This is a genomic window from Natronomonas sp. CBA1123 (assembly GCF_009741925.1).
In the GTDB taxonomy this organism is placed as follows: domain Archaea; phylum Halobacteriota; class Halobacteria; order Halobacteriales; family Haloarculaceae; genus Natronomonas.
Genome location: NZ_WPCC01000010.1, coordinates 1 through 54,599 on the forward strand (window position 1 = coordinate 1; position 54,599 = coordinate 54,599).

The window sequence follows — 54,599 nt, forward strand, 5'->3', positions numbered from 1 at the left end:
GGAGTACCCCGAGACGGCCCGGTCGGCAGCCGACGGCGAGAGGCCGACCGTCTCGATGGCGTCGTCGATGCAGCCGTCACGCGGGAGCCCGCGCATCCGCGAGTGAAACGACAGCACCTCCCGGCCCGTGAGCGCGCCGGGGAAGCCGACCCGCTCGGGCAGGTAGCCGACACGCTCCCGTATCTCGGTGCCGGCGCCGGCGACCGACTGCTCGCCGACGGTCAGTTCGCCGCCGTCGGGTCGGTCCAGGCCGACCAGCAGTTTGAACAGCGTCGTCTTGCCGGCGCCGTTCGTCCCGAGGACGCCGAACGTGCTGCCGTCGGGTATCCCTATCGACAGTCCGTCGAGGGCTGTCACGCTGCCGTACTCCTTGCGGACGTCGTTAGCTGTGATTCGCATAGTTCCTCCAGTCGTGTGGGGGGGTCGGCCAAGGGCTGTCTGTCGACGATACCTGGCGAGTCGACGACGGGGAACGAACTCTCGGCGAGTCGAACCGCGTCGAAGGCGGGGCTGTCGACGAAGATTCGCGCCTGTGGCCGCTCGGCGACGAGTGCTTCGACCAGCCCCGCCGGTCGGTGGCGGACCTCGCTCGTCCCGTCGCCGTCGAGGTCGACGGCGCGGGCGTCCGACCAGTAGTTCCCGCGGTCGCTGCCGTTCCAGACGATGAGGTTCTGTGTCGTCGTCAGGACGGCGTCTTCGTTGTTGATGAAACTGTTCCCGACGACTTCCTGTCCGTTGCTGTCGGCGGTCACGTGGACGCCGACGGCGTTGCGCAACAGGAGGTTCCCGGCGATGCGGTTGTCCTGTGCGTTGTAGACGTACAGGCCGTTGCCGTTCTCCAGCAGGACGTTGCCCCTGATTTCGGAGCGCTCGATGTCCTTCAGGAGGATGCCGTGGCCGCTGGTGCCGTCGTTGCGGGCCGCCGTGTTGTTGACGAGGGTCAACCCGTCGCTGACCATCAGCGCGTAGCCCACGTCGTTGTCGACGGCGAGATTGTCCTCCAGCCGGTTGTCGTTGGAGTACATGTAGTGGACGCCGTAACGGCTGTCCCAGATGGTGTTGTTCGTCGCGACAACGTCCTTCGCCCACGAGTAGTAGATGCCGTCGCGGACGTCCGTGATTTCGGTGTTCCGTATCGTCGAGTTCCTCGTCTCCCAGAGGTTGATGCCGTTGCCGCGGTCGGTGCGGCGCTCGACGTCCTCGCGACCCTCGATGCGGCTGTCGGTGACGGTCACGCTATCGGCGCCGTCGACCCACACGCCGAAGGTGATTCCCGAGAGGTACAGTTCCCGGAGTTCCGTCCCGTTTGCCGTCCCCTCGACGAATACGCCGGCGTCTTCGCTGCCGGCGTCGTAGCCGGAGTTTCGGAGCAACAGTCCCTCGACGGTGACGTTCTCGGCGGCGACGACGACTACGTCACCCTCACCGCCGCCGTCGACGACTGCGCCGGCCTCGCTGGCCCTGACGGTCACGCCGGTCGTGTTCACCGTCAGGCGCTCCTCGAAGCGACCTTCGAGGACGACTGTGTCGCCGGGGTCGGTGGCGTCGACGGCCCGTTGGGCATCCGAAAACGTTTGCCCGTCGACCGTCGCGGTCGACTCCTCGGGCACCGACGGCGGTTCGTACGCGTTGGTCTCGTCGAGGTCGAAGGCGTCGCTCCCGTCGTCGGCCGGCGCCGCCACGACGAACGGCGCGGTCACCGACACGAGAAGGACGGCCACGACCGCGACCGCGAAGCCGGTTTCGAGGCGGGTCACGTCTCAGTCACCCCCCGGTTCGTTCCGGACGCCGCTGTCTCGTCGACGGATGCCGCCGATTCGCTCACGGACCAGTTCGGGCACGTCCCCGAACCGCACCTCGCTGTCGCGGGCGAGGTAGGCGACACCCAACAGGACGACCGCCAGCATCGTCAGGTACCCGCCGGGGCCGAACCACGCGAATCCGCTGATGTTCGCCACCTCGTAGCCGCCTAACACGGGCGGCGTAAAGCCCTCGACGCCGCTCAGAGGTGCGTCGGGGTCCAGCGAGTGGCCGGCCTGATACAGCCGGTACTGGATGAGCGCGAACATGACGGCGAACGTCACGATGGTCCCGACCAGTTGGGCGGTCAGTCCGCGTTTGAGCTTGCGGACGGTCGGAGCCAGCGAGACGAACACGCCGGTCGCGGCGATGGCGACGAACGCCACCGGGCCGAGAATCCACTCCGGAACGCGGATGGACTTCTCGTGAACCGGGAAGTTCGGCTCGACGTAGACGGGGTCTGGGTAGTAGAACCCGACGTACTTGTTGAGGCTGTGGACTTCGACGTAGTCGCCGCCCAGCCGCGGGTAGGCGTACAGCTCGATGGCCAGCGCCTGGCTGGGGTACTGCGGCGCGGTGAGCGTGATACGCCACATCGGCACCGCGAGTGCGAGCAGCAGGAGCCCCGCCGCCAGCAGGGGAAACCCACGCCGGAGTTCGCCGAACCGCGCGAGCGACGACTTCATGGGTTATCCCTCCGGTTCGACGAGGAGCCGAGAGCGCATCTCCAGGTGGAGTGCACTGCAGAAGTACCCGCAGTACATCCAGTAGACTCCTGGCTCGTCGGCCTCGAAGGTCACTTTCGACGTCTCCTGTGGCGCCATCTTGATGTTGATGTCGTGTTCGGGGATGACCAGCGAGTGGAGGATGTCGCTCGTCGTCTCGATGTTCGTCACCTGCATCTCGACGGTGTCGCCCTCCTTGACGGTGATGTCCGGGAAGCCGAACTCGTTGCGCATCGAGTACATCTTCACCTCGACGCGGTCGTCGGCGACCCGCTCGACGGACTCCTCCCCGGCGGCAGTGTGCTCTAAGTCGAGGTCCTCGGGGTCGTACGTCTTCGCCGGGCTAATCTTGTCCCGGTGGACGATGGAGGCGTCGTGGGGTTCGGCGTAGGACGGCTTGTCCTTCACCAACTCCATTCCACCCTCGTCGTCGCCGATGTAGATGAGCTGGTCGTTCTCGGGGTGCATCGGCCCGACCGGCAGGAACCGGTCCTTCGAGAGCTTGTTCAGCGAGATGAGCCAGTCACCCGCTGGGTCGGCCGTGTAGGACTCGCTGGCGATGAGGTGGCCGGGGTTGTAGTGGACGTCGATTTTCTCGACGACCGGGTCCTCGCTGTCGAGGTCGGCCTCGACGGCGGCCTCGATGTCCCACTTGACGACCTGCGAGTCGATGAACAGAGTCGTGTAGGCGTGGCCACGGCCGTCGTAGGCGGTGTGCAGCGGCCCCATCCCGAGTCGCGGCCGGCCGACGACCGCCTCCTCCGGGTCGTCGACCTCGTCGAGTGCTGCGATGTCGATGACCGTCGCCGTCGGGTCGAGTTTCCCGCTGGCGATGGCGTATTTGTTGTCCGGCGTGACGCTGACGCCGTGGGGGCTCTTCGGCGTCGGGATGTACTTGACGACGGGGTCGCTCCCGCTGTTCAGCGGGCTGTCCTGTCGGCCGTCGACGACCGGCACGTCGTTTATTTCCTCGTAGTCGCCGGCCTCGACGGCGGCCTCGATGGCCGGGATGTTGAACGCCTTCACCATGTCGCGGTCCGACTGGGTCATCTCGGATTCGGTGACGCCGCCCTCGCTGTTGTAGCCGGTGGTGAAGAACCACTTGCCCTCCTTGCCGCCGTCGCCGTTGTCCATGTTGCCGTCGACCAACACCTCCCACTCGACGTTCATCGTCTCGGGGTTGATGGCGGCGAACACCGACCCGTACTCGTCGGGGGCATCGAGGTCACGGCCGTCGTTCTCCAGCGGGACGCGGAACTCGCCGACGCCGATGACGTACTTCGTGTCCGGAAGGACACAACAGGCGCCGTGGGTCCCCTGCTGGTTCGGGATGTCGACGATGGCGTCCGTCTCGAAGTACTTCAGGTTGATACGGGCCATCCGGCCGTTGGCCTTGTCGTTGACGAACGCCCAGCGGCCGTCGTAATCGTTGTCCGTCTGGCTGACACGCGGGTGGTGGGTGTCCCCCCACGTGTAGCCGCCGGCCTCCTCCAGCATCTCGCTGCTCTCGTCGTCGTAGCCGTAGCCGCGTGCGCTCTCGTGGTTGAACACCGGAATGCGCATGATTTCCCGCATCGACGGCAACCCGAGGACGCGGATGTCCCCGGAGTGGCCGCCGCTGAGGAAGGCGTAGTACTCGTCGAGTTCCCCGGGCGGGACGTGGGCGTCGGCGTTGCCGCTGGCGCCACCAGCTCCGGTCCCGTCGTCGCGGTCGAGCAGGCCGGTACAGCCGGCCATCGCCCCCAGCGTCCCCGCGGCGGCGCCGGCCTTCATGAAGTCCCGTCGGTCGAGGCCTAACTGCGGTAACAGCATCTCCTCCTCCCGGCCCTGTGCGTCGTCCGTCTCCGTATGGGTTGTTTCGTTCGTCATTGTCCTCTGATGTCGTTGGTCGCCGGGCGGTGCTACATGCGGCAGTACCGGACGGACGCATATACCGTCCCGAGCAGGGTCCCGACGCCTGAGATGGTCCCGAATATGTTCGGCCGACGCCTATCCACCGGGTCCTTGCTCGGTCGCAGCGTTCGGCGCACCCGCTGTCCGAGGCTGGACGCTCGGGATACGTCGGCAGCGAGAAAGGAAGGGCTCGAAATCGACGGCTTACTCGACGACGACGACGCCTTTCATCCCCATCGTCTTGTGGGGATTACAGTAGTACTTCGACGTTCCGGTGCCGTCGAAGGTGTACTCGAAGGTCTCGCCGGCTTCGCTGTAGATGTCGCTCTCGAAGTCGCCGCCGTCGGCGACGACGTTGTGGGCGCCGCCGTTGCCGCTCCACTCCCAGACGACCGTCGTGCCGGCGTCGACTCGAATCGCGGGCGGACTGAACAGCAGCCCGTCCGAGCCGGCGCCAACCTCGACTGTGACCTCCGACTCGCCGGTCGCGTCGGTGACGCCGTCGTAGTTCGACACGCCATCGAACCAACCGTCGAACTGGGCGGTGTTGCCACCGCTGTCACCGCCACCGTTCCCATCGTCGCCGTTGCCGTTTCCGCTGTCGCCATTACCGTTTCCGCCGTTGCCGTTACCACTGTCGCCGTTGCCACCGCCGGTACAGCCGGCGAGCAGGCCCGCGGCAACCGTCGTTCCAGTCACCTGAAGCACTCGCCGTCGCGTCGAATCGTGTCGTCCCATTACGTTCGGAGCGAGGACACCGATAGATAAAGACCGTCGAGCGCCGTCCCATCGCTCGGGACCGAACCGAACATGTTCGCTGCGGCCGAACGAGACGCTCTCGCGGGCGAATCCCAACATATGGGAGGCGACGACGGGGCTTTCCCGTCGCGTTCCGTACCCCTGAGTATGCCACGGGCCGAACTCACCGTCGACCTTCCGGAGCGAACCTGGATTCATCAGGTGACGACGACACACGCCGACGCGACGTTCCGCGTGCTCGCGACGATGCCCACCGACGACGTGGGGTTCGCACTCGTCGAGATTACTGCCCCCGAGCTGGAGCCGGCGATTCGCTCGATGGTCGAAAACCCGCAGATAAACGACATCGAACCGCTCCAGCAGTCCGCGGGCCGCGTCGTCGTCCAAATCGAGACGACCGCACCGCTTCTGTTGCTGTCGGCGCAGGCCTCGGGTATCCCCATCGAACCGCCGGTGCTCATCCAGGAAGGAACCGCCGAAATCGAGGTCAGAGCCTCTCACGACCGGCTCTCGACGCTCGGGGAGGAACTCGACCGGTTCGGGCTCTCCTACACCGTCGAGGCCGTCCACGAGGACACCGAACCCGACCGACTGCTCTCACAGCGACAGGCCGAGTTGCTGTTGACGGCCGTCGAGTGTGGCTACTACGACACGCCGCGGGAGTGTTCGCTCACCGAACTCGCCGACGCGGTCGGCCTCGCCAAATCGACGTGTAGCGAGACGCTCCATCGCGCCGAGGGACGGGTCATCCGTCGATTCACCGAACAGCACCTCGTCCCGCGAGGCGACATCGAAGCCCAGACCGACTCGCCGACGATGCTCTCGAACCGAACATAGTCGGAACCGACACGGCCTCAACGTTCTGCCGTTATCTCCGACTCGTCCCCGAGGACTTTCACGCTCGGCCACGAACGGCCGCAGATGAGCGCCTCCTCGGCGACTGCGCGGTGGACGCGGCTGTTCGTACTCGCCGGTCTCGGGTGGTTCGTCTGCTGGCAGGCGGCGGTCGTCGCCGGCGTCGGCCGCCCCGCCGTCGTCGTCGGCCTGTACGGCTTCGTCCTGCATACGGTGTTCGGGAAGGCATACGCGCTCGTCCCATCCTACTTCGACCGAGCGCTCGCGTTCCCGCGAGCGCCGGCGGTTCACTTCCCGCTCGCGGTTCTGGGAACCGCCGCCGTCGCGGGCGAGGCGGTCGGGCTCGTTCCGACCCTGTGGGGGACCACCGGCGCCACGCTGTGGGCGCTCGGCTGTCTCGTCTTCGTCGGGACGCTCGTCTGGAGCGTCCGCGACAACCTCTCCGGCGGCGAAACCGGAACCAGCGACGCGAAGGCCGACAGACGGCGGGTCGACCGCTTCGCCAACGCTTTCGTCCCGGTCGCGCTCGGCTACCTCCTGGTCGGGTCGGTGCTGTCGCTCGATGTCGGATTCGGACCGCTCCCGACCGGCGGCCCGCCGGTGACTCACCTCTTCGCGGCCGGGACGGCCGCGCTGCTCGTGTTCACGCTTGGTTTCCGACTGCTCCCGCGGTTCCTCGTCGTCACGCCGCGATGGCCGCTCGTCGCCGTCGTCCTCCCCGCCGCCGCGGCCGGGCCGCTGCTTCTGGCGACGGCTTTCGGCGGCGGCCGGTGGTTCCACCTCGGTGCCGGCGTTCAGGCGCTCGCACTCCTCGGCTTCGCCGTCGCCTACGTCGACATGTTCCTCCGAAGCGACCGGCGTCGAATCGGGCTGTACACCGTCGTCGTCGCCGCCGTCGCCGCGGCGGGAGTCGCCCTGTTCGGCGTCCACATGGCGGTTGAGGGAATCAGTTCCGGGGTCGCTGCGGCCCACGCTCGCCTCGCGTTGCTCGGCTTTCTCGGCCTCGCCGTCGTCGGCGTTCAGTACCAGTTCTATCCACCGACCGTCGCTTCGGCGCTTGGAGTCGACGACCGAACCGCAGGAGTCGCCGTCGCCCTGCTCGCCGTCGGCGTCGTCGCAGAGGGCGGTGGACTGCTCGTCGGCGCGGAGGCGGCCGTCGAGGGTGGTCGGTGGCTGGCGCTGGCCGGCGCCGTCGCTCACGCCGTCGTGTTGCTCGCCGTGTTCTGGACGCGTCGAAACCGGAGGTGAGTCACTGTTCGTCTTTCGGCGTGGTGAGTTGCGGTTCGAAGGCGGCATCGGGACCGAACAGCGACCACGCCAACAGCAGGAACCCGAGTGCGATGGAGGCGCTGTGGACGGTGACGCCGACGAGCAGCGAGGCGAGTTCCGACTGGTGCAGTAGCCCCCCGAGTAGCGTCCCGCCAGTGATACAGCCGAGGCCGGCCGACAGCGACCGCAGCGACCGCGAGCCGGTCCGTCGATACGCCCTGACGGCGAGTAGCGTCACGAACCCACCGACGACGAGCGTCACCGTGTTGGCGACGACCACGGCTAACTGGAGCCCGTCCGCGGTCATCGGGTCCGCCCCCTCCGTGTGTGCCGGTTTCCACCCTTCATATCCATGAATACGACTCCCGCGGGTTTCAATCGGTAGTCGGCGTCCCAGTTCCTGAGAGTCGGCACGGTTACTCGACGGTTCGCCCCTCGAACGTCGGGAGCACGTCGAGTTCCTCGGTCGGCGGGTCGGCGAGCAGCTCTCGGGCGACGACGCGCTTGTGGACCTCGTCGGCGCCATCGATGATACGGAAGGCACGGACCGATTCGTAGAAGTCCGACAGCGGGAGGTCCTTGCCGATGCCGCTCCCGCCGCAGGCTTGGACGGCGGTGTCGACGGCCTCCTGGACCACTTCGGCGGTGAACGTCTTCGCCATCGCGACCTCGGTGCGTGCCTCCTCCCCCGCTTCGATTCGGTCGGCGGCGTGGCGGACGAGCGTCCGGGCGGCGTGGAGTCGCGTCCCCGAATCGGCGATGGCGAACCGCTGGGCCTGCTTGTCCGAAAGCGGCGTGCCGAACGCCTCCCGCTCGGAGAGATACGCCGCCGCGATGTCGAGAGAGCGGTCGGCGACGCCGGAGAACCGCAGACAGTGGGTCAGCCGTGCCGGTCCGAGCCGCCGCTGGGCGGCGGCAAAGCCCTCGCCCTCCTCGCCGAGGAGGTGTTCGTCGGGGACGCGAACGTTCTCGAATTTCACCTCGGCGTGGCTCTTCCCGGTCGGCCCGCCGCCCATGTGGGGAATGTTCCGAACCACATCGACACCCGGCGTCTCGGCGTCGACGAGGAACAGCGAACACCCCTCGTAGGGGTGGACTTCGGGGTCCGTTCGGGCGAGGACGACGAACACGTCGGCTTCGACGCCCTGTGTCGTCCACCACTTGTGGCCGTCGATGACCCACTCGTCGCCCTCTTTCTCCGCGGCGGTGCGAATCATCTTCGGGTCCGACCCCGCACCGGGTTGCGGTTCGGTCATCGCGAACGCCGACCGCATCGTCCCGTCGACGAGCGGCTGGAGATACCGTTCCTTCTGGAGGCCGTCGCCGACGAGTTCCAGCAGGTGCATGTTCCCCTCGTCGGGGGCGTCGACCCGGAGGGCGAGCGGCCCGAGCAACGAGCGGCCAGCGGCCTCGAAGACAGGGAGTGCCTCGCGGAAACTCAACCCGAGTCCGCCGTACTCGGCGTCGATTTGGGGCGCGTACACTTCGTACTCGCGTGCGGCGTCCCGCAGTTCCTTGACGGTGTGGGCGGACACGTCGCCGCCGCTTGCCAGCGACCGCTCCTTCGGAACGACAACGTCGTCGATGAACTCACGGGTCCGGTCGGCAACGACGCGGCCTGCTTCGGGGTCGTCGTACTTCATACGTACTCCTCGTCACGCCACATAACAACGGCTGTGGGCAATCCCAGCGATTGAGACACGAACATGTTCGGCGACGGGCGGAGGTGGTCGGCGCTCGAACGTCGGACGTGTCCACGAAACGCCACCTCTCGGAACTCGACTCGACGCCGCAGGCGAACGTGTTTCCGGGAACCGAACCCAAGACGGTCCGGCTGTCGCTTTCGGCCGGCGAGGAGATACCACCCCACCGCCACCCCGACCGACACATCGTCCTGTATCTGCTGGAGGGGCGTCTCGACCTCGTTCTCGACGACTCGACGCACGAACTCGATGCCGGTGACATCGTCCGATTCGACGGCGACCGCCAGATTTCACCGAAAGCGGTCACCGACGCGACGGCGCTGCTCGTTCTCGCATCGCGGTGAGCGGTATTCGGTGCGTTGACTACTCCTACTTGTGTGGGTACGACTCACGCACATCGAAGACGCTTTGATTGCCGATGCGGACGTAGTAGGCCCGATGGACCGAGCGGACCCCGCCGACCGAATCGACGCGATTCGAACCGCCGAGGACCTCGAGGAGTTGGCCGAGCGTTTCGAGGTGGATTCGGTCCACGAGGCGTACTTCCGGGCGAAGGTGGCGTGGGAGACAGCCATCCGGCAAACACAGGACCCCGACTCCGACGACGAGGGGCTTCCCGGGACTCGTGTCGTCGTCGACGGCCACGCCTTCCACGTCCACGGCGTCACCCACGCCGGCACCGACGAGGAGCGGGCGTTCCTCCGCGAGCACGTCTCGGCGTTCCAGGACCGCGATGCCGTCGTCTACTGCGAGCAGGGCATCCGGCCGATGTACTTCGGGGACTTCCCTGCGACCTGTGAGATGGACGACTATCGGTGGGCGATGCAGCGGTGTGCGGAACTGGATTCGCCGTCGCATCTGGAGGTGCTTCCGGAGTCCGGCGTCGACGCGCTGTTGGAGAACCTCCCTGCGGTCACGGAGACGTTCCGGAAGGCCACCTTCTCGCTCATCGACTCCGGAACGCCGGTGTACGGTGAGGCCTTCGAGCGCGCCCTCGGCGACGTGGCGGCGGATTTCCTGACCACCCACGCGGACCTCGCGGTCGGCAAGAGCTACGAGGCGTTCGCGCTCAGCAGCGAGGCGAGTCGCAATCCCGAACGCCTCGGCGACCTCCAGCGATACTACGAGCGCAACTTCCTCCCCCAACCGCTGGAACGCGAGTGGCTCCGCGGACACGACCCGGAACTGGAGATAGTCACCCACGCCCGCAACGAGCGGATGGCCGACTACGCCGTCTTCCACAACGACGACGCCGAGGAGGTCCACCTCGTCGTCGGCGCGGCGCATCAACCCGGCGTCGTCTACTACCTCGAACGCTACCGGGACGGACGGACCGTTCCGGACTCCTTCGAGTTGGTCTGACCCACCGTGGTCACGGGAACGCGTCGAACGGCGTCCACTCCCGCGGTTGGTCGGCCAGTCCCCGCGTCCTGAGTTCGGTCCTGCCGTCGCGGTCGCGAACCTCGATGCGGCCCGAACAGAACTGCGCGAGCGTGTTGATGGCCTGTTCGTCGTGTCCGGAGGGGTCGACGACGAACACGCCGAGCCCGTCGACCTTGTCGATACGCCCCACGAGCGTGTGGGTGAATCGAGACACCGTTCGGAGGTCGCCGAACGACAACAGCGTCGACACCGAACAGAGTCCCGTCCGAACGCGGTCGATGTCCGTGGTCTTGAATTCCCGATACACGTCGGAGAACCGCATCCCGATGCCGGTGAGGTCCGAGGGGCCGGAGACGGGCAACACTCGCGCCGGTACGTCCGGGTCGTCGTCGCCGACGCAGTCGAGTATCGCGGTCCGGTCGTCTCGAACGTCGATACCGAATCGCTGGCAGTCCTCAGCCATCCGCGAGGCGCGCTTGTTCGTCGTGACGATGATTGCTCCCTCGTCGTACCCACCGGCGAGCATCTGCATACTGAGGCTTCGAGCGCCATCGTGGGTCGGACCGGAAACGAGCACGCTGGTCCCCGGTCGGATATCCGCCAGCGGCAAACCGGTGAATCGGTACTCGTCACGCATCGTTTCCACCCCCGCGTTCGCGCAGCCGTCGACGCAACGTCAGTTGCTCCATCACCTCGTCGGCCAGCAGCGACAGCAGTTCGCGGTCGCGTTCGGAGAGGGACCGCGGTTCGTCGTCGTAGACACAGAACGTCCCGATGGCGTGGCCCTCGGGTGTCGTGACGGGCGCGCTCGCGTAAAACCGGATATCGGCGGATTGTAGCCCTTCGTTGTCCTCGAACCGTGGGTCATCGCTGGTGTCCTCGATGACGGTCACCCCCTCCTCGAGCAGCGCGTAGGTACACACCGTCTCCTCGCGGTCGATTGGGTCGAAAGAGATGCCGAAACAGGAGAGAAACCGCTGTTCGTGGGCGTCGACGAGGCCGACGGCGGCGGCGTCGAGGTCGAACAGCGCCACGGCGAGTTCGGTCAGTCGGTCGATGGAGTCGCCGAGGGATTCGGGGTCGGTCGCGTACCGTTCGAGTGCCGCCACTCGCGCGTCCTCGTCGTCCGGAAGCGGATACGCAGTCTGGTTTCGAAACAGCAGCGCGTGTTCGACGAGTTCGGCGAGTTCCTCACGGGCGTCGGGGTCGTCCTTCGAGAGGTACTCCGCGACCACGTCACCGAAGGCGGCGGTGTCGATGTCGTCCAGCGGCGTGTCGGTAAACAGGATACACGCGGCGTCCGGCGCGTCGTTTCGCGCTGCTCGAATCAGTTCCAACCCCGTCCCGTCGGGGAGGTCGTACTCCGTGACGAGACACTCGACGGGCCGCTCCGTGAGTACGCTCCGCGCATCGGATAGCGACGCGGTCGTCTCGACTTCGTAGGTAGAATCGAGGGCCGCCCGCGTCGCCTCGCGGTCGGCCTCGCTTTGGTCGACACAGAGAATCATACGGTCCTGTCAGATTGACGGATAGTAAATGATGTGGAATATGTTGCCGGTTTCGGCGGTGAAGAAATCCCGTTTCAGCGGTCAAAACGGCGATTAGGACACGTATTCGAGGGCGACGACGCGGCCGTCGCCGTAGCGGACCAACACCTCGTCGTGGCCGTCGCCGTCGATGTCGGCGGGGGTGACGAACGTCCAGACCGGAACCGAGCGCTCGTAGACGGCCACTTCCCCGCCGGAGTCGGCATCGAGGGCGGTGACGGTCCCGGTCCGTGCCGCGGCGAGGACTTCGGGCCGACCGTCGCCCGTCACGTCGCCGAGTCGGGGCGCCGCGACGATGGTGTCCTCGCCCGACACCGTCGTGGACCACTCGGTGGCACCCGACTCGGCGTCCAGAACGACGACCTCGCTTTCGATTCGACCGAGGTACACTTCGGGGGTGTCGTCGCCGTCGCCGTCCGCGACGGTGTGGACGCGGCCGTTCGAAATCGACCGGTTCCACGTCTCGGCACCGGAGGCGCCGTCGTAAGAGCGGACGGTCGCGGTTCCGGCGACGACTATCCCGACGCCGTCGTCGGTCCGTGCGCTGGCGACGTACCGCGCGCTGTCGTCTCGCTGCCACTCGACGGTTCCGTCGGCCGAGAGCAACACCAACGACTCCGTGGTACCGACGAGGATTTCGGGTCGGCCGTCGCCGTCGAAGTCCTCGACGAGCGGCGACCCGTACACCGACACCCGCTCGCCGACGGTCTCGTTCAGTGCGACCCGCCACGCGACGGTTCCGTTGCTGTGTGCGAGGACGACGCCGCCGCCGATGTCGCTGGCGACGATTTCGGTGCCATCAGCGGCGGTGACGTTCGCTATCGTCGGCCGCGCGTACCCGTACGTCGACAGCGGGACGCGCCACTGCTCGGTTCCGTCTGTTCCGTCGTAGACGACGAGCGCCTCCTCGGTCGTCGCGACGGCGACCTCCCGTTTCCCGTCGCCGTCGATGTCGTCGATGGCCGGTTCGGTGAGCGCGTGGGTGAAACACGCCTCCGGCGGCATTCCGTCCTGCCACAGCGTCTCGCCGTCGTCGTCGGCGAGACGAACGAGCGAACAGGAGGTCTCCGTCAACTCGGCGTCGCCACCGGGTTGTTCGGTGACCGGCGCGACGAGTACGTCACCATCGGCGCCGGCACCGATGGCGTGATGGTTGAACTCGTTGTCCCGCGGGGTGTCGCTCACCCACGACTCCTCGAAGGTACCACCGAACGGCGAGGCGCCGATGCCGCCCAACCCGACGACGAGTCCGGCGCCCAAGACGGCGAGCAACCCACCGAGAACGACCGCAGTGCGGACGCGCATCTGTCTCATCTCGGGAATCGCCGCGCAAAAGCGTATTCATCGGAAGCGGACGTTCGAAACACGAACCAGAGCGGCTTTTCACTCGTCGGTGATTACCGTCGGGGGAATGGCTCACCGCCGGTCCGTACCGTCGCTTTCGGTCGGCCTCGTCGTCGCGATTGCGCTCGCTGTCGGTCCCGGCGTCGCGGCCGCACACGACGTGACCGGCTCTCGCTTCGACGCGCCGATTCCGCTGTGGCTGCTCCTCGTCGGTGCCGGTGTCACCGTCGCGGTGACGGCGCTGTGGCTGGCTCGCTCCCCGGACCCGACCGAATCCCCTCGTCGTCGCCACCTGCTGACGGTTCCGCCGTCGCTCGTCGGACCCCTTCGAGGCGTGGCCCGCGGGCTCTTCTTCATCGCGGTTATCGCGGCGCTGGTGTTCGGCGTCGTCGGGCGACAGGTCCCGGCCGAGAACGCCGCGACGGTGTTCGTCTGGCCGGTGTGGTTCCGAGGGGTCGCCCTCCTCGCCATCCTGTTCGGAAGCCCGTGGTCGACGCTGTCGCCGTGGGAGGCGGTCTACGACGGCCTCGTTCGACTCGAAGGCGGGGCCGTCGCCCTGCTCGGCTCCTACCCGACGGCGTTCGGGACGTGGCCGGCGCTCGTCGGCTTTCTCGCCCTCGTCGGTATCACGGAGACGCTGACGGTCGTCCCGCGGTCGCCGCGGTTGACGACCGCCGTGGTCGCGGCCTACGGCCTCACGATGGTCGTGGGCGCGGGCTGTTTCGGGCGGTCGTGGCTCCGGCGAGCGGACCCGCTTGCAGTGTTCTACCGCCTGTTCGGCCGGGTGGCCCCGCTTGAGTGGTCCCGAACCGACGACGGCGGGTACGCCGTCGCGGCCCGTCCGCCGTGGCTGGGGTGTCGCGCCCCCGTCGACGGCGTCGCGAGCGTCGTCTTCGTCGTCGCGATGGTGTACACGGTCAGTTTCGACGGCTTCACCAACCTCCGGGCGTTCCAGACGGTCCTGTTCGCGACCCGGGACGCACTCGGCACCGGTCCCGAAACGGCCATTTTCCTGTACGGCATCGGCCTCGTCGGTTTCGTCGCCACATTCGTCCTCACCGTGTGGGCCGGCGAACGCCTCGGGCGGCCCGCCGAGGACGCCGTCGTCGACGCGCTGTACGGCTTCGCCCCGACCGTCCTCCCGATTGCGGCCGCCTACGAAATCGCCCACAACTACCCCTACGTCCTTCGGAGCCTCGCTACGCTGCTCGAAATCGCCGCCAGTCCCCTCGTGCCGGCCGTCGGTTCCCTCGACCCCCTCGGCTGGCTCTCGATGCCGGTCTTTTGGGGCTCACAGGTCGCGCTCGTCGTGTTCGGCCACGTCGTCGCTGTCGTCGCCGCCCACCGCGTCGCGGTCGAGCGATACGGCGACTCGGCCGGCCGCGGTCACCTTCCGCTTGTCGTCCTGATGGTCGGATACACGGTGCTGTCGCTGTGGATTATTTCACGACCGGTCGTGTTCGTGTAGGGATGTCGGCGGCCGCTATCGGTTCGGCTCCATCTCCACCCCTGTCGTGTGGTCGAGCCCTTCGTACAGCTCTCCGGGCGGCCCTACCCACGCCCCGAGTTCGAGTGCGCGCTCGATGAGCCGTCGGTACAGCGCCCCGTAGTTCGGGAAGTCGTTTTCGTAAAAGAACCGGGGATGCCACAGCACGGTCATGACGGCGCCGTTCTCGCGGGCTTCCTCCAGCAGCCGCTCACAGACCCGCCACGCCCGGTTCGGTCGCTGCTCGACGTTCGGCAGCGACAGCTCCATCACCGTCAACGGGAACACGACGAACTCGTCGTCGAACGGTCGAAGCGGGGTGTAGCCGTGGTCGAAGCCGTACGTCTCCGAGGAGCCGAGGCTGGCGTCGTACTGGAGTCCGACGTCGGCCTGCATCTCCCAGGTCTCCGGCACGTCGAGGTTCAGGTAGTGCTGTCGGCCGCCGACCACCTCCTGTCCGAGAATCGCTTCGAGTTCGCCCTTCTCGGCCCGGAGGCGCTGTGGCTCCCGGTAGGACTCGTAGGACCCGTGCAGCCCCACCTCCCAGCCGCCAGAATCGAGCCGGTGGATGACGTCGACGATGTCGGGGTCGCTGACGGAGTAGCGGTCGCCGTACAGCTGCCAGCTCTGCGCCGAGAGCCACTCCCGAATCGGCCGGTCACGGAGGCGCTGTTCGTTCAGGAAGTAAAACGCCGAGCGGACGCCGAGGTCGTCTTCGATGGCCATCACGTCCTCGAAGCGCCAGTACGGTTCGGTCCCCGGGAGCAACGCCTTCAGATGCCGTGGGTTCCGGTCGCGCAACGTGCCGTAGAGTGCGCCGAATCGCTTGTACACGCGGTCGACGTCGTGTGTGAGACAGAGATGGAACGTGGCGTCCTCACCCATCGGCAACCTCTCGAATGACCGATAGTTCGTAGGCGGTCACGTCGACGGTGTCGTCGAGCAGTTCCTGTCGGCGCTCGGCCCACCGCGCGGCGGCGTCTGGGTCGTTCGCCAATCGGCGTGCGGCCGCGACGACGCCCGTCGCCGGTACCTGCTCGATGAGGTCGTAACTGGCGACCGCAGAGAGCGTGCCGAACTCGCCGCCGGCACCGATGGAGTTCGACCGGACGGTCGGCGTTCCCAACACCGCCGCCTCCATCGCCATCGTCGCCGAGTCGGTCACGCAGAGCGACGCCTCCGCGAGCAGGTCGTGCATCGACTCCGGTGGAACCGGAAGCCGATTGGCCGACAGCGACTCGGGCAGCGGCGCCTCCGTCGAGACGTACACTTCGCCGAACGCCGACAGCGTCTCGACGAGTTCGGCCTGTGTTTTCGGGGCAATCCCTCGCTCACCGACGTCGTGGTGGGCGCCCATCGAGACGAACCGGAGGAGTGCGTACGGCTCCTCGGTGTCGACGCCGTGGTCCCGGAGTGCCGAGCGGTCCGGCGTAAAACGGTTCGGGTGGAGATACGCCAACTCGTGGAAGCCGTCGTAGCGGCGGTGGACCGAGCCTCGGTCGGCGCCGTAACTCCGCGGCGTACAGTACGCCGTCGTCAGCGGGGCGGTGAGCCGTGGGACGGTGTTGGGATGCTCCTGGTCGTTGAAGACGACGCTCTCGGCGCCCACGAGTCGGGCGGCGTGGACCGCCGACGGACTCAGGTGGCTGACGACCACGTCGGGGTCGAACGACCGCGCGACCTGGAAGGTCCGCACCTCCCGGCGTGCCCACTCGGCGGCGAGACTCGCCTTCCGTTCGCCCTTCGACGACAGCGGGGTGTGTTCGATGCCGTAGGCATCCAGCAGGTCGGTCGTGACCTCCTTCTCCCGGGAGACGACGCGAACCGCGGCCCCGTCGGCCGACAGTTCCGCGATGGCGTTTTTGAACAGGTGGACGTGTGCCGGATGGGTGACATCGAACAACACGCGCATGTTACTCCTCCATTGCACGGCCGATGGTAACGACGCGGCCCTCGATGGTGTCGGGGTCGAGGACGCCACGGGTGTCGACCACGACGAGGTCGTCGTGGTCGTTCCACGGGAAGGTCTCGAAGGCCTCGTGTGGGGTCACGAGGACGACCGCATCGAGGTCGGAAGCGGCGGCCGCCTCCTGAGACAGCAACTCGGCGTCCCCGTCGATGTCGTCGAGTAGCGGGTCGACCGCGAGCGTTTCGGCGCCGAAATCCGACAGCAACTCCAGTACGGTAAGCGCCGGGCTGAAGCGTGTCTCCTCGACGCCGGCCCTGTAGGTGACGCCCAACACGAGGACGGTCGAATCCTGCAGGCCGGTGCCTGCCTCCGAGAGCGCCCGCCGGAGCTGTTTGACGACGAACGTCGGCATGCTGTCGTTGACCGCCCGCGACATCCGTATAATCGGGCTGTACACGTCGAACTCGTTGAGCAGGAAGTACGGGTACACCGGGATGCAGTGGCCACCGACGCCGGGACCGGGTTCGAGGATGTGACTGTGTGGCTGGCTGTTGGAGGCGGCGATGGCCTCCCGAACGTCGATAGCGAGGTCGTCGGCGTACGTCGCCAGTTCGTTGGCGAAGGCGATGTTGACGTCGCGGTAGACGCCGCCGAACACCTTGGTCGCCTCGGCGGTCGTCGAATCGCTCACCGGAACCACCTCGTTCGTCGTCACTTCGTCGTAGATTTCGGCCGCGAGGCGCGTGCTCTCGTCGTCGACGCCGCCGACGATTTTCGGATACGACTCCCGGATGTCGACGAGTGCCCGCCCGCTGGAGGTCCGCTCGGGGCAGAACGCCACGCCGAACTCGTCGGGGTCGACGCCGCTCTGTTCGGCCAACTGCGGCACGACGGCGTCGGAACACGTCCGCGGCGGGACGGTCGATTCGATGACGACGAAATCGCCGGGTTCCAGCCCCGTCGCGACGTCCTCGAGGACGGACTCGACGGCCGCGAGGTCCGGGCGGTTGTTGTCGGTCAACAGCGTCGGGACGACGACGACGTGCATCGACGCCTCGCTGGCCGCGGCTTTCCCGTCCGCGACCGCCCGAAGCGCGCCCGATTCGACGGTTTCGGCGACCAACTCCTCGAGTCCCGGTTCGCCGACGACGTGACACGCCCCCTCGTTGACGGACTCGACGACCGACGAATCGATGTCCGCGCCGACGACGTTGCCCGACACGTCCGCGAGGACGGCCGCCAACGGCAGTCCCATCTTCCCGAGTCCGTACACGGCGACCGGGAACGCACCGTTGCGGAAGCGCTCGCCGACCTCGGCGGCGTCGGTCCCGTACACCCGTCGTGAGTCGACCGTTTCGCTCATCGAATCACGTTCCCCCGGTCGAGATGCTCCGGAAGCGGCCGGTGCTCGGCGGGCACGCCGACAGCGAGCGTTCCGGGCGGCACGTCGTCGATGACGACCGACCCGGCGGCGACGAACGACCGCTCGCCCACCGTCACGCCCGGCAGTATCGTCGCGTTCGCCCCCACGGAGGCGTGTCGTTCCAGCGTCGGCCCCTCGAGGTCGTTCTCGCCGCGTATCGGATAGGGGTCGTTCGTCAACACCGCGTTCGGCCCGAGGAACACGTCGTCGGCGATGTCGGTGTGGGTCGGGACGTACACGCCGGTCTGCATGCTGACCCGGTCGCCGACGACGGTGTGGCCGTCGATGACGGTGTTCGTCCCGACGGTGCAGTCGTCGCCGATGTCGGTGTGTTCACGCACGAGGACGCCGTGGCCGGTCGCCAGCCCGTCGCCGACGGTCACGTCCGCGTAGATGACCGTCCCGGAACGGACGGTGCAGTCGTCACCGAGAACGGGCGGCTCGCCGGATTGGCCTTCGGGGCCGACGGTGGCTCCGGGTCGAATGTCGCAGTTCGCCCCGACGGTGGCGTGTTCAGACATCGGTTCCCCCCATGTTCGGTTCCCGCACTCGTTTCCGCCGAGCGTCGGTGTCGGTTTCGTTCACGCCGAGACATCGCCGACTGAACGGCTTTGTTATGGTGCCACTACCGCACGCTGTGGGGCTCTCGTCGGCGGGTTCGGCTCAGCCGTCCGCCCGCCCGATTCCGGTAGTTCCTCTATAGCAATGGGCCCGGACTTCCCTCGCTCCGGTATGCACGACGTGACTACCGACGGGGGGGTCGATGCTGATTCCGACCGGATTCGACGCGGGGAGTTACACCAGTGTTCGGTCACTCGCCCGACTGGATGTCGGGACGATAATCGGCTCGGAGCACGACGACGTTCCCGCGGCCGCTTCGCGGTTCTGTGACGAGTTCGTCCGGCTCCCGTCGCCTACCGAGGACCTCCTCGCCTACCGGGACGCCCTCGTCGGCGTCGCCGCCCGCCCCGAGGTTCGGACCATCGCCCCGCTTCGACCGCAGGACCCCTACGTCTTCGCGAAGTACGCCGACCGCTTCGAGCCGTACGTCTCGCTCGTCACGCCGCCGATGGAGACGCTCCGAACCGTCCACGACCGGGTTCGGCTCGTCGAAGCCGCCGAGGAGGCCGGCGTTCCCGCCCCCGAGACGCAACTGCTCTCCGAGGTCGAATCGTGGGACGAAGAGCGCATCATCAAATCCCGGTACAACCTCCTCGTCGACGAGTACCTCCCCGAGTGGTCCCCGCGGGACGTCGCGACGGTGAAATCTGTTCGACACGTCCGTCCCGGGGAAACGCCGGACGTCGACGAAATCGAAGCCGAGATGAAACACGAACCCATCGTCCAGGAGTACGTCCGGTCCTCCGGGGAGTACGTCTTCGGCGCGCTGTACGACCACGGGGAGGCGGTGTCGACGTTCCAGCACCGACAGATTCGCGGCGACTCCTACACCGGCGGCGGCGGCGTCTACCGGGAGTCGATAGCCGACCCCGAACTCGAAGCCGTCGGGACGCAACTGTTGGACCACCTCGAGTATCACGGCCTCGCCTGCATCGAGTACATGCGCGACGCCGACACCGGCGAGTACGTGCTGACCGAAATCAATCCTCGGATGTGGCAGTCGCTGCCCTGTGCCGTCGAGGCGGGTGCTGACTTCCCGGCACACTACTGGCTGTTGGCGACCGGTCGCGGCGAGGAAATCGAACCGGGATACGAGGTCGGCGTCGGCAGCCACCTGTTGTACGGCGAACTCGGCCACCTGTTGAGCATCATCACCGACGACTCCCCGTTCGTCGAGGCGCCGTCTCTCGTGGGTACGGCGGCAGAAATCGCGATGTCCTGTTACCGGATGCCGAACTTCGACGTGCTCAAATTCGACGACCCGCGGCCGTTCCTCCGCGGGGTTCGACACGCCATCCAGCGGTAAGCGCCGCGACTGAGTCGTTCAGGAGTGAGTCCGCTGGTCGGCCCACTCGACGCTGCCGTCGTGTGTGAACGTCTCGAGGACGCGCCCCGCGACTTCGAGCGCTCGAAGCCCATCTTCGCCGGTCACTTCCGGCGGCGTTCCCGTTCTGACGCAGTCGACGAACGACGCGAGTTCCGCCTTCAACGGCTCGCCGTTTTTGACCGTCGGGCGCTCGACGACCGTCTCGCTGCGGAATCGCAGTCCGCCGTTGGCCTCGATGTACTCCGGGGTGGTCTGCCGCGTTATCGTCACGTCCTGTGAGGTGTAGTCGACGTCGACGCGGCAGTCCGCGGCGGTCAACGCCAGCGTCCGCACCTTCTTTTGTGTGATTCGACTCGCGGTGAGCGTCGCGACGCTGCCCCCCTCGAACGTCAGCATCGACGTGACGTGTTCGCCGTCGGCGGTTCCGGTCGTTCGAACGTCGACGACCGATTCCCCGAGCAGCGACAGCGCGATGTCGATGTCGTGAATCATCAGGTCCATCACGGCGCCGTCGTCGCCAGCGCGGTCGACCGGCGGCCCGAGTCGCTGGGCCTCCAGCGCCACGATGTCGAGTTCGTCGGCGAACTCCGAGACCGCCTGGACGGCGGGGTTGAACCGCTCGACGTGGCCGACCTGTAGCGTGACGCCGGCCTCCTCGGCCGCATCGACGATTGTGCGTGCGTCCCGCGGCGTCCCCGCGAGCGGCTTCTCGACGAGCAGGCTCACGCCGGCGTCGGTCGCCGCCTCCGCCACCTCGCGGTGATAGGGCGTCGGCACGACGACCGACACCGCCTCGACGGCGTCGAGCAACGCCGGCAACTCCATCGCTTGGGTCCCCTGTTCGGCGGCGACGCCGGCGGCTCGCTTGCCGTCCGCATCGTGGATGCCGACGAGTTCAGCCCCCGGGAGTTCCCGGTACACCCGCGCGTGGTGGCGACCCATGCTCCCGACGCCGACGACGCCGACGGGAATCATCGGTCGAACCTCGCGAGTCGGTCGGCGACGCGCTCGACTGCCGCCTCGTCGAGACCCGGATGTACCGGCACGGAGAGGACGGTCTCGGTGGCTCGCTCGGCCGCCGGATAGCTTCCGCTGCCGACGTACGGCGGCTGTTCGTGGACGCCTCGCGGGTAGTACACGCCCGAGGAGATGTTCCCGTCGTCGAGCCACTCCGCGAGGGCCTCGCGGTCCGAACAGCGGACGGTGTACTGGTGGTAGCTGTGCCGGTAGCCATCCGGTTCGGCCGGCGGGCGAATCGACGGCACCTCCGTCAGCGTCTCGGTGTAGCGCTCGGCGTTTCGCCGCCGCGATTCGACGTACGACGGGAGCTTCTCGAGTTGCTCCCGGCCGATGGCCGCACACAGACTCGTCATCCGGAAGTTGTGTCCGACGCGGTGGTGTTCGTAGCTGCTGTCGGCGTCCGTCCGCCCGTGATTGATGAACGACCGGGCGTGGGCCGCAATCGAACTGCTGTCGGTCGTAATCATCCCGCCCTCCCCGGTCGTCATGTTCTTCGTCGGGTAAAACGAGAACGTCGCCGCGTCGCTGAGCGAGCCGACGCGTTGGCCGTCGATTGCCGCACCGTGGGCCTGGGCAGCGTCCTCGATGAGCGTGAGGTGGTACTCGTCGGCTAACCGCCGCAACGCTCCCATCGGGGCGGGCAGCCCGTAGAGGTGGACGGCGAGAATCGCATCGACCGTTTCCGCCTCGAGTTGGCGCTCGACGGCCGCGGGGTCGAGGTTGTACGTGACGGGGTCGATGTCGGCGAAGACGGGGGTGGCCCCGCAGAGCCGAATCGCGTTCGCCGTCGCGATGAACGTAAACGGCGTCGTCAGAACGCGGTCGCCGGGTCCGACCCCGGCGGCGACGAGCGCCGCGTGTAATGCCGTCGTCCCGTTGGAGGTCGCGATGGCGTGGTCGGTGCCGCAGTAGTCGGCGAATTCCGACTCGAAGGCCCTGACTTCCGGGCCGTCGGCCAGCCGGCCGCTGTCGATGACGGCCGCCACCCGCTCGGCCTCGGCGGCGCCGACGTCCGGGTCGGCTATCGGAATCGAACGCAGCATCGTTCGTCGGGTATCGGCCGACTCGGTACTCGCGGTCTTCGAGGGCGTCGTATCCTGTGTCATAGTGTCGCGGGCCGCGCTGACGGCTTGTCAGGTGGTCGCCGCAATCGGGTTTTGTTATGATGCGCTTTCGGCGAGTAGACAGTTGCTTCTCGATTCGAGCGCCGCCTTACCGTCCGATTCGGGGCGACATCGACCGGCGCGGCACGCCGGGGTGGCCGTCGTAGCGCCACAGCGCGAACACCGCGAGCAGTAACGCGAGCTCTGCGGTCAGGTAGACGGTTCCCTCGGGGCTCGACATGAACTGCCACGCGTCACCGAGAATCGCCCACGTTTCGGCGAGAAACCCCGGCGATTCGGCGGGCGCCGATTCGACGAACGGCCAGAGGAGAAACGACACGCGCGGGCCACCGCCGAGAACCATCGGGTACACCACGTCGCCCGCGAGGTGTGTGAGATAGCCGACGGCGAAGGCGACCCCGATTCGGCTGCCGAAGGCGCCGAGGACGAACGCCACTGCGGGCAGTGCGAACACGAGCGAGTGAGCGAGCGTCTGCCCGCCGGGGAGGAGTCCGAACTCCCACGCCAGCGGCTTGTCGATGAGGTCGGGCAACTGGGTGGCGACCGCGACGACGACGACGGGTCGGCCCGAGGGCCGCCGGCCGTCTCGGAGGTGACTCCACGCCGAATACCAGAGGTAGCCGACCGCGAGGTGTTCCCACGGGAGCATGGTCAGGCGTCGGCGGGAGCGACGTCGACCCAGACGTGGACGGTGCGGTAGGCGCTGTCCCTGTCGGCGGTTTCGGGAGCGGTGTCGACGTACAGGTGGTAGGTCAACCGGAGTCCCTCACCGGTCATCTCCGGTGTGACGGTGTGGCTTCGAGTCCAGCGGTCGCCGGCGGCGACCGTCGCGTCGAACCGTGCGAGTTCGTTCGACTCGACGGTCCGCTGTGCCCCCTCGATTTCGGTGACCCGGTCGAGAGTCACCACCACCACGTAGTCGGTGGCGATGCCCTCGTGGTTCTCGATGCCAGCGGTGTAGGTCGCTGGCTGGCCTTCGGTCAGGTTCGTCGGATAACCATCGGCGACGAGGTCGCCGTCGTCGGTCTCGGTGACGATGTGGAAGTCGGTGAAGGATTCGCCGTCGGCCGGCACGGCGAGGACGAAACCGGCGGCGGCGACGGTCGAGACGATGCTCAGACACAACACGAGTGTCACGGCTCGCTCGCCGAGGGAGCCGTGACGGAGCGAGCCGACGAGTCGGCCGACCCAGCGTCCAACGGGAACGCGAAAGCGGTGCTCCGCTGAGACGTGAAGCCGTCGGACGCTGGCGACGACGCCACCCCCGACGATGTACGCGCCGAGCAGGCCGGCTACGACCGGTTCGGTGATTCCGCCCGGGAACAGCGCGACGAGCAGCCCCAGGAGCGGAACGACGACGAGACTCAATCCGACCGAGAGCGCGAACCGCTCCCCGATGGAGATTCGGGTCGGATACCGGAGCTCCGGCGCGGTCGCCCGGTGCGGGAACGCCGCCGAGACGGTGACGTATCCGGGGAGGAAGAACACCACCGGTGCGGCGAGAATCAGCCGAACCGGAGCGCCCAAAGACAGGAACCCGGCGATGTGGGCGCCGGCGAGTATCCCCCACCCGGCGGCGATGTCGAGCGGGACGCTTCCGACGGTGCCGTCTTTCACGTGCAGTGACTGCATTCGGTTTTCGTCACTCATCGCTCCCTCCGGTTCTCGCCGCTTCGAGAGTCCGTCGTGGTGTCCCCCGAGAGTTCGGTTCGCTCATCTTACCTGTGGGCGGCGGCCGTCGGCCTTTGTTATCACCACCATACCGCCGTCGGGTGAGAAACGACGCCACGCGATGGCCGAAAACGGCCGTACCCGTCGAAAACGGGCTGTTAGGAGTCGGTCGCTCCACCGGGGCGAGCGATAACCGCTGTGTAACAAAGTGCCGTGGGGCGGTTGGTGGCGGTAGAGCCGATCACGGGATCCGAAACGAGACTACCGAGACTGGTAATGTCGAACGATTCAAGCACACTGTCACAAGACGCTGCATTCGATTTGCTGAGTAACGCCCGGCGACGACTCGCGCTGAAATACCTGCTCGAACAGGACACACCGGTCGGCATCGACGAGCTCGCGGCCCACGTCGCGGCCGTCGAAAACGACACCGAAATCGAACAGCTCGACGAGAAGCAACGCAAACGGACGTACGTCTCGCTGTATCAGACGCACATCCCGAAGCTCGCGAAGGCGGGCGTCGTCGAGTACGACCCCGACGAGCGGACCGTCGCACTGAACGGGAAACTGCCGACGATAACGTCGTATCTCTCCTCGGGGGACCCGAGCGACGAGTGGCCGCGGTACTTTCTGGGAGTGTCCATCGGTGGACTGGTCGTGCACGTTCTCTCGGTGCTTCTCGCTCCCCAGTTCAGTGCGGCGGTCGGAATGGTCATCATACTCCTGTTTACCGTGTTGAGCCTCGTCTACTACCGGTCGTCGAGACGACACATCCGGCCTGTGGTGTCGCGGGGGGCCGAACAATGAACACGAGCTCCCGGGGTGTGATTCGATGACCGACGACTGGGACGAAATCGGGTTCATCATCAGCTCGAAGTACCGGATTCGCGTCCTCAAGCGCCTCGTGGAGGGGCCGGCGACGCCGTCGAAGATCTCCGAGGACGAGGACATCTCCATCGCCTCGGTGTCGCACGCGCTCAAACAGCTCCGGGAGCGGGACCTCGTCGAGCTACTCGTCGACGAGGACCGACGGAAGGGCCGTGTCTACGGGATTACCGAACGGGGCGAGCGGCTCTGGACGGAGATTCAGAACCGAGAACTGGTGGATTGAGACGGCCCGCCGTGGCTGTGGGACAGCATCGTTCGAAATCCGGCCTGCCCGGCGCTCTCCGGGCGCAACTTCCGAAAGAATCGTCACGGAGCAGGCCGTAAGCGGCTACTCGTCGGCCTCGTCGGCGGGAACGAGCATCTCCGGCGACCGCATGTACGCCGGGAGATCGGCGAAATCCTTGATTCGTTTCCGGTCGTCATCTGTTAGCCACTTACTCATATTTGGTTGGTGGATGGGATACCTCAAATACGTATCGAGCGTTCACGAACGTTCGGAATTCCGGCGATGAGTTGGTCACCGACTACCGGTCTTTCGACGGTCGGTAGTCGGTGACAAACGCCCTCCAGCGACGGGACGGTTTTGCTCGACGACTTCGGGCGGTTGTCACGGCTTACCGAACATCGCCGTCGGTATCCACCGCCTAGCCACCATGGCTCCGAGCGAGATGTCGAGGTTAGCAGTCAGCCAGCCCATAACAATACGCTCGTCGTGGCTTTTCGGCACAACGAACCCACGAGTGGTTCGGCCGGAAATCATGTACGAAAACAGCTCCATCGGCGTCGTCGTTCCAGCGTACAACGAAGCGGGGTTCGTCGGGGAGGTCCTCGAGACGCTCCCGGCGTTCGTCGACCGCGCCTACGCCATCGACGACCGCTCGACGGACGAGACGTGGGCGGAGATACAGCGGGCGAAACGCCGAACCGAACATCGCCGTGAGGGTGAGGCGTCCTTCGTCGTCCCGATACGCCACGAGGAAAACCGGGGCGTCGGCGGCGCCATCAAGACGGGGTATCTCCGCGCCCTGGAGGACGACATCGACGTAATCGCGGTGATGGGTGGGGACGGCCAGATGGACCCCGAGGAGTTAGTGCGCATCGTCGAACCGGTCGTCGACGGCCGCGCCGACTACGCGAAGGGCAACCGGCTGATACGGGAGTCCGACCACGCCGAGATGCCACCCTTCCGCTACGTCGGCAACGTCGTGTTGACGTATCTGACGAAAGTCGCCACCGGCTACTGGCACGTCGGCGACCCGCAGATGGGATACACCGTCATCTCGCGGTCGGCACTCGAGGCCATCGACATCGAGGCGATGTACGAGTTCTACGGCTACTGCAACGACCTGTTGGTCAGACTCAGCGCCGCGGGACAGACCGTCGTAGACGTGCCCGCACCGCTGTCCTACGGCGACGAGACGAGCACCATCAGCTACGCCGAGTACATCCCGCGGGTGTCGCTGATGTTGCTCCGGATGTTCGTCTGGCGGCTGGCGACGAAACGCGATTCACCCAGCGAACAACTCCGGACGGGGCTGTTCGTCGGTGGCGCCGCCGGTGCGGTCGCCGGACTCGTCGGCGCCGTCCTCCGACGACGCTCCGGACTCACGCTCGTCGGGGTCGTCGCACTCCTCGGCGGAATGGTGCTGGATATGGTGCTCAACCGCCCCCTGAACGGGCGGTCGGACTGAGAAGGGTCGCCCCGTCAGTACGCCGCGGCGTATCGGTCGATTTCTTCGAGCCGCTCGGCGCGTATCTCCCGAACGATGGAATCCATATCGCGGTTCTCGGGCGTCCACAGCCCCGGATGGACGAGTATCTGCACCTGCTCGGGGATGGGACCGTCGAATGGGGACTGGTCGCGCCACTTCTGTCTGGAGTCGGAGATGTAGTCGATGTCGCCGAAGAACCGCGGCTGGTAGGTGTTCTCGAAGCCCCCGTATTGCCGCCCGAGGACCCACTCCGGCGGCATGTGGAAGGAGACCGTATCGACGGTCGCGTTCGTGAGGCGGCCGAGCGTCTCACACTCGATACGAACCGCGGACTCGACGACGCCGATTCCCGGGTCGTCGTCCCAGTAGTGGTGGGTGTCGAAGTGCACCGCGATGTCGTGGCCCAGCGCGAGAATCTCGTCGAGCAGGTCGACGTTGTTCCGGAGGGAGTACGCCGGCGTCGTCAGCATGAAACAGTACGTCGTCTCGATACCGAGGTCGGCTTCGATTTCGGCCATCGCGAGCGCGGCGGTCGGCGAGAGGTCGATGTCATGTCGGACGACGACGGCCCGCTCGGAAAGCGGTTCGAAGCCGTGGAACGTGTACCCCTCGTCCAGAAAGCCGTCCAGAAACGCCCGGTAGGCCTCGGGCGTCGACGGCATCGGCTCGTTACGCATCGCCACCACCCGACGAGAGGTTGTGTCGCTGGTCGTAGCCGTCGACGCGGTCGTGTTCGCCCGGCGAGTCGAGTTCGACGCCGGGTTCGGGCTCCCAGGACCCCTCGGTCTCCCAGTCGGTGACGAGGACGCTCCCGTCGGCGGTCGCGACGGCGAAGTCGCCGGTCCAGAACGCCTCGAGGATTCGCCCCGGCATCGCCTCCCAGCCGAGGTCCGTCGAGAACGGCACCACCTCCCAGACGTCGATGCGGGTGTCGCCGTCGAACGTGAACGCGCCGGGGTAGGGGTCGGTCACCGCACGCACGAGATTGTAGATGTCGCGGGTGCTGTCGCCCCAGTGAACCTCGCCGTCGTCGGGCGTCCGCTTCGGGTAGTACGTCGGCTCCCCGGGCTGTTCTTCGAGTTCCGTTCCGTTGACGACAGTCTCGATTGCCGTCGGCAGCATCTCCTTCAGCAGGACGCTCACCTTGTAGTACAGCGTCTCGATGGTGTCGTGGTCGGTGAGGTCGAACTTCCGGGTGGTGACGACGGCGCCGTCGTCGACGCCGGGTTCGAGTTGGATGACCGACAGCAGAAACCGGTCGTACCCCTGAATCAGCGACCAGTTCAGCGGCGAGCGCCCCCGGCCCTTCGGCAGTCCCATCGCGCTACCGTGGTTGCCGAGGGCGCCGTGGGTGAACGTCCGCAGGACGCCTTCCGGAACGAGCCGTTGCCAGCCGTTGACGACGAGCAGGTCACCGTCGAGTGCCGCGAAGTGCTCGCGGTCGGCGTCGGTCATCGAGTACGTCTCGGGGTGGTAGACGGGAATCCCGTAGTCGGCGGCGAGGGGGTCGAACTCGGCGTACTTGACGACGCCATGGCGGTCGGCCATCTCCGGGGTGAGGGTGACGACTTCGGTGACCGGGGCGTCGGCTTCGAGCAGCGATTCGAGGACGGCGTGACCCGGTTCGGTACAGCTCGCGTAGACGATGTCGGTGTCGGGGGGAACGTCCATCTCTGTCGGGCGTTCCGCGCCGACCCGTTTCGTTATGCTCGTCCTGACTGCCGTGCGGTCCCGTTCAGGTGAGATACGAGACGGCCCGCCGGACGTCGAGCAGTCCGCCGCCAGCGACGCCGGCGAGCCAGATGGCCGCGCCGACGGCCACGACCCCGAGAAGTGTCGGCAGGCCGGTGACGTGCGGCACCAGAAGCGCCACCGCCGCCCCCCATCACGAGCGAGACGGCGGTGACGCCGACGAGCGAGCGGGCGATGCCGGCGAACTCGATTGGGAGTTCGAGGCTGATGATGTAGACGTTCGCGAGCGTGTAGCCGCTGAAGGTGACGACCGTCGCCAGCGCCGCCCCGGCGACGCCGAAGACGGGTATCAGAAGCAGGTTCAACACGACGTTCGACAGCGCCATGATGACCTTGACGACCGCGCGGTCGCGGGCGCGCCCGAGGAAGTCGAGGCCGTCGCTCGTGATTTTCACGACGGCCATCGCCAACACGTAGACGCTCAGCAACTGGACGACGATGACGGCGCCGAGGTACTCCGACCCGAAAACGTAGCGGACCATCGGCTCGGCGACCAACACGAGACCGACGACGGCAGGGACGTACAGCAACAGCACGTACTCGAGGGCCTGCTCGTACAGCCGGGCGGCGCGGTCGGCGCGGTTGCCGGCCTTCTGTTCGCCGACGGCCGGCGAGATGGTGAACCCCAGCGAACTGGCGGGGGTGACACACACCTGCGCGATTTGTTTGGCGATGGTGTAGTAGCCGACGGCGGTCACGTTCAACAGCACGCCGACGAGGATGGTGTCGACTTTCCCGTCGATGACGCTCGCACTCCGGGTCGCAGTCAGCGGGATACTGTACTCCAGCAGGCGGCGGACGATGCCCTCCTCGCGGTCGACGGTCGGGAACGAGCGGTAGTACCGGACGAAGACGATGCCTCCGACGACGACCGACGCGAGGCTCGCGGCGACGAAGCCGGCGAGGGCGCCGACGACGCCGAACCCCAACAGGACGAACCCGACGGCGAAACCGACGCGGCCGACCGCCTGTACCGACCTGACGACCGCACTCCATGACACTCGATTGAGCCCCTGAAACATCGCCGTGAGGTACTGTCGGAGGGATTCACCGACGACGTACCCGACGCCGAGAAGCAACAGCGGCGCCAACGCGGCGTCGCCGAGAATCGTTGCCAGCCACGGTCCACCGAGGGTGACGGCCGTGCCGACGACCACCGAGAGTCCGAGCAGGACCCCGAACGTCACTCGCATGACGTGGGGGACCTGTCCGGGCGCGGATTCGGCGAACTCGGTCACGTAGCGGGCCGCCGAGGAAGGAAGCCCGAGCGTGCCGAGGATACCGACGGTGCCGAACACCGACAGCGCGAAGTACAGCAGTCCGTACTCTTCGGGCGTCAGCAGGTATCGCGCGAGGATGACGATGAGGGCAGCGTTGGCGACGACGTCGAGGACGTTGGCCCCGAACGTCGCCTTCACGCCGCGGGAGATGCGTTCGGCGAGCTCCATCAGTCGGCCGGGTCCAGCCGATAGAGCTGGTACTCGCCGTTGTCCTGGAGTCGATGGATGCGACTGGAGCGGTCGAGCCGTTCGAAGCCGGTTTCGCTGTAGCGGAATCCGTCGTACAACTCGACCTCGGCGACGCGGTCGCTCTCCGTGACGGCGATGTACCTATCCGTCTCGTAGAACGTCGTCAGGTTGTCGTTGAACACTGGCCCGGGGATGCCGGTCCGAAAGCCCGGGAAATCGAGGTCGCCGCGGGCAGCGGTGAAGCCGTAGTGTGCCTCTATGTAGCGCCAGGAGCCAAGCCGGGTTCCGAGTAGCGGGGTCTCGCCGTCGTGGTACTCGAAGGTCACGTCGTGGCCCTCCAGGGACTGGTCGGTCACCTGTTGGTTGGCCTTGAACACGTACGGGCTGGCGTGTACGGTGACGAGTTGTACGAGGAGTACGGCGACGAAGAACGCCCCGAGGGCGGCCGAGAGATGCTGTCGAGTGAGCCGTTTTTCGGCGTTGGAGACGATTCGGGTCAGGCCGAGGCCACCGACGAGCGCCACCGGCACCGTGATGAACCCGAGTATCCGGAAGTAGTGGTCGCCCTGTGCAGCGAAGAAAATGACGAGGAAGCCGACACCGAGCGGGACGAGCGCGGCGGTGAGGTAGCCGACGACGGGGTCGGTCGGCGTCAGTTCACGGAACCGCCGCCGGAATGCGCCGTAGGTGGCGACCAACGCGAGCAGCCCGACCACGATAGTTCCGGCGAACAGTTTGAGGAACAGTAGTTCGAAACTGCCGCCCAGGGCGGCGACCGAGGTGCCCGCACTGGTCGTCTCGGTGAGCGTCTCACCGCCGGCCAGGAGGCTCTCGACGATGAACACGGCCCGACTGGACGCCCGCTCGTGGACGGCAATCCAGGCGACCAACACCACCGACAACAGCGCGGCGTGGACGCCGACGCCGCTGTAGACGGCGAGTGGGTTGGTCGGCGCGTACCGGCGGGCGAGCGCCTGCGTGATGACGATTGCGAACAACAACAGAAGGACGCCCAGTGTCTCCTGTGGGTGGACGAGCACCATCCCGACGGTCGCGATGCCCAGAAGCGCCCCGAAGGGCGTCAGAAGGACGAACCGCTTCGACACCGACGTGAGGTGTCGAAACAGCAGGAACAACACCACGGGCGCAAAGAGGATGGCCTGACTCGAGGGGTGGGCCAACACGTGGACGCTCACGAGGTTGATGGGGATGAACAGCAAACCGACGAGGACGCCGACCGGGAACGCCCAGCGGCTGTCGGAGATGGCGCGCAGACAGAGGCCGAAGAAGACGACCGAAACCGCCGGGAAGACGACCGCAGGGAGGACGACGAGTCCCCGCGTCAGTTCGACGCCGCCTAGCTCGAAGAGGAAGTTCCCGATGATGTGAATCGCCGGATACAGCAGCTCGTCGGGGCGCAATACGCCGCTGTGTATCTCTCTGGCCCAGCCGAGATGCGTCAGCGAGTCGCCGCCGCCGTGGAAGGCGTACCCCCGAAGGACGGGCAGTCCGACGACGGCGAGGACGGCCGTCGCCGCGAGAGCGAGACCGGCGTTGGACAGCACGTCGTCGTCGGGAATCGACACCACGACGGCGACGGCCAAGAGAAGTGCTGCTCCGACACCGACCCAGAAGGTCGTCGGCGCCGCGGCGTACACGGATAGTTCGTACCCGGTCGCCGGGTTCCGGTAGCCGGCGACGAGGGCGGCCGTGACACACAGAAAGCCGAGTGTAAGTGCGGCTCTGTACCGAACTGTTGGGGAAGTAGTCGTGTTCATCCGTTTAACGTCCCGGCCGAATCGGTCGGCCGAACTGCCGGAACGTCGGCCCGTTTTGCCCTTTGTTATGAACGGATTTCGCCGCCGTCGCCCGGGTAGGGCGAGGCTAGCCGACCGTCACCGGTGTTCGAGGAGGTCGGAGACGGCGCTGCTCTCTGCGACGATGAACGTCTCGCGGTCCCGGTCGGCCTCTCGTGGCGAGAGGAATACGACGTGGCTCGCACCGCAGCGGTCGGTCGTGACGACCTCCCACTCTTCGATGTCGTCGTTCGGTTCGTCGAGCCACGGTGGCAGTTCGTGGTCCATCGTTACAGGTCGCTGCTCTCGACGGTGATGGCGACCGCGCCCTCGACGGTCACGGAGGTGAGTTCCCCTGAGTAGCGGAAGCCGTCCATGCCCTTCCCGACGACGCCGGTGACGGTTCCGTCGCCGACCTCGTCTTCGAGGTCGTCCCATTTGGTACCGCCGTCCAGCGTCGAGCTGAGCGAGGCGTCGGCCTCGATGTCGCCGGATACCGACAGCTCGTAACTCGCGACGGTGTCGGTGTTCGTCCCGTCGACGATGACGCGGTTCGGCAGGGTCTCGGTCGTGCTGGAATCTTCGGTCGTGTCGTCGGTGGAGTCCGTGGTGTCGGTGGAGCCGTCGGTCGACCCGTCGGTGGAGTCCGTGGTGTCGGTGGAGCCGTCGGTACTGCTGTCTTCCTCGACGACGAGGCTCTCGAAGTCGACGGCCTCGCCGTCGGCGTAGAGGGTCAGCGAATCGACGTCGCCGCTGACGGAGTAATCCAGCAGGTCACCCTCGAAGCGGAAGGAGTCGCCGCTCTCGGAGATGCCGCCGGAGGTAGCGCCGAAGCCGGTCCACGTCCCGTCGTCGTTCTGTTCGGCGCCGTCGGTGTCGCTGTTCGCGGGGAAACTGTCCCGGTTGTACAGCGGTGTGACTTCGCCCGTCGTCGTGAACTCGTACTCGATGCCGCCGGAGTCCGTGGTGCGAAGCGCTATTTCCGTTCTCGTCGTCGTACTCGTGTCCTCGGTAGTGTCCGAGGTCGTCGTCTCGGTGGTCGTGTCCGAGGTGTCGGTGCTCGTGTCGGTGGAGGCGGAGACACAGTCGGAGCCCTGACACACGTCGGTGAACCAGCCGGGCACCGTGAGGTTGCCGTCGCCGGTCACGTCGATGTTGTTGCCCGACCAGGAGTCGGGGACGTTCCGGATGGCGTCGTGGCTGGCGTTGTTGTAGACGCGGACGTTCTCGATGTGGCCGCTGCTTTCGGTGCCCTCCATAGCGAAGTTGATTGGGGCCGTCGCGCCGTCCCAAGAGTGGACCACGTCGCAGTTCTCGATGACGATGTCGTCGCCGGAGCCGCGAACCCAGATACCGCGCTGGTTGTGTGCAAAGCCGGTGTCCGGCGACTTCGCGTCGTTGATGACGACACAGTCGCGGACGATGGAGTTCGTCGACCCGACGCGGATGCCCGCGATGTTGACGTTGTGCGTGACACAGCCGTCGATGATTATCTGGCCGTCTTCGCCGCCTTCTTCGTACCCCGGTGAACTCGCGTAGATGCCGTTGTCGGAGAACTCGCTGATGTAGCAGTTGTGAATCTCGACGACGCCGGCGTGCTCCCGCGGGGAGTAGAACGCACGCGAGCGGTCGTCGGTCTCGGAGCCGTCCGGGAAGTTCCAGTTGTCGACGACGATGTGGCCGTCCGACTCGCACTCGAGGCGAATCCGGGATTCGGTGACTTTCCCGCGGACGGTGAGGTTCTTGACGACGACGGTACCGCCGGAAGCGAGGATGTTGTTGTTGAACTCGCCGGCGGTCGCGTTGAGGATGACCTCGCCCTCGCCGATGACGCCCGCGTTGTACTCGGCGTTGCGGTGGAAGCCGTCCCCCTCCCAGTCGTACTCGCCTTCGGGGATGCGGACTTCGACGTTGTTGTCGAAGAACTCCTCGAGGTAGGGGTCGATTACGTCACCGTTAGTAAGCCCCTCTTCGCCCAAATCGACGACGGTATCCGGGTCGTACTCGCTGGGGAGTGCGACAGCCGAGCCCGCAAAGCCGGTCGCTGCGACCGCTGCCGCGGAGCTGGCCAGTTTGAGATACGTTCGTCGGTCGAATCCATCACCGCTTCCGTCACCGCTCTGCTGGCGTTCTGCCATATCCGAGTAGGCAGGTATTATCTACAAGAGTGTAATGCCCGGATAGAAGCGCTTAGCTAGCTGTTTGTTGTGGATTACTAGTGATTCCTCGTCGATGGATGTAATTTTGCTATGGTTACGTATAGAACAACTGCTCGCGACGTTAACTCAGGGTAAACGGCTACTAACGGTGGTATGCGCGGACTACCGAGACGGATGCTGTGATAGACAATGTCATGCTCTGTATAACGCTCAGTAGGTGGTCCTTACCACCGTTGGAGGCCGTCTCTGCGGTTCGTCGAGACGGAGGCGTCCACGTTGGCGGTCGAGTTGACGAGCCGCACGGCCTGCCCCGTGACGTCGAGAACGCTGTTCGTGACGACGTTGTCGGTCGACCGGCGGAATTCGATGCCGTCGCGGTCCTCTCCGGGCTGGTGGACGTACAGCCCATCGAGGACACAGCCGTGACGTTCGTCGATTCGGATGGCCGAGTCGTTCGCCGCGCTGCCGGTCACGGTGACGTTGTCACAGTCGAGCCGAGGTGGCGTCGACCCCTCGGCGACCGTCGGGTCGGGCACCTTCGCCCGAATGGCGTTGATGCCGTCGGCGTTGACGCGAATCCGGGAGTTCCGGACGGTCAACCGTGCGAGCTTCGAGGAGAGGACGATTGCGCCGTCGCTGTGTGTAACGTCTAACAACTCGACGCGGCAATCCTCGACGAGCGAGGGTTCTGCGTCGGGACGCGGTTCGTAGTCGGTGACCCGGATGCCGCGCATGTTCTCGAACTCCGGGTGCGGTTCGTCACACCGGATGTGGGCGCCGCGGACGACCGACCCGCTCTTGATTCGGACGTTCGAGATGCCGCAGTTCGCGTAGTAGCCTCCCTCGACGACGATTCGCCCGGCAGGGGGGGTCGGCGTACAGGCCGTTGTCGGAGAACCCCTCGACGTGGCAGTCCCGAAAGACGATTTCGCCGTGGTTGTCGTCGCCCACGTACATGCCCGTCACGCGCGACTCGCCGGAGCCGTCCGGGATGCTGACGCGCTCGACGACCCCTTTCCCGTCGGGGTCGGTCACGTCGACGCGGACGGGGCCGCCTCCGCGGTCGATTTGTCCGGCCACCGAGATGTTCGACACGAGGAGCCCGTCGGACACTTTCAACTGGAGCGCCCGGCCGTCGACCTCGGGATTCGTGTAGTCGAAGTGAAGCCCCTCGACGGCGATATCACGGCTGTCGATGGCGTTTATCTGTACCGTATCGTCGCCCTCCGCGGGAACGAGCGTCGCGTGGTCGCCGACGAGTGCGAGATTCGAGATTCCTTCGATGTTCCAGATGCCGCTGAGCAGGAAGCGACCCTCTCTGAGATACAACAGCGTGTCGTCGTCGGTGTACTCCTCCAGGAGCGGCCGTATCGACCGCTCGCCGTTCGGGTCGGCACCCTCCTCGACGAGGTCGACGACGGTTTCGTACTCCGAGGGGGTGGTCGTCGGTGGTGACGGTCCGCCCTCGGGGGTCGCGGTTGGCGTTTCGGTTCGCTCCCCGCAGCCGGCGAGTCCCGCGAGGAGACCCGCGGCTGCGGTTCGGAGCATCGTTCGACGGTGCATCTACCGGGCGAAGGCCCTGCGGCGGCATTGTAATAGGAACCGTACCCCGATTAGGAACCCACTACGGCAGTAAATCGGCCGTGACGATGCGCTTCCACACCGCTTCGCCGAGTTCGGTCAGCGCGTACAGGCGGCCCTTCTGTCGGGCCTCTGGCACGAGCAATTCGACCATCTCCCGCTCCCGGAGCCGCCGCAGGGCACGCGAGATGTGTGTGATGCCGAGTCCGGACTCCTCGGCGATGGTCGTCGGCGTCGATGGCTCGGACGCCAACTGTCGGAGCACCGCGACGCGGTACTTCGAGCTGATGACGTAGCCGATTTCGTCCCACTCTGATGACATTGTTGGATAGCGTGCGTCCGGCGACAACCGCCGCTCCACTGGGATTCGGTTCTCGGTGGCCCGCTCGCATCAGTAATTTCCGTTGGAAGTGGGGTGAGTGTTCTGTCGGGATGGCTACGGTTGGCTGTGATTGCTCCGGAACGATTGTCGGTTACGTGTACACGTCGGCGGGAACGGCTCAGGCGTCCGGCGGCCGGAGTTCGACGCCCGTGATTTCGAATCGGGCGCCGCCGTCGCTTCCTTCGGTCACCTCGATGTCCCACCCGTGGGCGCCGACGACGTCTCGAACGATGGCAAGGCCGAGTCCGGTGCCGCCCTCGTCCGTCGAAACCCCCGCCTCGAACACGTCCTCGCGTCGTTCCGCGGGGATTCCCGGGCCGTCGTCTTCGACGAAGACTCCCGTCTCGTTCGGGAGGAGTCCGACGGTGACCGTCAGCGCCGTCGTTTCGGCGTCGTCGGTCAGGGTCCGACTGCTCGGTGCGCCGTGCTCGACGGCATTTCGAAACAGGTTCTCGAACACCTGCGACAGCCGGGAGGCGTCGGCTCGAACCGCCCTGTCGGCGTCGACGACCACCGTCGCTCCGGTCGTCTCGACGGCCGCCCAGCAGTCCTCGACGAGCCGCTCCAAGACGAGGGGTTCGCGCTCGCCGACGACGCCCCCGTCGTCAACGAGAGCCGATACGTCCTCTACGAGCGCCTCGATGCGGTCGTGGGCGCGGTCGATGGCGTCGAGGTGGTCGGTGGCATCCGTCTCTTCTCTGGCCAACTCGAGGTGGCCGCTCGCGACCATCAACTGCCCCCGGAGGTCGTGGCCGAACGTGCGAACGAGCCGTTCGAGCCGCCGGTTTTCCGCTCGGAGGTCACACGCGCTGTCCTCGAACGTCGGGGCGTCGTGGTCGTCGTCGCTCGTCGGACCCGCTGGCCGGGTCACCGGCCCCTCCGCGCGTGCGCTCTCGTCGTCGCCGGACTCCTCGGCTCCGGTCCGACGTGGGCGGTGGTCGGGCTGTTCGTGATGAGGCATCGGTCCTACCGCCCCCTCCGGATGTCGGGGTGCACTCGGCCCGCAGTCCCCCCCTCGCCGTAACTCGGTCGCTCGGCGTTCCCCCACGCGTCGTTCCTTCGACAACCGGAATGACATCGTCTCCAGTACCCGTCCATCGAGTATTGTTAACCGGCAACTACTGGCTCGTTATAACGAGTGGTTATCTCCGACACGGCGAGTTGATTCCGTCCGGTTCGCTCATGTCGCAACCGCGAGCGAGGGGATTGTGTCGAACGGAAAATACTCTCCAAACGTTAATATGGGGTGGTGTCGATTTAGCGGATATGTCTGGTCCCCTCGGGGACGAACCCGGCCACGTCGTCGATTCCGAAGGTGTTCGTATGTTCCGGACCGAATGGTCCTCAGAGCGCCCCCCGAGTCTCGCGGTCGTCGAGGCCGTCGCGACCGTCACCGATAGCGAACCGACGAAGCTCCCGCTTTTGAACGACGCAATCAACACCGACGCTCTCGATACGCTGTTCGTCCCGGAGGCCGACGACCAACTCCGGGTCTCGTTCGTTTACGACGGCCTGGATATCACCGTCGATGGCGAGGGCTCGGTCACGGTCTCGCCGGTCGAGTAAACGTCGCTCCGGGCCGAGTAGGGGGGGGGGGGACCTTCCCCCTTCGACATCGAAGGTGGAGATTATTGCTTGTTCGTGGCGACGGTGACGTAGGGTGGATGGATATGGACATCACACGGTTGGTCGTGACCTATAGCGCGAAATCGAACACTCGGGGGAATAGCGGGGGTGGAGAAAGCGGCACGACCGGGAGTGAAACGTCGAACGAAGGGAACTCACTCGACGTCGTCTTCGACGTTCTCAGCTCCTCACGGCGTCGACACGTGCTGCGGCAACTCGAGGCCTCCGGCGGGGAGTCGAATATCAACGACCTCGCCGAACACATCGCGGCGGTGGAGAACGACAAGGCGGTGTCGGCGCTGAGTTCCCAGGAGCGAAAGCGCGTCTACGTCAGCCTCTATCAGGCACACCTCCCGCGGATGGAAGAGGTCGGTGTGGTCTCTCTCGACGACGGGACGGTCTCGGTCGGCCCGAACGCCGACCGCGTCTACGCCCATCTCTCACAGCCATCGGAGCCCGAATCGGCGAGGCTGCCCGTCGCGTACGTGATTCACACGGCGCTCAGCATCGTCGCGCTGTTGGTGGGGTTCGTGTGGTTCGAGTCGTTCTTGCCCGTCCTGTTTGCGCTGTCCCTTTCGGTGTACGCAGTGCTCGCGGGCTGGCAACTCCTGACTGCCGAGCGGCGATAACACCTCGAGCGCTCGCGGACGAAACGGTTGGGGTGGGTGGGACCGCCACGAACGTGGCGGTTCGGCGCGTCACGTCGGGTGGTCGAAACCACACTTCGACGCGCCATGCGTCGATTGTTTTCCTATGGTATAGTATTTTGTGACGATTCGAGTGACATACTCCGAGGCGTCACTCGCCGGAACGGGCGGCTGCCCCCGCATACAGCGCCTTCGAGGGGAGACACTGTGTACAGCCGTAGACGGAGCGCCCCCGTCCGAACACGCGAACGAACCGTGCCGACACCGATGTTCCACACCGTTCACACGACCAGTTGGTTTGGTCCTCCTGTAGGGAGTCCATGCCAATTGCTACCTACACTACCACTTTGTAATGCCGAGCGGAACGGCCGGTTCGTCGCCGCTATCCGGAGGATACTCCGCGTTCGCCGCAGACGCAGGTGTCGCTAAAATCGCCGGAACACGTCGGTTCGGCACCGCTTACTCCACGGTGACGCTCTTCGCGAGGTTCCGGGGTTTGTCTATCGGGCGGCCTCGGAGCTCGGCGGCGTGATACGAAAACAGCTGTAACACCACGTTCGAGAGCAGCCCGGAGAGTTCGGGGTGTGCGTCGGGGATTTCGATGGTCTCGTCGGCAGCCCGTCTCACCTCCGTCGCCGACTCCGGGGCGATAGCGACGACGGGCGCCCCGCGGCTCTGGACCTCACGGACGTTGTGCAGCGTCTTCTCGTCGTTGTGGCCGGTGAACACCGCCGTCACGACCGAATCGTCGGTCACCAGCGCCAACGGCCCGTGTTTCAGTTCGCCGGCGGCGAACCCCTCGGCGTGTTCGTACGTTATCTCCTTGAACTTCAACGCGCCTTCGAGCGAGACGGGGAACCCCACGCCGCGACCGATGAAGAAGTACGACTCCTTGGCGCCGTAGGCGTTGGCGACTCGTTCGGCGTGGTGGTCGCCGAGTATCGATTCGAGAGCCTCCGGAATCGCTTGCAACCCGGTGAGGAACGCCTCGTCCGGCGTCGCGTCGGGGTCGTCGTCGAGTCGCAGTCGTTCGGCGAGCAACCCGAGGGTAGCGACCTGTGAGGAGAACGTCTTCGTCGCCGCGACGCCGATTTCGGGACCCGCCCGGATGAACAGCGCGTCGTCGGCCTCCCGGGCCGCCGTCGACCCGACGACGTTCGTGACCGCGAGCGTCCGTGCGGGCGTGTCGGCCACCGCTCGCATCGCCGCCAGTGTGTCGGCGGTTTCACCGCTTTGGGTGACCGCGACGACGAGCGTTCCCTCGTCGACGGGGTGTGGTTCGGTGGCGAACTCGCTCGCCAGCGCCGCCGTCGCCGGAACCCCTCGACTTCGGAGCATCGCCTGTCCGTACAGGGCGGCGTGATACGACGTGCCGCAGGCGACGAACACGACCTCGCGAACGTCCTCGAAGGAGCCGGGTGGGAACTCCTCGAAGACGACGCCGTCGCCCGTCGGGTCGGTCCGCCCTCGGACGGTCTGTCTGAGCGCGACCGGCTGTTCGTGTATCTCCTTGTGCATGTAGTGGTTGTAGCCGCTCTTGTCGGCGTCACCGTCGGTCCACTCGACGGTGTCCGGCGCCCGGTGGACGGCGTGTCCGTCGACGTCCGTCAGGCGGACGTCGTCGGGCCGAACGACGGCGAAATCGCCGTCATCGAGGTGGACGACGCGGTCGGTGAACTCGAGGAACGCGGGCACGTCGCTGGCGAGGTAGTTGGTCGTCTCGCCCAGTCCGACGACGAGCGGCGAACCGCTCCGGGTCGCGAAGACGGCGTCTTCACCGCGGACGAGTGCGGCGATGGCGTAACTCCCCTCCAGCTGTGCGATGCTCTCCCGAAACGCGGTCTCGGGGTCGCTTCCGGCAGCCAGTCGCTCCGAGATGAGGTGCGGGACGACTTCGCTGTCGGTGTCGCTGGTGAACTCGTGGCCGCGTGTGCGGAGGTCGTCCCGTAGCGTCTCGTAGTTCTCGATGATGCCGTTGTGGACGACGGCGACGCGCCCGCGGCAGTCGGTGTGGGGGTGTGCGTTGGCGTCCGAGGGCGGGCCGTGAGTGCTCCAGCGGGTGTGTCCGATGCCGATGGGGCCACTCGGTGGGTGCTCGGAGACGGCCTCTTTCAGTCGGTCGGTCTCCCCCTCTCGTTTCCGAACGTCGAGGTTGTTCCCGTCGAGTAGCGCGACGCCAGCGGAGTCGTACCCCCGGTATTCGAGGTTCGTGAGCGTCGTCAGCAGGTCGTCGACGGCGTCGTCGGACCCGACGTATGCAGTGATGCCGCACATCGTCAGCACTCCCCCCGAATCGCGGCGGTAGTTGTCGGACGGTCGCCTGTCGAATCTGTCGTGTAGCGTCGGTACATATCTGGGTCCCGGGTTGCCGAACTGCCGGCGCCGGTTACCCACTCTGGGTGGAGCCAATCGCTTTGTTATGCCCCGGAGAGTCGGCGGCGAATACAAGTAAGCGGTAACTATCCACACAGAGAAAACCGCCCCACAGCGTGAGGACGATACGACCGAACGTGCTGACGATTCGTCGGAGTTCAGTCCCGCGCGTGGGAGGTGTGCAGAACCGCCAGCGCCGCAAAGCCGAGCATCGAGAGGGCGAAAAACGCCGTCGCGAGAGCCTCGTACACCACCAGCGCACCGACGACGAGCGTGAGGCTGACGACGGTGTGGCCGAGGTAGTAGCGACTCCACCGCGAGCGGGTCGGTTCGGGCTGCTCGAGGTACTCGAGGAACTGGTCGATGTTGGGTCCGTCCCCGACGGTTCCCCGATTCTTGTCGAACTCGATGGCGCCGCTGTCGGCCATCTGCGGGAGGTGACACTGATAGAGCCCGATGTAGACGCGCTTTCGCTCCTGGGAACTCAGCGCCGACACTGCCTTATCGTTCTCCACCGCCGCGATGTGTTCGGCGAGGTCGCTGAGTGACGTCCCACCGTCCGATTCATCCAGGAACTTCAAGACGAGCCGGCGCCGCTCGTTTTTCAACAGCCCGAAGACGACGTCGAGCGGAACGGACGAGACGGCCTCGTTGTCGTCGTCCGCTGTCTCGGGTGCCGGTTCGACCTGCGTTTGTGGTGTGGTTTGAGCTTGTGACATGGTTCTCCCCTTTCGGTCGCCGTAAGTGGCACGTCGAGGACGCTCGCTCACCGCCTGCAGTCGCTATCGCGGCCGTCCACCACGGCGGTGACACGACCATCTCGCGGTTAGTGGCACCGAACCACATCCCCTATCCCGTTCCCCGCGTCGTCCACCCGTTGGCTCGATTGGAACACTTACCGGCGACCAATATAAACACAGGTAACCGTCCACACCAGCGTTCAGAGGTATGACCGCACTAATCGGAACGGGTCGCCGTCACGGCTGCTGCTGCGTTTCCACCAGGTGCCGCCCGATGTCCGTGGGTAAGATACGCTTTCCCATGGGTGTAGGGGTAAAATAACGAAACACACGGGTCGAGTCCGTACGGCAGAATGGTTCGCTCGGGTCCGAGTACCGGCAGTCGATACGGGACGACGGCGGCGAGCGACAGCGTTTCGCGACGGAATGAGGTGGCCGATGGCTGGTCGTGAGGCGCCCGCGGGCGCCCTCTCGATGCTCGATTCGGTCGTTCGGGGCACCGGTCGACGGCTCGCCGCAGCTATGCCGTGGCTCGATGGCCCGCTGGCGGAACTCCGCGGCCGCTATGCTCACCTGTGGCTCCGCTATGCGCAGTGGCGTCACGGCCGACGCCACACGGCGCCGATAGACCCCTACCGCATCGCCTGGGTCGACCCCGACCGAATCGAGTACGTCACCGAACCGCCCGACTTGCCGCGGTTCCGATGGGCCGGTTCGGTGATGGACGGCGACTGGGACCGAAGCGGACGCCGATTCGTCGACACCGACGTCTACCGAGCGTTCGAAGCGCACTTCCAGCGGGACCTCGAGTGGTCGGAGACGGCGTTTTTCGACCGCGTGCTCGGGGAGATACGCCGCGGCGAACAGCCGTGGGGGTGTGACTCGCGGGCGGCGCTGGAGCGCCGTCTCCGGAACCTCGACCGGCTGTACGAGCGTATCGCGGCCGATGGCTTTCGAACCCAGCGGGAGTTGGCGGCCGATAGCGCCTACGACGACCCGGTCGGCTCGCGACGGCGCTCCGTCTACGACCGCCTCATCAACGACGAGATGGCGATAGACATCGGCCGCGACGGCGAGTTGCTGTTCGCGGACGGCCGCAACCGGCTGTCGATAGCGAAGGTGCTGGGCGTCGATAGGGTTCCGGTGGTGATACTCCGCCGACACAAAGCGTGGGTTGCGTTCCGGGACCGGGTCGCCGACCACGTCGCCGAGACGGGCGTCCTCCCCTCGGCCGTCGCCGACCACCCGGACCTGAAACAGTTCGAGGAGTCCTGACGGAGTCGGCGTTATCGGCGCGGTGTCGGGATGTCGAAGGCGTCGAAGTAGGATTCGACGGCCGACGCCGCCTCCTGTCGGTACGTCTCGACGACGACCGACTCGGACTGTGCGACGGGCCGCCACAGACCGGGGTGGACGACCAGTCGGAACCGCTCGGGGACGCCGTCGGGAAACGGTTCGGTGTCTCGAAGCTCCCGGTCGGTCACGACCCGATACGACGGCTCCTCGGGGTCCCGACAGGCGTTGATGGCGTCGGGGAGTTCGAGCCGACTGAGCCGCTCCGTCGGCCGCCGAAACGAGACGACCTCGACGGGGTCCTTCGAGAGCCGACTCAGTGCTCTCCGCTCGCGGTCGATTTCCGACAGCAGCGCCGCCTCGCTCGGAGACGCCTCCCAGTGGGCCGCCGGGTCGAACTGCAGGCCGACCTCGTGGCCGAGCCGCGAAATCGACCGGACGGTGCGTGCGAACGCTACCGTCGAGGCGTCGTGAAGCGACGACCGAACCGGGATGCAGTACGTTCCGCGGATGCGGTGCGTCGCCTCCAGTCGCGCCATCGTGAGCGCACGAGACAGCGACAGCTCCACATCGTGGTGTAACACGACGCCGTCGGCACGCTGTCGGACGTCGACGAATCGGCGTCCCTCCTCGCGAAGACGATGAAGCAACTGCCCGTACGCCGACAGCTCCAGACGAAGGGGTCGCTCCGGTCGGCCGGTCGCTCTCCGCTCCGATACTGAATCCTCCATGCGCTCACGGGAAGGGGAGTATCGACTTCGTTATGGTCGGCTTAGCGGCGACCGGTCTCCGCAAGGGCGCGTTCGTACACGCCGTGGAGTTGCTCGACCTGGTTCTCCAGTCGGATGTGCTGGACCATCGTTCGGCCGTTCGAGCGGCCGCCGGTCGTCAGCACCTCGACCAGTCCGTCGACGAGTTCCGCGTCCGTCGACCCGACCGCGGAGGGTTCGACGTCCCGAAGCATCGTCGAGACGTCGCCCACGTCGGTCGAAACGACCGGCACGTTACACGCCAGTGCCTCCTTCACCGAGTTCGGCGACCCCTCTCGCTCCGAGGTCAAAAGCAGGGCGTCGGCGGCGTTGACGACCGTCGGCATCTCCTCGTGGGGGACGCCGGTGACGCTCCGGAGTTCGACGGGCGCTTCGAGTCTCCCCTCGGCGGCCGCGACGACACGCTCGGCGCGCGGGTAGTCCTTGATTGGTCGCTCCGGACCGTACGGGAACAGCACCTGGTAGCCGTCGGCGTCGTCCCAGCCCAGCGCGGCCCGACTCTCGGCTTTCGAAGCCGGCTGAAACCGCTCGACGTCGATGCCGTGGGGGGATGACGTGACACGGCTGGCCGAGGACTTCCGCCATCTCGGTCGACATGACGACGACTTCGTCGGCCGCTCTGGCACACAGTTTGCTGAGCGGGCCGTATCGGCCCATCAGGTCGCTCCCCCACAGCGTCATGACGACGGGTCGGTTCGGTTGCAACAGTGCCGCCGGCGCGGTGAGGCCGTAACTGGCGTGGACGAGGTCGTAGTCGGCGAGCGACGACCGCAGCACCAGTCCGTAGAAACGGAGGTACGTCGCCGGTGTTCGTCCCACGAGCCCGTCAGCCGACCGGCTCCCCGGGACGCTGACGGTGTCGACGACGACGCCGCGGTCGCGGAGCGCGGCGCGCTGTCCTCTGTAGAACGTCGCCCGCCTGTTGGTGACGAGGCTGAGCACGCGCATCGAGGTCACCGACCCACGAGCTGGTACGCCTTCTTCGCCGCGGTCATCCCCAATCCACCCGATTCGACGACGTAGTACGGCGTCAGCGTCGACCCGAATTTGCTCTTGTACCGACTGAGTCGTTCGGTGTTGGCGCCGAGAAGGTCGTACGTCGACACCGACGGCCGCGGTGGGTCCTCGGCGACGTCCTCGATGATGTTCCAGTGGAGCAGTCCGTTGACCGCGACGCCGTCGTGGACACACCGGGTGCCGCCCTGCCAGAAGTACGCCGCGTCGTTCGAGTAGAGGACGGTGATGCCCGTGAGGAATCGTCCCTCGGCGTCGCGGGCGACGTAGGTGCGCGCGCGGTCTGTCGCCCGCATCGCTCGGACGAGGTCGCGGACGTAGGGCCACGACACCGACAGCGCCTCCCCCTGCTCGGCGTACCGCTTTCGGGTCTCGTCGAACACCGCTCGCGTGCCGTCCAGCCCCTCTCGCTCGACGGTCACGTCCAGCGCCGCCGCGTCGTTGATTTCACGGCGAAGACTCTTGCTCGCCGCCGTGAGCAACTCGTCCGGCGTGCGGTCGTCGACGTCCAGCCGGTAGGTCCACAGTGGTTCGGCGTCGAGGCCGTCCCAGACGTAGGGCCGAGGGTCGCCGTACGCGGTGGGACACACCAGCCGAAGCAGCGTCGCCCTCGAGTCGGCGCGGGTCGCATCAACGACGAGGTCGGTGAATTCGCGGTTGAGCTTCTCCCGTTTGCTCCGTTTGGGGCTGGCCGGCATGAGCACGGGCCCGAGTCGTGAGACACCCATCCCGGGTGGCGGTGACGTGAGTACCCGCCCGAGTGGGGTCGACCGGCCGAACACCGGTAGCAGCGCCACCGGCCGGTCGCCGTTGAACCCCGCAAACAGCTGTAGGTCGCTGGCGGTGTGGTCGTCCAGCACTTCCAGCGCTTCGGGGGCATGGAACGGTTCGATTCCGTGGTCCGGAAGGGCGTCGTCCCACTCCGCAAGCGAGAGTCGTTCGAGTCGCATCTTCTGAGTGCTACGTTCCCGGCGCCTTCGTTACGGCTACCCTTCGGGCGCTTGCGGGGGAGTAGGCCGTTGCTACCGCGGGCTATCACCTGGGCGGTCGACGAAAGTAACGTTACCCTTCGGTGCGTCCTCGTGGTATGGACCTACTGGCCGCCCTCGGGAACCCCGCCGACAGCGACCAGGTGCGCGCCGTCGCGGCCGCCCTCGCCGGCATCGAGCGCGACCTCCACGACGCGATACAGGACCACTACGAGGCGTTGGGCGCCGAGCCGCCGTCGGACCGCGGCCCGCCGGAGGAGCGCGTCGAACAACTCCAGCGCCTCGTCGAACACCACGTCGAGGGCGACCTCTGGGGATACTTCGTGGCCGAACAGGCGCCGACGGGTCTCGAGAACGCCGAAGCTGCCCGCAACTACGCCGATATCGAGGCGTCGGCGTGGGAACGACGGCGGGCGGAACTGGCGGCGTCGGTCGACGACGAGGAGGCGAGCGAACGCGAGCGGGCCGACCGCGCGGTCAGGCGACGCTTCGGCGTCGACATCGAGACGTTCGAGGAACACGTCGTCGGGTACTCGCCCGAGCGGACGCTCCGGCGGGCGCTCCGAGGGCCCGTCGATACCGACATTGAGCGCCTCCGCGTCGCCACTCGCGCGTTGGAACGACGGGGCGAGTGACCGCCCGTAGAACCGGCCGATTCCGCGAGACGTGGACCACGGTTCGACGGTATGTCAGAGGCCGAACGGGCGTGCGGTCGCGGGGCGCGACCACGGCGTTCGCGGAACCGGCCACCCGAAACAACAACCCCCGAACGGTTGAATCTGGTCCCAAATATATTAGGTGTCGATGCTGCACGTCGCGTGGCGAATCGCCGTCCATCGACGACTGTATTTAAACCCCCTCGGATTCGCGGAGTCAGGGTCAACGGTGGGGCGTACGACGTGCAGACGAATCACAATGTCTCAGACAGACAGCGAAGAACTCATTTTCCCGAGTCAGGCGTGGTTCGAGGAGTACAAACAGCGCATCAACGACAACGACCAGTACGAGGAGTTGGGGTCGGACTGGGGCGTCGATTTCAACGGCGACTTCATCTTTGAGATGCGGGAGATGCCTATCGACGACCTCGACACCGAGGCGATGCCGGAGTTCCTCCACGAGGAAATCGATACCTACGTCAGCGACGAGAACGGTACGCACGTCGGCTACGCCTTCCTCGGACTCGAGGGCGGGAAGTGTACCGAAGCCCGTTTCATCGAGAGCGAAGACGAGGTCGACGCCGGCTTCAAACTCATCGCCGACAACGAAACGTGGAAACAGCTGATGAAGGGCGAACTCGGCGTCGTCGACGGCATGATGTCCGGCCACTTCGACATCGAGGGTGACATGCAGAAAGTGATGCAGTACTCCCAGGCTGCGGTGCAGTTGACCGAATCGGCCGCCGACATCGACGCGGTGTACGCCGACGACGAGTTCTCCGCCTGAGCGTTCACTCGTCTTCCTTCAGCGCCTCGCGGTCCGTCTTGCCGATGTCCGTCAGCGGTACGCTGTCGAGGAACTCCACTTCTTTCGGCATCGCCTGGCGGGGGACCCGTCCGTCCAGATATTCTCGGACGTCCTCGGCGTCGATGCCGGCGCCGTTTTCGCGTTCGACGAATATCTTCACGCGCTCGCTGCCCGGGCGGTCGGGGTCGGGGACGCCGATGGTGGCGGGTCGACGGACGCCGTCCATCCCGAACAGCACCTCGTCGACCTCCTCGGCGTACACTTTCAGCCCCGAGACGTTTATCATGTTCTTCACGCGGTCGACGACGTAGAACCGCCCGCATTCGTCGACTTTCACCACGTCTCCGGTGGCGACGAAGCCGTCGTCGTCGAAGGGGTCCTCGGCGTTGAGATACCCCTTCATGCGCTGGGGGCCGGACAGACACATCTCCGCCTCCCGCTCGTCGGCGACGGCGTCCGGAATCGGAATCTCTTCGCCGCTGTCGACGTCCAGCAGTTTCACCTCGGTGTCGGGAACGGGGACGCCGACGGTCGGTTGCTCGAAGCCCTCGCCGTCGTCGTCAGTGCCCATCAGCGCCTCCTGAATCCCGGCGACGTTGAAGTGGGTTATCGGCGACATCTCCGAGAGGCCGTAGCCCTGTGAGAGGCCCGTCGAGCGCTCGCCGAAGCGCTCTTTCGTCTCGGTGGCCAGCGGCGCCGACCCCGCGATGCCGATGACGTCATGTTCGAGTTCCTCCTCCGCTATCTCCATGAACTGCGTGGGGACGCCGAACATCACGATGGGGTCGTGTTCGGCGACGTGACGCCGCATCAACTCGGTGTCGCGGGCGTCGGGGACGACGAGTAAGTCCAGCCCCAAGGCGACGAGCATGTTGCCGATAGAGTAGCCGTAGGAGTGATACATCGGTAACGAGAGCACCGCTGACTCCCGGCCGCGCATCAGGTCGGGGAGCCGCGACTGGGCGGCGATGGTCTGGAGCGCGTTGGCGACGAGGTTGCGGTGGGTGAGCAGACACCCCTTCGGGAGCCCCGTCGTCCCGCCAGTAAAGAGGATTGTGTGGGTGTCGTCGGGAGCGATGTCGACGGGGTCGGGGTCGCCGTCGCTTCCCTCGATGACGGCCGGCAGCCACTCGACTCCCGCCTCTGGGTCGTGGTCCGGCGGGTCCGCCGAGTAGTCATCGAGGTCGGTGAGGATGAGGTGTTCGACCGCGGCGGCCTCACGGAGTCGCTCCAGCAGTTCGCGGTGTTCGTCGTGGCCGATGAGCACCTCGGGGTCGCTCTGTTCGAGGCGGTAGACGAGGTCCTCGTCGGCGTCGAGGAAGTCGTTGGGAACGTGGACGCCGCCCGCCCGCGAGATGGCATGCGTCGCAAGCACGAACTGCGCCGAGGTGGGTAGCACCGTCGCCACCCGCGTACCCTTCTCGACGCCGCGGTCCTGAAGCGCGGCCGCGAGGGCGTCGGCGTCCTCGCGTAACTCCGCGTAGGTCACCGTCCGCCCCGACTGGACGACGCCCTGTTCGGGGTAGTCCTCGGCGGCGTCGTAGAGGAACCGATGCAGCGGGTGGTCGGGATACGGTTCCAGCGACTCGTCGATACCGAAGTCCTCGTACTCGTTGAACCACGGCGGCTCGGTCATACCCGGGAGTTCTCCCACGGCGGCCAAACGCTGTGCGCTCGTATGCGAGGCCGTTTATGCAGTCCGCCCTCGCGGAGAACACCGACGGCGTTCGACAGACGACTGGGCCGGCTCACGGCCGTGGTCCGGAGTAGTGCCGTCCGGAACCCTATCTAGATAATTTTTATACTTCTGTACTAGAAATTTTATAAAAACGTTATGCTGTGTGGTACGCTATCAAGGAATCTAGGGGTTACAGAGATGCCTGACGAAACGGAACTCACGGAGGGGGATGCCGGCGAACCGAGGTGGGATGAGGGGGCACTCGACGCCGTGTCGTCACCCGATGCCCTCTTTCGAGCGCTCGCCAACCGGACGCGTCGGCGAGTGCTGGGGTATCTCCTCGAACGGGAGGACGCCACCTTCGAGGAGTTGATCGACATCCTCACCGGGTGGGTCGCTTCCGAGGGGGTGGTCGTCGGGCCGGACGAGCGGCGGCAACTCGAAATCCGGCTGTATCACCACCACCTTCCGTTGCTCGCCGACAGCGGACTGGTCGCCTACGACCGCGAGGAGATGGAAATCCGCCTCGAAACGGTTCCGGATGCCGTGGCCGACCTGATTCGGTTCTCGACCCGAATCGAACAACCTCCAGAGTCGGAGTGACACGGAGCCACACGCGCGCTATGTCGCTGGAATCCATCCTCGAAAACGCCGAGCGACACCAGAAGTCGGTCGTCTACTACCGGCGGGAACCCGACGATTTCGGCTCGCAGTTCGCCACCCGAAACGTCGACATCACGTACAGAGACCTGCCGCCGGCGGGTCCCGACCCGTTCGTCGTCGTCCGCGATGGCGAGCGGTTTCGTGGCGCGGTGTCGGCCGACACGCTCCGAGAGTTCCTCCGGCCACCGATTCGCCAGCCCGACGACCTCGGGGAACTGTCCCCCGCGTATCGCGCGGTTTTCGAGTTACTGGATACGACGGTGTTCGCCTCCTTGCACCGCCGCCAACTGCTCGCGACCTCTCGGGAACTCGAAGACCGCGCGTGGCGCGTCGGTCGCGGCACGTTCCACGTCGGGTTCCAGTCCGTCGCGGCGTTCGACGCCCAGCGGTCGCTGTACCGCCAACTGGCCGAGGTGACCGACATCGATATCCATATCCACGTCATCCCCGAGGCGGACACCGAATCTCTCCGGGGCCTCCCCCTGACCGTCCACGTCGAGGCGGACGCCGACACCGGTCGGTACTGGTTTCTCGTCTTCGACGGCGACGGTGACGACCGACAGAAGTGTGCGCTCGTCGCCGAACAGCGCGGCCCGGACGAGTTCTACGGCACGTGGACGTACGACCCCTCACTCGTCGACAGCGCGTTCGAAGCGGTTTCCTGAAACGAACGAGACGCGCCGCTACGGCGCGATGGCCGCCATCACTTTCGCCTCTATCTTCCGGAGGTGTTCGCCCACCGTCCCGTCCGAGCGGTCGAGGTGGTCGGCGATGTCCTGGTGGGTCGCCTCTCGCGGCACGCGGTAGTAGCCGACTTCCAGGGCTGCCTGCAACGTCTCCTGTTGTCGCGGCGTCAGCATCGAAAACAGCCGTTCTTCCTCGGGGACGTAGTCGCTTATCTGTTCGAGATTGAGGCCGAGGCCGTCCGGAACCTTCGGGATGACCTCCCGAATCACGTCCTCTTCGCCGACGATGTGGGCGCGCAACCCGCCGTCGGCGGTGTACTCCAGCGGCATATCGAGGATGAGTTCGTACTCCCGAAACAGGCTGAGGAGGTCGACGACGGTGTCGTTCGGGACGAAGTGGGCGTAGATGGTGACGTGGTCTTCGCCCTCGGAAATCTGGTATTCGAGGATTTCGGGGGATTCGGAGGCGATTTCGCGTATCCGCTCGACGTCGCCGGAGAGCTGAAACAGCGTGATTGCGGTGTCGTCGTCCAGCAGACTGATGTTGTGGAGCAACTCCCGTGTGACGTTCGGCTCCGCCGCCAGCGTCTCGTCGACCGGATGCAACCCGCCCTCCCGAGGGATGATGACCGTCCGAACGTATCGCATTGTACCTTTCAATGGTAACTCATGGATATAAACGCTTGGCAACGGACCTCATCGGTAACGAATGAAGCGAACGGCGTCCTAACATAAAGACCCACCCATGGGAGGAACAATCCACAGGGACGAACGCCCGAACTGACTCGGTACACGGGGCCTCAGCCCCGAAATCCGACCATGAGTGAACTCACAGACTGCATCGAAGCATCGCTCGAGAAGTCCGCAGACGAACTGGAAGCCGACCTCCCCGACCTGCTGGCCGACCTCGACGGACAGACCCGCGAGTTCGTCCAGGAGAACCCCGGCCTCTTCGGCCGCCTCGTCGGCCGCATGGACGAGATGGAAGTCGCGCCGTTCGTCGAGGCTAACCCCCAGACGGCCGACCAGTTCCAGAACTTCCTGTGGACCGGCATGGAGGTCATCGTCGCGAACAGCCCCGAGGTCCAAGAGCAAATCGGCCAGGACATCACGGTCAACTTCGAGGCGACCGACTGCCCGATGGACGGCCACATGCACGTCGACGGCTCCGAGAAGACGCTCACCGGCGGCGCCGGCACCTTAGAGGACCCGACGCTGAAAATCAGCGGTCCCGCCGACAACCTCGTCGGCCTCATCACCGGTGCCATCGACCCCGTCCAGGGGTTCATGAGCCAGCAGTACGAGATGGACGGCCCCGTCGCGACGGGCACCCAACTCGCCCCCATCATGGGGAGCCTCTCGGAGAGCTTCGAGTAAGATGTACTACGACGACGACGGTGGGGAGTTCCGCGAAACCCTTCGGGCCCACCTCGAAGAGCACATCGAACCCATCGTCGACGAGGCCGACCGCGAGCCGCTGACACGCGAGGAGTTCCTCGAGTACACCGGCGTCCTCCGGGAACTCGACATCGGCTTCGAACCCGGCGTCGCCGAGGAGTACTTCGGCAACCTCGAACGGTTCACCATCGTCTCCGAGGAGGTCTCCCGGGTGTGGCCCAGCCTCAACGTCGCCTTACAGATGTCGTTCCCGTCGGTGTTCGTCCAACACGCCGCCGACGCGACGCAGGACGCGATGCTGGAGAAACTCCACGACGGCGAGTGTATCGGCTGTCTCGCCGTCACCGAACCCGAGGGCGGCAGCGACACCGCCCGACCAAACACCGTCGCCTACAAAGACGGTGACGAGTACGTCCTCGAAGGGAAGAAACAGTGGGTCGGCAACGCGCCCATCGCCGACGTGGCCTTGGTCGTCGCCCACGACGACGAAGCCGACACCCAGGACATGTTCCTCGTCGACCAAGCGAACTCGCCGTTCGAGACCGAAACGATGGACAAACTCGGCTGGAAGGGCGTCAACAACGGGAAGATGTACTTCGACGGCGTGCGCATCCCCGAGGACAACCGCCTGTCGAACATCGTCGGCAACGCCCTGATGGACGGCGCCGACATGCAGGAAATCGTCCCGTTCCCCGAGTCGGTTTCACAACTGTTCTTCGAACAGAAGGCGCTCAACGCGACGTTCTCGTTCATGCGGACGGGGATGTCGTTCATGGCCGTCGGCATCATGCAGGCCGCCTTCGAGGAAGCCCTCGAATACGCCGAAGAGCGCGAGACGTTCGGCAACCCCATCGGGTCGACCCAACTCGTCCAGGAAAAACTGTACGAGATTCTGCGGGACCTCGAAACGTCGCGACACCTCTCGCGGCACGCGCTGGAGTTGCTCGAACGCGGCGACGACCGCGCCCGCCTCATCTCCTCGCTGGCGAAGGGGTACACCGCCGAACGCTCCGTCGACGCCACCTACAACGCCCTGCAGATTCACGGCGGCGAGGGGCTGAAAACCGAGAACCGGCTCGAACGCTACTATCGGGACGCCAGCGTCATGACCATCCCCGACGGCACCACCGAGATTCAGAAACTCATCGTCGGTAAAGAGTTGACGGGGATGAGTGCTTACTAACACCCACTTTTTACGAGAGGGGGTTTCCTCGCTCGCTACGCTCGCTGCGGGAACCCCCTCCCGCAAAAACTTGGGGAAAAACGACCCGGCGGCTCACTTCGCTCGCCGCCGGTGAATCGCTTCGGCGCGCTTCGCGCGCCTCGCGAATGCTCTTACACCGACAGCACCGGCTGTGAGGCGTGGGCGAGGACGTACTCGGCGGCTTTCTCGATGACGGCTTCCGGGTCGCCCGTGACGGGTTCGCGTGGAATGACGACGAAATCGGCCTCCAGCGACTCCGTCACGTCGAGGATGACGCTGCCGGGGTGTTGAGAGAGCCGCGTCTGGGAGTAGCCGTACGCCGAGGAGTGGTCGATTGGGACGCCGTCGGCGACCGCACGGACGCCGGCCATCACCTGCTCGCCGCGCTCGGCGATGGCGGCGGCCTCGACGCTGCCCTCCTCCATCGCCGCGGCGGCGTTCTCCCCGAGGACGTACAGCGCGTGGACGACGGCGTCGTAGCGTTCGGCGATGGCCGTGGCGTACTCGACGGCCTCCATCGCCGCATCCGACCCGTCGACCGGAACGAGGACCGTTTCGACCTCCATACGCTACCCTCGTGAGGGGTGGTCAAAAAACCATCCGCGCTGGGGTCGTCTCGTGAGGGTGCTTCCTTCGGCGTTCGATACGTCTCGGCGAACGGAATATCGATACGCCCTACGAACGATTTAAAATACGGTGAATAACTCGCATAATTAAGTTACGAGTTTGGCGACTTCCGCAAGTATGAGACTGGGGAGGCGCGCCCTACTCGCCGCTTCGGGGTGTCTGGTTACCGGACTCGCTGGCTGCCTCGATGGAACGACGGACGCTTCGGAAAGCGGCTGTCTGACTCCGGTAAACCTTCCGACAATGACCGGACCAGACACGTGGCCGCAGTTCGCCGCGACGGCCACGAACGCGAATTTCGTTCCCGGTTCCGGCGTTCCAGCCGCCCCCTCGACCGTCGGGTGGCGTTCACCCGGAAGTGAGGCACTCCTTCCGCCCGTTATCGCCGAGGACCTCTACGTAGCGGATTCGGGTACGGGTTCGGTCTCCGCAGTCGCGGCCGACGACACCGTCCGCTGGCGCTACGACGAGTTCGACCGGACTCGATGGCCCGTCGCCGTTTCCGACGGCACCGTCGTCGCACTCACGGAGAACGCCGACGGCCACGTTCTTCTTCAGGGCGTAGCCACCGAGGACGGGACGGTACGGTGGGACATCGACACCACTGCCTCGTTTCGCGGCGGTCTCTTGCCCATCGCCCCGACCGTCAGAGACGGCACCGTCTACGTCTGTACTAACACCGGCGTTCGCGCCGTCCGAACCGACGATGGAACCGCGGAGTGGCACACGGAACTCGGCGCGAACGTCGTCGAAGGGTCGGACGGTTCCTCGTGGCGGACGCTGTGGGCTACTCCCGCTGTCACCGAGAACCACGTCTACACCTTCGACAGAAACGACACCTCGGGTGACACCAGAACGATACACGCACTCGACCACGGTGGAAACATCGCGTGGGAGCGCGAGATTTCGGTGCCGGACGACTGGCGGATTCCCGGTCACGTCGTTGCCGGCGAGAGCAGATTGTTCGTCGTCGCCCACCGCGAAGATGTCCGACTGATGGGGCATAACAGGACGGACGCCGACGGGGAGTCTCCGAAGAGTCAACTGTTCGCACTCGACGCCGACACCGGCGACACCGCGTGGCGTACCGACTTCGAGGGTGCCGCGACGACGCCGCCCGCGCTGGCTGGCGGAATCCTCTTCGTCACGTCTCTCCGTGACGACGGGAGCGGTCGACTCTTCGCCTACGATGTCGAATCGCAGTGTATGCGCTGGGAGTACGAGAGCGACCGCGGCGTCGTGGGGACGCCCGCAGTGACACCAGACGCCCTCTGTATCAGCGAGGGCGACCGACTCACTGCGCTCGATGTCCAAAACGGGGAGCCTCGCTGGCATCTCGGTTTCGAGTCCAACGTGTCCGCGCCTATCGTAGCCGGCGGGAGCGTGTACGTCGTGGACCGTGTGTACACGGACCAGCCGATGCGAGTCGTCCGCGTCGATTGAGTCCAGCCGCGTACTTTTATGCCGTCGCCCCGCCGAGACCGAGTATGTTCGAGACGGTGGTCGTGGCGACCGACGGCTCCGAGAGCGTCTCGCGGGCGGTCCACTGTGCGCTCGACCTCGCGTCGCGCTTCGATGCGACCGTCCACGCGCTGTACGTCATCGACGAGAGTCACGTCGAATCGCTCCCCGACCGAATCCACGAGGAGGTTCGCGAAGCCCTCGACGAACAGAGCCACGAGGCCCTCGACGCCGTCGTCGAGGCGAACACGGCACGCGGGGACGGCGTTGAGTTGGAAACCGCCGTTAGGGCCGGCCCGCCGTCCAAGGAGATAATCGGCTACGCCGACGATGTCGACGCCGACGCGGTGGCGATGGGGACGCGCGGA

Annotated in this window: 55 protein-coding genes and 1 pseudogene (1 of these 56 running past the window's edge); 20 read left to right on the plus strand and 36 right to left on the minus strand. The window is 66.1% G+C overall.

The genetic code is table 11. From position 1 onward, the window contains the following. The 5 genes from GJ631_RS06555 to GJ631_RS06575 all read right to left on the minus strand — a co-directional run. Nucleotides 1–399, minus strand: a 399-nt coding sequence (locus tag GJ631_RS06555) for an ATP-binding cassette domain-containing protein (protein ID WP_156708387.1), incomplete at its 3' end; no start/stop codon positions are given. Then, nucleotides 354–1,757 carry a nitrous oxide reductase family maturation protein NosD gene (gene nosD / locus GJ631_RS06560; RefSeq protein ID WP_370518575.1) on the minus strand — a complete coding sequence of 468 codons (1,404 nt, stop codon included), beginning with the start codon at nucleotides 1,755–1,757 and terminating at the stop codon, nucleotides 354–356. The genes GJ631_RS06555 and nosD, both read right to left, overlap by 46 nt. A 3-nt stretch (nucleotides 1,758–1,760) precedes the next feature. Beyond that, the gene (locus GJ631_RS06565) at nucleotides 1,761–2,486 is read right to left on the minus strand and encodes a hypothetical protein (RefSeq protein ID WP_156708388.1); all 726 of its coding nucleotides are present in this window, start codon (nucleotides 2,484–2,486) and stop codon (nucleotides 1,761–1,763) included. Between the two features lie 3 nt (nucleotides 2,487–2,489). Then, on the minus strand, nucleotides 2,490–4,337 hold the full coding sequence (nosZ, locus tag GJ631_RS06570; RefSeq protein WP_370518578.1) for a TAT-dependent nitrous-oxide reductase: 1,848 nt from the start codon (nucleotides 4,335–4,337) through the stop codon (nucleotides 2,490–2,492). Nucleotides 4,338–4,622: 285 nt separating this feature from the next. Further along, nucleotides 4,623–5,156: a halocyanin domain-containing protein gene (locus GJ631_RS06575; RefSeq protein WP_156708390.1), complete on the minus strand. Its 534-nt coding sequence runs from the start codon at nucleotides 5,154–5,156 to the stop codon at nucleotides 4,623–4,625. A 168-nt stretch (nucleotides 5,157–5,324) separates the two neighbouring features. Here GJ631_RS06575 and GJ631_RS06580 point away from each other — a divergent pair, with 168 nt between their 5' ends. Both GJ631_RS06580 and GJ631_RS06585 read left to right on the plus strand, forming a co-directional pair. After that, complete coding sequence (locus tag GJ631_RS06580; protein ID WP_156708391.1) at nucleotides 5,325–6,014, plus strand: helix-turn-helix domain-containing protein; 690 nt, start codon at nucleotides 5,325–5,327, stop codon at nucleotides 6,012–6,014. 84 nt (nucleotides 6,015–6,098) lie between these two features. After that, entirely contained in the window at nucleotides 6,099–7,280 is a 1,182-nt protein-coding gene (locus tag GJ631_RS06585) for a hypothetical protein (RefSeq protein WP_156708392.1), read from the plus strand. 1 nt (nucleotide 7,281) lies between these two features. On the opposite strand, the gene GJ631_RS06590 is transcribed toward GJ631_RS06585, so the two are convergent. Together GJ631_RS06590 and GJ631_RS06595 are read right to left on the minus strand one after the other, a co-directional pair. Beyond that, nucleotides 7,282–7,608 (minus strand): hypothetical protein, encoded by a 327-nt coding sequence (locus tag GJ631_RS06590; RefSeq protein WP_156708393.1) that lies wholly within the window; start codon nucleotides 7,606–7,608, stop codon nucleotides 7,282–7,284. Between the two features lie 109 nt (nucleotides 7,609–7,717). Beyond that, nucleotides 7,718–8,944: an acyl-CoA dehydrogenase family protein gene (locus GJ631_RS06595; protein ID WP_156708394.1), complete on the minus strand. Its 1,227-nt coding sequence runs from the start codon at nucleotides 8,942–8,944 to the stop codon at nucleotides 7,718–7,720. 107 nt (nucleotides 8,945–9,051) lie between these two features. On the opposite strand from GJ631_RS06595, the gene GJ631_RS06600 reads away from it, so the two are divergent. Next, on the plus strand, nucleotides 9,052–9,348 hold the full coding sequence (locus tag GJ631_RS06600; protein ID WP_370518576.1) for a cupin domain-containing protein: 297 nt from the start codon (nucleotides 9,052–9,054) through the stop codon (nucleotides 9,346–9,348). Nucleotides 9,349–9,442: 94 nt separating this feature from the next. Next, nucleotides 9,443–10,366 carry a hypothetical protein gene (locus tag GJ631_RS06605; protein WP_156708396.1) on the plus strand — a complete coding sequence of 308 codons (924 nt, stop codon included), beginning with the start codon at nucleotides 9,443–9,445 and terminating at the stop codon, nucleotides 10,364–10,366. 10 nt (nucleotides 10,367–10,376) lie between these two features. Here the strand turns inward: GJ631_RS06605 and GJ631_RS06610 are convergent, their stop codons facing one another. The 3 genes from GJ631_RS06610 to GJ631_RS06620 form a co-directional block, all read right to left on the minus strand. Then, complete coding sequence (locus GJ631_RS06610) at nucleotides 10,377–11,024, minus strand: hypothetical protein (protein WP_156708397.1); 648 nt, start codon at nucleotides 11,022–11,024, stop codon at nucleotides 10,377–10,379. Beyond that, nucleotides 11,017–11,895 (minus strand): GAF domain-containing protein, encoded by an 879-nt coding sequence (locus GJ631_RS06615; protein WP_156708398.1) that lies wholly within the window; start codon nucleotides 11,893–11,895, stop codon nucleotides 11,017–11,019. Before GJ631_RS06615 ends, GJ631_RS06610 begins: the two co-directional genes overlap by 8 nt. Nucleotides 11,896–11,988: 93 nt before the next feature. Continuing rightward, on the minus strand, nucleotides 11,989–13,239 hold the full coding sequence (locus GJ631_RS06620) for an FG-GAP-like repeat-containing protein (RefSeq protein ID WP_197424875.1): 1,251 nt from the start codon (nucleotides 13,237–13,239) through the stop codon (nucleotides 11,989–11,991). 106 nt (nucleotides 13,240–13,345) lie between these two features. On the opposite strand from GJ631_RS06620, the gene GJ631_RS06625 reads away from it, so the two are divergent. Continuing rightward, complete coding sequence (locus GJ631_RS06625; protein WP_156708400.1) at nucleotides 13,346–14,746, plus strand: hypothetical protein; 1,401 nt, start codon at nucleotides 13,346–13,348, stop codon at nucleotides 14,744–14,746. A gap of 15 nt (nucleotides 14,747–14,761) precedes the next feature. Here the strand turns inward: GJ631_RS06625 and GJ631_RS06630 are convergent, their stop codons facing one another. The 4 genes from GJ631_RS06630 to GJ631_RS06645 are packed head-to-tail and all read right to left on the minus strand — an operon-like array spanning nucleotide 14,762 to nucleotide 18,617. Continuing rightward, nucleotides 14,762–15,649, minus strand: a complete 888-nt coding sequence (locus GJ631_RS06630; protein WP_156708401.1) for a polysaccharide deacetylase family protein — start codon at nucleotides 15,647–15,649, stop codon at nucleotides 14,762–14,764. Continuing rightward, the gene (locus tag GJ631_RS06635; RefSeq protein ID WP_156708402.1) at nucleotides 15,642–16,676 is read right to left on the minus strand and encodes a DUF354 domain-containing protein; all 1,035 of its coding nucleotides are present in this window, start codon (nucleotides 16,674–16,676) and stop codon (nucleotides 15,642–15,644) included. Before GJ631_RS06635 ends, GJ631_RS06630 begins: the two co-directional genes overlap by 8 nt. A gap of 1 nt (nucleotide 16,677) precedes the next feature. Beyond that, on the minus strand, nucleotides 16,678–18,036 hold the full coding sequence (locus GJ631_RS06640; protein ID WP_156708403.1) for a nucleotide sugar dehydrogenase: 1,359 nt from the start codon (nucleotides 18,034–18,036) through the stop codon (nucleotides 16,678–16,680). Then, nucleotides 18,033–18,617 carry an acyltransferase gene (locus GJ631_RS06645; protein WP_156708404.1) on the minus strand — a complete coding sequence of 195 codons (585 nt, stop codon included), beginning with the start codon at nucleotides 18,615–18,617 and terminating at the stop codon, nucleotides 18,033–18,035. Before GJ631_RS06645 ends, GJ631_RS06640 begins: the two co-directional genes overlap by 4 nt. Before the next feature lie 242 nt (nucleotides 18,618–18,859). Here GJ631_RS06645 and GJ631_RS06650 point away from each other — a divergent pair, with 242 nt between their 5' ends. Further along, the gene (locus GJ631_RS06650; RefSeq protein ID WP_156708405.1) at nucleotides 18,860–20,023 is read left to right on the plus strand and encodes a carboxylate--amine ligase; all 1,164 of its coding nucleotides are present in this window, start codon (nucleotides 18,860–18,862) and stop codon (nucleotides 20,021–20,023) included. Nucleotides 20,024–20,041: 18 nt separating this feature from the next. Here GJ631_RS06650 and GJ631_RS06655 read toward each other — a convergent pair whose 3' ends face one another. The 4 genes from GJ631_RS06655 to GJ631_RS06670 form a co-directional block, all read right to left on the minus strand. Beyond that, a complete protein-coding gene (locus GJ631_RS06655) occupies nucleotides 20,042–21,019 on the minus strand; it encodes a Gfo/Idh/MocA family protein (RefSeq protein ID WP_156708406.1) in 978 nt (325 codons plus the stop codon). Further along, nucleotides 21,016–22,107: a DegT/DnrJ/EryC1/StrS aminotransferase family protein gene (locus GJ631_RS06660; RefSeq protein ID WP_197424884.1), complete on the minus strand. Its 1,092-nt coding sequence runs from the start codon at nucleotides 22,105–22,107 to the stop codon at nucleotides 21,016–21,018. Before GJ631_RS06660 ends, GJ631_RS06655 begins: the two co-directional genes overlap by 4 nt. Nucleotides 22,108–22,276: 169 nt before the next feature. Continuing rightward, nucleotides 22,277–22,837 carry a metal-dependent hydrolase gene (locus GJ631_RS06665; protein ID WP_156708408.1) on the minus strand — a complete coding sequence of 187 codons (561 nt, stop codon included), beginning with the start codon at nucleotides 22,835–22,837 and terminating at the stop codon, nucleotides 22,277–22,279. A gap of 2 nt (nucleotides 22,838–22,839) precedes the next feature. Next, the gene (locus tag GJ631_RS06670; RefSeq protein WP_156708409.1) at nucleotides 22,840–23,838 is read right to left on the minus strand and encodes a DUF1616 domain-containing protein; all 999 of its coding nucleotides are present in this window, start codon (nucleotides 23,836–23,838) and stop codon (nucleotides 22,840–22,842) included. 297 nt (nucleotides 23,839–24,135) lie between these two features. Here GJ631_RS06670 and GJ631_RS06675 point away from each other — a divergent pair, with 297 nt between their 5' ends. The 3 genes from GJ631_RS06675 to GJ631_RS06685 all read left to right on the plus strand — a co-directional run bounded on the left by GJ631_RS06675 (nucleotide 24,136) and on the right by GJ631_RS06685 (nucleotide 26,438). Next, a complete protein-coding gene (locus GJ631_RS06675; protein WP_156708410.1) occupies nucleotides 24,136–24,666 on the plus strand; it encodes a hypothetical protein in 531 nt (176 codons plus the stop codon). Between the two features lie 25 nt (nucleotides 24,667–24,691). Next, entirely contained in the window at nucleotides 24,692–24,970 is a 279-nt protein-coding gene (locus tag GJ631_RS06680) for a helix-turn-helix transcriptional regulator (protein WP_156708411.1), read from the plus strand. 535 nt (nucleotides 24,971–25,505) lie between these two features. Beyond that, the gene (locus GJ631_RS06685) at nucleotides 25,506–26,438 is read left to right on the plus strand and encodes a glycosyltransferase family 2 protein (protein WP_156708412.1); all 933 of its coding nucleotides are present in this window, start codon (nucleotides 25,506–25,508) and stop codon (nucleotides 26,436–26,438) included. A gap of 14 nt (nucleotides 26,439–26,452) precedes the next feature. On the opposite strand, the gene GJ631_RS06690 is transcribed toward GJ631_RS06685, so the two are convergent. The 10 genes from GJ631_RS06690 to GJ631_RS06735 all read right to left on the minus strand — a co-directional run bounded on the left by GJ631_RS06690 (nucleotide 26,453) and on the right by GJ631_RS06735 (nucleotide 36,559). Continuing rightward, nucleotides 26,453–27,136, minus strand: coding sequence for a hypothetical protein (locus GJ631_RS06690; RefSeq protein WP_156708413.1), 684 nt, complete (start codon nucleotides 27,134–27,136; stop codon nucleotides 26,453–26,455). Then, nucleotides 27,129–28,130: a methionyl-tRNA formyltransferase gene (locus GJ631_RS06695; protein ID WP_156708414.1), complete on the minus strand. Its 1,002-nt coding sequence runs from the start codon at nucleotides 28,128–28,130 to the stop codon at nucleotides 27,129–27,131. The genes GJ631_RS06690 and GJ631_RS06695 overlap by 8 nt, the downstream gene beginning before the upstream one ends. Nucleotides 28,131–28,162: 32 nt before the next feature. Continuing rightward, nucleotides 28,163–29,659, minus strand: coding sequence for a flippase (locus GJ631_RS06700; RefSeq protein WP_156708415.1), 1,497 nt, complete (start codon nucleotides 29,657–29,659; stop codon nucleotides 28,163–28,165). Continuing rightward, the gene (locus GJ631_RS06705) at nucleotides 29,659–31,458 is read right to left on the minus strand and encodes a hypothetical protein (protein ID WP_156708416.1); all 1,800 of its coding nucleotides are present in this window, start codon (nucleotides 31,456–31,458) and stop codon (nucleotides 29,659–29,661) included. Before GJ631_RS06705 ends, GJ631_RS06700 begins: the two co-directional genes overlap by 1 nt. Nucleotides 31,459–31,575: 117 nt before the next feature. Beyond that, complete coding sequence (locus GJ631_RS06710) at nucleotides 31,576–31,764, minus strand: hypothetical protein (protein ID WP_156708417.1); 189 nt, start codon at nucleotides 31,762–31,764, stop codon at nucleotides 31,576–31,578. A gap of 2 nt (nucleotides 31,765–31,766) precedes the next feature. Then, nucleotides 31,767–33,614, minus strand: coding sequence for a right-handed parallel beta-helix repeat-containing protein (locus GJ631_RS06715; RefSeq protein WP_156708418.1), 1,848 nt, complete (start codon nucleotides 33,612–33,614; stop codon nucleotides 31,767–31,769). A gap of 245 nt (nucleotides 33,615–33,859) precedes the next feature. Beyond that, nucleotides 33,860–34,369: a hypothetical protein gene (locus tag GJ631_RS06720; protein WP_156708419.1), complete on the minus strand. Its 510-nt coding sequence runs from the start codon at nucleotides 34,367–34,369 to the stop codon at nucleotides 33,860–33,862. 25 nt (nucleotides 34,370–34,394) lie between these two features. After that, complete coding sequence (locus tag GJ631_RS06725) at nucleotides 34,395–35,183, minus strand: hypothetical protein (protein ID WP_156708420.1); 789 nt, start codon at nucleotides 35,181–35,183, stop codon at nucleotides 34,395–34,397. 76 nt (nucleotides 35,184–35,259) lie between these two features. Next, nucleotides 35,260–35,538 carry an ArsR family transcriptional regulator gene (locus GJ631_RS06730; protein ID WP_156708421.1) on the minus strand — a complete coding sequence of 93 codons (279 nt, stop codon included), beginning with the start codon at nucleotides 35,536–35,538 and terminating at the stop codon, nucleotides 35,260–35,262. Nucleotides 35,539–35,716: 178 nt separating this feature from the next. Further along, nucleotides 35,717–36,559 (minus strand): HAMP domain-containing sensor histidine kinase, encoded by an 843-nt coding sequence (locus tag GJ631_RS06735; protein WP_231753911.1) that lies wholly within the window; start codon nucleotides 36,557–36,559, stop codon nucleotides 35,717–35,719. 305 nt (nucleotides 36,560–36,864) lie between these two features. On the opposite strand from GJ631_RS06735, the gene GJ631_RS06740 reads away from it, so the two are divergent. Both GJ631_RS06740 and GJ631_RS06745 read left to right on the plus strand, forming a co-directional pair. After that, entirely contained in the window at nucleotides 36,865–37,164 is a 300-nt protein-coding gene (locus GJ631_RS06740) for a HalOD1 output domain-containing protein (protein ID WP_197424877.1), read from the plus strand. A 263-nt stretch (nucleotides 37,165–37,427) separates the two neighbouring features. After that, a complete protein-coding gene (locus GJ631_RS06745) occupies nucleotides 37,428–37,853 on the plus strand; it encodes a hypothetical protein (protein ID WP_156708423.1) in 426 nt (141 codons plus the stop codon). Nucleotides 37,854–38,330: 477 nt separating this feature from the next. On the opposite strand, the gene glmS is transcribed toward GJ631_RS06745, so the two are convergent. Continuing rightward, complete coding sequence (gene glmS, locus GJ631_RS06750) at nucleotides 38,331–40,145, minus strand: glutamine--fructose-6-phosphate transaminase (isomerizing) (protein WP_156708424.1); 1,815 nt, start codon at nucleotides 40,143–40,145, stop codon at nucleotides 38,331–38,333. Between the two features lie 257 nt (nucleotides 40,146–40,402). After that, on the minus strand, nucleotides 40,403–40,963 hold the full coding sequence (locus GJ631_RS06755; protein ID WP_156708425.1) for a hypothetical protein: 561 nt from the start codon (nucleotides 40,961–40,963) through the stop codon (nucleotides 40,403–40,405). A 459-nt stretch (nucleotides 40,964–41,422) separates the two neighbouring features. On the opposite strand from GJ631_RS06755, the gene GJ631_RS06760 reads away from it, so the two are divergent. After that, nucleotides 41,423–42,259: a hypothetical protein gene (locus GJ631_RS06760; protein WP_156708426.1), complete on the plus strand. Its 837-nt coding sequence runs from the start codon at nucleotides 41,423–41,425 to the stop codon at nucleotides 42,257–42,259. A gap of 11 nt (nucleotides 42,260–42,270) precedes the next feature. Here GJ631_RS06760 and GJ631_RS06765 read toward each other — a convergent pair whose 3' ends face one another. From GJ631_RS06765 to GJ631_RS06775, 3 genes and pseudogenes are all read right to left on the minus strand, one after another. Continuing rightward, nucleotides 42,271–43,008, minus strand: coding sequence for a hypothetical protein (locus tag GJ631_RS06765; RefSeq protein ID WP_156708427.1), 738 nt, complete (start codon nucleotides 43,006–43,008; stop codon nucleotides 42,271–42,273). A 41-nt stretch (nucleotides 43,009–43,049) separates the two neighbouring features. After that, nucleotides 43,050–43,995, minus strand: a pseudogene (locus tag GJ631_RS19450) (glycosyltransferase). Nucleotides 43,996–44,000: 5 nt separating this feature from the next. Continuing rightward, the gene (locus GJ631_RS06775; protein WP_156708428.1) at nucleotides 44,001–45,011 is read right to left on the minus strand and encodes a GNAT family N-acetyltransferase; all 1,011 of its coding nucleotides are present in this window, start codon (nucleotides 45,009–45,011) and stop codon (nucleotides 44,001–44,003) included. A 137-nt stretch (nucleotides 45,012–45,148) separates the two neighbouring features. Here GJ631_RS06775 and GJ631_RS06780 point away from each other — a divergent pair, with 137 nt between their 5' ends. Then, a complete protein-coding gene (locus tag GJ631_RS06780; protein WP_156708429.1) occupies nucleotides 45,149–45,685 on the plus strand; it encodes a hypothetical protein in 537 nt (178 codons plus the stop codon). A gap of 280 nt (nucleotides 45,686–45,965) precedes the next feature. Next, a complete protein-coding gene (locus tag GJ631_RS06785) occupies nucleotides 45,966–46,493 on the plus strand; it encodes an SCP2 sterol-binding domain-containing protein (RefSeq protein WP_156708430.1) in 528 nt (175 codons plus the stop codon). A 4-nt stretch (nucleotides 46,494–46,497) separates the two neighbouring features. Here GJ631_RS06785 and GJ631_RS06790 read toward each other — a convergent pair whose 3' ends face one another. Next, complete coding sequence (locus GJ631_RS06790; RefSeq protein WP_156708431.1) at nucleotides 46,498–48,150, minus strand: AMP-binding protein; 1,653 nt, start codon at nucleotides 48,148–48,150, stop codon at nucleotides 46,498–46,500. A 240-nt stretch (nucleotides 48,151–48,390) separates the two neighbouring features. On the opposite strand from GJ631_RS06790, the gene GJ631_RS06795 reads away from it, so the two are divergent. Further along, a complete protein-coding gene (locus GJ631_RS06795; RefSeq protein ID WP_156708432.1) occupies nucleotides 48,391–48,795 on the plus strand; it encodes a helix-turn-helix domain-containing protein in 405 nt (134 codons plus the stop codon). A 20-nt stretch (nucleotides 48,796–48,815) separates the two neighbouring features. Then, the gene (locus GJ631_RS06800) at nucleotides 48,816–49,520 is read left to right on the plus strand and encodes a DICT sensory domain-containing protein (RefSeq protein WP_156708433.1); all 705 of its coding nucleotides are present in this window, start codon (nucleotides 48,816–48,818) and stop codon (nucleotides 49,518–49,520) included. A gap of 18 nt (nucleotides 49,521–49,538) precedes the next feature. Here the strand turns inward: GJ631_RS06800 and GJ631_RS06805 are convergent, their stop codons facing one another. Further along, nucleotides 49,539–50,189 (minus strand): helix-turn-helix domain-containing protein, encoded by a 651-nt coding sequence (locus GJ631_RS06805; RefSeq protein WP_156708434.1) that lies wholly within the window; start codon nucleotides 50,187–50,189, stop codon nucleotides 49,539–49,541. Nucleotides 50,190–50,360: 171 nt separating this feature from the next. On the opposite strand from GJ631_RS06805, the gene GJ631_RS06810 reads away from it, so the two are divergent. Continuing rightward, complete coding sequence (locus GJ631_RS06810; protein WP_156708435.1) at nucleotides 50,361–50,918, plus strand: SCP2 sterol-binding domain-containing protein; 558 nt, start codon at nucleotides 50,361–50,363, stop codon at nucleotides 50,916–50,918. Between the two features lies 1 nt (nucleotide 50,919). Continuing rightward, nucleotides 50,920–52,122 (plus strand): acyl-CoA dehydrogenase family protein, encoded by a 1,203-nt coding sequence (locus GJ631_RS06815; protein ID WP_156708436.1) that lies wholly within the window; start codon nucleotides 50,920–50,922, stop codon nucleotides 52,120–52,122. A 152-nt stretch (nucleotides 52,123–52,274) separates the two neighbouring features. Here the strand turns inward: GJ631_RS06815 and GJ631_RS06820 are convergent, their stop codons facing one another. After that, the gene (locus GJ631_RS06820) at nucleotides 52,275–52,709 is read right to left on the minus strand and encodes a universal stress protein (RefSeq protein WP_156708437.1); all 435 of its coding nucleotides are present in this window, start codon (nucleotides 52,707–52,709) and stop codon (nucleotides 52,275–52,277) included. Nucleotides 52,710–53,013: 304 nt separating this feature from the next. Between GJ631_RS06820 and GJ631_RS06825 the strand changes: the two genes are divergently transcribed. Both GJ631_RS06825 and GJ631_RS06830 read left to right on the plus strand, forming a co-directional pair. Next, a complete protein-coding gene (locus GJ631_RS06825; RefSeq protein WP_197424879.1) occupies nucleotides 53,014–54,213 on the plus strand; it encodes a PQQ-binding-like beta-propeller repeat protein in 1,200 nt (399 codons plus the stop codon). A gap of 44 nt (nucleotides 54,214–54,257) precedes the next feature. Beyond that, nucleotides 54,258–54,599, plus strand: partial view of a universal stress protein gene (locus GJ631_RS06830; RefSeq protein ID WP_156708439.1) — the 5' portion only. Its footprint extends 96 nt past the window's final position; only the first 342 of its 438 coding nucleotides appear in the window; its start codon is at nucleotides 54,258–54,260; its stop codon lies off the right edge, out of view.

What these genes read in the sequence shown, in the direction of transcription:
- GJ631_RS06565 (WP_156708388.1), bottom strand. Translation starts at nt 2,486, where the DNA reads ATGAAGTCGTCGCTCGCGCGGTTCGGCGAACTCCGGCGTGGGTTTCCC.
- nosZ (WP_370518578.1), bottom strand. Translation starts at nt 4,337, where the DNA reads ATGCTGTTACCGCAGTTAGGCCTCGACCGACGGGACTTCATGAAGGCC.
- GJ631_RS06575 (WP_156708390.1), bottom strand. Translation starts at nt 5,156, where the DNA reads ATGGGACGACACGATTCGACGCGACGGCGAGTGCTTCAGGTGACTGGA.
- GJ631_RS06580 (WP_156708391.1), top strand. Translation starts at nt 5,325, where the DNA reads ATGCCACGGGCCGAACTCACCGTCGACCTTCCGGAGCGAACCTGGATT.
- GJ631_RS06585 (WP_156708392.1), top strand. Translation starts at nt 6,099, where the DNA reads ATGAGCGCCTCCTCGGCGACTGCGCGGTGGACGCGGCTGTTCGTACTC.
- GJ631_RS06590 (WP_156708393.1), bottom strand. Translation starts at nt 7,608, where the DNA reads ATGACCGCGGACGGGCTCCAGTTAGCCGTGGTCGTCGCCAACACGGTG.
- GJ631_RS06595 (WP_156708394.1), bottom strand. Translation starts at nt 8,944, where the DNA reads ATGAAGTACGACGACCCCGAAGCAGGCCGCGTCGTTGCCGACCGGACC.
- GJ631_RS06605 (WP_156708396.1), top strand. Translation starts at nt 9,443, where the DNA reads ATGGACCGAGCGGACCCCGCCGACCGAATCGACGCGATTCGAACCGCC.
- GJ631_RS06610 (WP_156708397.1), bottom strand. Translation starts at nt 11,024, where the DNA reads ATGCGTGACGAGTACCGATTCACCGGTTTGCCGCTGGCGGATATCCGA.
- GJ631_RS06615 (WP_156708398.1), bottom strand. Translation starts at nt 11,895, where the DNA reads ATGATTCTCTGTGTCGACCAAAGCGAGGCCGACCGCGAGGCGACGCGG.
- GJ631_RS06620 (WP_197424875.1), bottom strand. Translation starts at nt 13,239, where the DNA reads ATGCGCGTCCGCACTGCGGTCGTTCTCGGTGGGTTGCTCGCCGTCTTG.
- GJ631_RS06625 (WP_156708400.1), top strand. Translation starts at nt 13,346, where the DNA reads ATGGCTCACCGCCGGTCCGTACCGTCGCTTTCGGTCGGCCTCGTCGTC.
- GJ631_RS06630 (WP_156708401.1), bottom strand. Translation starts at nt 15,649, where the DNA reads ATGGGTGAGGACGCCACGTTCCATCTCTGTCTCACACACGACGTCGAC.
- GJ631_RS06635 (WP_156708402.1), bottom strand. Translation starts at nt 16,676, where the DNA reads ATGCGCGTGTTGTTCGATGTCACCCATCCGGCACACGTCCACCTGTTC.
- GJ631_RS06640 (WP_156708403.1), bottom strand. Translation starts at nt 18,036, where the DNA reads ATGAGCGAAACGGTCGACTCACGACGGGTGTACGGGACCGACGCCGCC.
- GJ631_RS06645 (WP_156708404.1), bottom strand. Translation starts at nt 18,617, where the DNA reads ATGTCTGAACACGCCACCGTCGGGGCGAACTGCGACATTCGACCCGGA.
- GJ631_RS06650 (WP_156708405.1), top strand. Translation starts at nt 18,860, where the DNA reads ATGCTGATTCCGACCGGATTCGACGCGGGGAGTTACACCAGTGTTCGG.
- GJ631_RS06655 (WP_156708406.1), bottom strand. Translation starts at nt 21,019, where the DNA reads ATGATTCCCGTCGGCGTCGTCGGCGTCGGGAGCATGGGTCGCCACCAC.
- GJ631_RS06660 (WP_197424884.1), bottom strand. Translation starts at nt 22,107, where the DNA reads ATGCTGCGTTCGATTCCGATAGCCGACCCGGACGTCGGCGCCGCCGAG.
- GJ631_RS06665 (WP_156708408.1), bottom strand. Translation starts at nt 22,837, where the DNA reads ATGCTCCCGTGGGAACACCTCGCGGTCGGCTACCTCTGGTATTCGGCG.
- GJ631_RS06670 (WP_156708409.1), bottom strand. Translation starts at nt 23,838, where the DNA reads ATGAGTGACGAAAACCGAATGCAGTCACTGCACGTGAAAGACGGCACC.
- GJ631_RS06675 (WP_156708410.1), top strand. Translation starts at nt 24,136, where the DNA reads ATGTCGAACGATTCAAGCACACTGTCACAAGACGCTGCATTCGATTTG.
- GJ631_RS06680 (WP_156708411.1), top strand. Translation starts at nt 24,692, where the DNA reads ATGACCGACGACTGGGACGAAATCGGGTTCATCATCAGCTCGAAGTAC.
- GJ631_RS06685 (WP_156708412.1), top strand. Translation starts at nt 25,506, where the DNA reads ATGTACGAAAACAGCTCCATCGGCGTCGTCGTTCCAGCGTACAACGAA.
- GJ631_RS06690 (WP_156708413.1), bottom strand. Translation starts at nt 27,136, where the DNA reads ATGCGTAACGAGCCGATGCCGTCGACGCCCGAGGCCTACCGGGCGTTT.
- GJ631_RS06695 (WP_156708414.1), bottom strand. Translation starts at nt 28,130, where the DNA reads ATGGACGTTCCCCCCGACACCGACATCGTCTACGCGAGCTGTACCGAA.
- GJ631_RS06700 (WP_156708415.1), bottom strand. Translation starts at nt 29,659, where the DNA reads ATGGAGCTCGCCGAACGCATCTCCCGCGGCGTGAAGGCGACGTTCGGG.
- GJ631_RS06705 (WP_156708416.1), bottom strand. Translation starts at nt 31,458, where the DNA reads ATGAACACGACTACTTCCCCAACAGTTCGGTACAGAGCCGCACTTACA.
- GJ631_RS06710 (WP_156708417.1), bottom strand. Translation starts at nt 31,764, where the DNA reads ATGGACCACGAACTGCCACCGTGGCTCGACGAACCGAACGACGACATC.
- GJ631_RS06715 (WP_156708418.1), bottom strand. Translation starts at nt 33,614, where the DNA reads ATGGCAGAACGCCAGCAGAGCGGTGACGGAAGCGGTGATGGATTCGAC.
- GJ631_RS06720 (WP_156708419.1), bottom strand. Translation starts at nt 34,369, where the DNA reads ATGCGCGGCATCCGGGTCACCGACTACGAACCGCGTCCCGACGCAGAA.
- GJ631_RS06725 (WP_156708420.1), bottom strand. Translation starts at nt 35,183, where the DNA reads ATGCTCCGAACCGCAGCCGCGGGTCTCCTCGCGGGACTCGCCGGCTGC.
- GJ631_RS06730 (WP_156708421.1), bottom strand. Translation starts at nt 35,538, where the DNA reads ATGTCATCAGAGTGGGACGAAATCGGCTACGTCATCAGCTCGAAGTAC.
- GJ631_RS06735 (WP_231753911.1), bottom strand. Translation starts at nt 36,559, where the DNA reads ATGCCTCATCACGAACAGCCCGACCACCGCCCACGTCGGACCGGAGCC.
- GJ631_RS06740 (WP_197424877.1), top strand. Translation starts at nt 36,865, where the DNA reads ATGTCTGGTCCCCTCGGGGACGAACCCGGCCACGTCGTCGATTCCGAA.
- glmS (WP_156708424.1), bottom strand. Translation starts at nt 40,145, where the DNA reads ATGTGCGGCATCACTGCATACGTCGGGTCCGACGACGCCGTCGACGAC.
- GJ631_RS06755 (WP_156708425.1), bottom strand. Translation starts at nt 40,963, where the DNA reads ATGTCACAAGCTCAAACCACACCACAAACGCAGGTCGAACCGGCACCC.
- GJ631_RS06760 (WP_156708426.1), top strand. Translation starts at nt 41,423, where the DNA reads ATGGCTGGTCGTGAGGCGCCCGCGGGCGCCCTCTCGATGCTCGATTCG.
- GJ631_RS06765 (WP_156708427.1), bottom strand. Translation starts at nt 43,008, where the DNA reads ATGGAGGATTCAGTATCGGAGCGGAGAGCGACCGGCCGACCGGAGCGA.
- GJ631_RS06775 (WP_156708428.1), bottom strand. Translation starts at nt 45,011, where the DNA reads ATGCGACTCGAACGACTCTCGCTTGCGGAGTGGGACGACGCCCTTCCG.
- GJ631_RS06780 (WP_156708429.1), top strand. Translation starts at nt 45,149, where the DNA reads ATGGACCTACTGGCCGCCCTCGGGAACCCCGCCGACAGCGACCAGGTG.
- GJ631_RS06785 (WP_156708430.1), top strand. Translation starts at nt 45,966, where the DNA reads ATGTCTCAGACAGACAGCGAAGAACTCATTTTCCCGAGTCAGGCGTGG.
- GJ631_RS06790 (WP_156708431.1), bottom strand. Translation starts at nt 48,150, where the DNA reads ATGACCGAGCCGCCGTGGTTCAACGAGTACGAGGACTTCGGTATCGAC.
- GJ631_RS06795 (WP_156708432.1), top strand. Translation starts at nt 48,391, where the DNA reads ATGCCTGACGAAACGGAACTCACGGAGGGGGATGCCGGCGAACCGAGG.
- GJ631_RS06800 (WP_156708433.1), top strand. Translation starts at nt 48,816, where the DNA reads ATGTCGCTGGAATCCATCCTCGAAAACGCCGAGCGACACCAGAAGTCG.
- GJ631_RS06805 (WP_156708434.1), bottom strand. Translation starts at nt 50,189, where the DNA reads ATGCGATACGTTCGGACGGTCATCATCCCTCGGGAGGGCGGGTTGCAT.
- GJ631_RS06810 (WP_156708435.1), top strand. Translation starts at nt 50,361, where the DNA reads ATGAGTGAACTCACAGACTGCATCGAAGCATCGCTCGAGAAGTCCGCA.
- GJ631_RS06815 (WP_156708436.1), top strand. Translation starts at nt 50,920, where the DNA reads ATGTACTACGACGACGACGGTGGGGAGTTCCGCGAAACCCTTCGGGCC.
- GJ631_RS06820 (WP_156708437.1), bottom strand. Translation starts at nt 52,709, where the DNA reads ATGGAGGTCGAAACGGTCCTCGTTCCGGTCGACGGGTCGGATGCGGCG.
- GJ631_RS06825 (WP_197424879.1), top strand. Translation starts at nt 53,014, where the DNA reads ATGACCGGACCAGACACGTGGCCGCAGTTCGCCGCGACGGCCACGAAC.